The organism is Streptomyces sp. R302, assembly GCF_012927245.1.
Classification (GTDB): Bacteria; Actinomycetota; Actinomycetes; order Streptomycetales; family Streptomycetaceae; genus Streptomyces.
In genome coordinates this window covers 56,456-114,126 of sequence record NZ_JABBGE010000006.1, presented here as the reverse complement: position 1 = coordinate 114,126, position 57,671 = coordinate 56,456, and the positions used below count along the sequence as shown (strand labels likewise).

Below are 57,671 nucleotides of genomic sequence, written 5' to 3'. Positions count from 1 at the left end.
CCTGCCGCCGCACGAGTTCGACCTGTAACGGGCTTTCCCGTTACCGCCGTACGAGACAGGGAAAAGGACAGCTATGGAGATCTCGGGCATCATCAGCGCGATCGTCATCGGCGTCGTCATCGGCACCCTGGGCAGGCTCGTCCTGCCCGGCCGGCAGCGGATCGGCGTCCTGTGGACGATCGCCGTCGGCATCGTCGCCGCCCTCGTCGGCACCGCCCTCGCGGCGGGTCTGGGAGTCGCGGACACCAAGGGCATCGACTGGATCGAGTGGACCATCCAGATCGGCCTCGCCGCAGCGGGCGTCGCCGCGCTGGAGAGGTTCAAGGCACGCGCCTGAGGCGGGCGGGGAGGGGCTTCGGCGACCGACCGCCCCTCCCCGCCCCCCTGTATGGGTCCCTCTATGCATGGGTCCGTCTATGCATGGGTCCCTCTATACGGGTCCCCCTATATCGGGGTGGCGGCGTGCAGGATGAAGAAGAGCGTCACCGCCGCGTTCGCGGAGGACAGCGCCGACACGGTCGTCCCCGCCGTGGCGCCCCAAGCGGCCAGCCCGACGGCGGTGAACACCGGCGGCCAGATCCGTGGCGAAGGAGCCGGCCCGAGCAGGGCCGCCACCCGGCGCGGTACCGGCCCGGCCGCGTCGGCGAAGTGCGCCAGAGCGGCGACGGGTGAACCCCGTGAGATCAGCGCCGACTTGGCCACCGCCCGTGCCACGGTTCGACGGCTGCCCACGGCCAGGGCCGCCTCCTCGTCCGCCCACCGCTCGGTCGAGTAGGCGACGGCCGTACGCAAGGGCCGCAGGAACGGGTTCGCCCGAGCCGCGAGTTGGACGGTCAGCAGGAACCGGTGATGGCGCCGGGACAGATGTGCCCGCTCATGGGCGAACAGAGCCCTTCGCTCGCCGGAGTTCAGCCCGGCCAGCATGCCGGTCGTGACGACGATCCGGCCGCGACCGCCGGGCAGGGCGTAGGCGTACGGGGAGGCGTCGGGCAGCACCGCCACGGGCGAACCGGGCAGTCCGGCCAGAGCCCGCTCGGCCCGCCTCCGGACCCGCAGGTGGCGCCACGCCGTCGCCGTGCAGGCGGCGAGTACGGCGACGAGGGCGGGGATCGCGATCCGTCCGGCGATCTCGTCGTAGGGAACGGCCGCGCGGACCTCGGGATCCGACCACCCGTCGGGCAGGGGGTTTCCGGGCAGTTGGGCGGTCCCCACCACCATGAGCAGCCCGAGGCACAGGGTGCTGCATACGGCGAGAACGGCCGCGACCGCGCTCAGCAGCCAGGTCGCGGCCCTGGGATGGAGATGGTGCTCGGCCAGCCGTGCGACGGGCCAGGCCGTCAACGGCAGTACCAACGGCAGGAAGACGAAGACCCCCATGGCACCTAGTCTCCCTCCTCCGAGGGCTCCGTGGCCTCCAGCAGCGCGCGCAGCAGCCGCTCGTCCCCCGGCGACAGCGTGCTCACGAAACTCGTGAGGACGGCCTCGCGGTCTGTCTCGGAATCCAGAACCCGCCGCATGCGCAGCGCGGCCAGCCCCGCCTCGTCCGCGACGGCCGTCCACTGGAACGAGCGTCCCGACCGTTCCCGCGTGACCGCCCCTTTGACATGCAGCCGCGTCAGGATGGTCACCACCGTCGTATAGGCGAGGTCGCCGCCGATCCGCTCCTGTACCCACCCCGCGGCCACCGGCCCCGGCGCCGCACGCAGCGCGGCCAGTACCTGCGTCTCCAGCTCGCCCTGCCCCCGCCGGCGCGGAGCCGCCCGGTCGCCACCCCTGTGCTCCGTCATGACTTCGGCCTCCTGCCGTCCAGGCGCCCCCTGACGCCGCGAGCGCGGTTCATCGTACTGACCACCGCGCGTTTCCCTGCCGTCCATGGGCGACGCCGACGCGTGCTGTGGGAGCCGAGCGAGGAGGACGTCCAGCGCCTGGGGACGGCCGCCTACGTCGTGGACGAGGGCCAGCGCCGTGGCGGTCTCGACGTCGGTCTCCGGGGTGATGAGACGGCCGCCGTCCGCGTCCGAGAGCGGGGGAAGGCCGATGGCGTCCGCGAAGGATCCGTACCGGAACGGATGGGTGGTCAGCAGGGTGGAAGCGAGGGGACCGCGACCGCGCAGCAACTGCAGCTCGTCCTCACGCAGTTCGTCGGCAATGCCGTTTACGACTCGCAGGCATGGGGCTCCTCGGCCGCCTCGCCGAGGTGGACGGCGAGGCGGCTGAGGAGCCGGGGGAGAGGGGCATCCTTGGTGTGGTCGACGTCCGGGGAGTGGCGGATCACGGCCGCCTGCTCCGCGTAGGTGTCTATGGGAGCCGTCGGCGCGTCCTGGATCGCGGGGTGGATGTGGAACCCGTACACCCCGCCGGGATAGGCAGAGCCGAACCGCCGTGCGTACTCCTGGGCGAGAACGGACCTTCCGATGCCGGGTAGACCGCGGAGCTGCGCGGTTCGGTCGGATCCGGAACCCGGCTGGGCGACAAGCGGGGCGCGGTGCCGGACGAGGGCGATGTGGATGCGCCATTGCTCGGAAAGGCGGTTCGTGAAGCGGGCCGAGCCCGTGCGCGCGGGGCCGGCCGGCAGCCAGGCCGAGGGGCGCGGGTCGTGGCCCGCGGTCGGACGTCCGGCCGCGCCGAGGCGCGCTTCGGTCTCCGCCACGTGCGCTGCGACCTGTGCTGCGAGCCGCGGCAGCGCATTCGGTTCGGAGGGCCAGTTCCGGTGTTTCGCTTCGAGTAGCTCGATCGGGTGGACATGCCCGGCGGGGACCTCGGGGTTGATCACGAGGACGCGACGCCGAGTGTCTCCGCGATGCTCAGTAACGGCGGCGCCGTGCCTGCAAAAGTCATTGTGTGAGGGCTTGTGCTGCCGTGCCTATCAGCTCCGCCGCCGAGACGAGGGTCCACCACAGGCCCAGCATCGCGCAGAGAACGCCCGGCGCGTACTGGTGGCCGAGCGATTCAGACCGGCAGATCACGAACTCGGGCCGGTTCGGGTCGTATGTGACGTCGACCCGGTCGTTCGCGTGGGTGCGGAAAAGCTGGATCGCCGAGTCCGCCGTGATCGTGTCGCCGTCGGTGGTGGTGTAGCGGTAGCGGGGACGCACGGTCTGGCTCGTGTGGTGGTAGCGGACCACGTCGGCTCGTACGGTGATGCCGCGGTGAGCGAGCACCACTGGGGGGCGAAGAAAGAACCAGGCACCTGCCAAGAACGCCAGGCCGAGGTGGAGCAGGATGAGGGATGCCTTGGCCGCAGTGTCTCCTGCGGCGAACCCCGAGATCGCCAGGCAGGTGTACACCGCGGCTACCGTCATCCATCGGCGCTTTCGCCGCGACCAGCCTGGAGCTTCCACACGGCGCACCTCCAGCCGGGCTTCGGGGTCGCGGCGCGCGCCCTCGACAGCCGCAGTGACCACGCGGCGGAAGGCGTGCGCAGCAGTGCTGTTACGGCTATTCACCGCGTACGACGTGATCCTCGTGGACCCGTCGTCGTCTTCCTCGGTGATGTGAAGGCGCACATTGGCCCAACCACCGGTCTCCTCGACGTCCACATGGTGCACGGCTCGCAGAGAAGCGATCACGGTGACATGGCCTTGCCTCATCACCGTGACCATGCCGTCATCGAGACGCAGGCAGCTGCCCGTGCCCTCGAATATCACGCTCTCCGGTCGGCCCATGCGGTCACCATAACTGTCTCCACAACCCCGCAGACCATTCTGAAACGATCAGTAAGCCCCCACCGGCTCCTGGTCCGGGTCCGTCCGCGACCACCTCGCTGGGGGCCGACCTCCGGCCGAGTGGGTCAGACGATCGGGGGGCGTCCGGCCCGCGTGAGGCGGACGACGGTCCGCCAGCTCATCGGCGTACGGCGGCCGTGGCCGCCGCGCAGGCCTTCGCGGAAGCCCGCTGCGGTGGCGCGTAGCGCGGCCCGGTCGCGGAACCGGCACAGGGTGAGCAGGACGAAGGCGGCGAGGTTGAGGGGGATCAGGGGCGCGGGGAGGTTCCTCTTCGCGAGCCAGACGCGGTTGCGGGCGTTGAGCCGGTAGAAGCGGTCGTGGCGGGCGGGGTTGGTCGCGGGGTGGTGGACGACGATGTCGGGCAGGTAGCGGCCGGTGCCGCCCTGGTCCCACAGCCGCCACGCGAGGTCGATGCCCTCGTGGAACAGGAAGAAGTCGCCGGGCCAGCCGCCGGCGGCGTCGAACGAGCTGCGGCGGATCATGACGACGCCCTCGGCCATCACGGTCACGATGCCGGGCCTGGTCGGGTCTCCGGCGCGCAGGCGGGGGACCCAGCGGCGCACGGTGATCCCGGTGTCGGGGTCGGCGATCCGGGGCTGTGCGTAGGCGAGGGACGGCTCGTCGCGCAGGGCCGCGGCGAGCCGGGCGAGGGCGTGGGGGTCGGGCAGGACCGCGTCGTTGTCGAAGAAGAACAGCAGCTCGCCGTCCACGTGCGCGGCGCCGACGTTGCGGCCCTCGGGGATGCCGACGTTCTCCGCGAGCGCGACGCTCTTCACGCCGGACGGGACCTGGGCGGGGGTGCAGCCGTTGCCGACCACGACCACGTCCAGGTCGACGCCCTCCTGAGCGAGGAGGGAGGTCATGGCCTTCGGGAATTCGTCGGGGCGGTCGTTCATTGTCAGAACGACCGCCCCGACGCGGGGTGTGCCAGTGGTCACGGAGGTCGGGTCCCCTTCCGCGCCGGGAACCTGTCCGTCGCCGTCTCGTCATCCGGGAGACGGCCCACCTTAGTCGTGCGGATGCTCTCGTGCGGCGGCGGTCAGGGCGGCGAGCGAGGCCTCGACGGCGGTGTGCAGGGCGGTGTTGGTGCGGGGGTGGTCGAGGTGCGGCCTCCATCTCCGTGGTCAGGACTCCGAGGGCGCCGTAGCGGGCGACCTCGGCGGCCGTCTCCCGGTGCACGGCGCTCGTCGTCCGGCTCTTCCCCTGCCGGTGCTCGGCGTCCCGTACGTGCAGGGCTCCGACAAGGTGCCGGGTCAGTCCGGGTGGGGGGTCGGCGTACGGGCCGGGCGGCAGGTAGTCGTGGGACAGGCCGTCGTCGCGCAGGGCGCGGGTGCACACCACGAGGCCGGCGGGGGCGAGGCTGGTGTGGAGGGAGGCGCCGACGGTGACGACGCGGCGGATGCCGAGGGCGAGGAGCTGTTCGAGGGCGAGGACGAGGGCGGCGACGGCTCCGGGGCCGAAGCCGCCGCAGACCGCGAGGCGCCGTCCGTGCCGTTCGATCAGGCGCAGGTTGCCGCGGACCCAGTCGACACGGCGGCCGCCGTAGTTGGCGACCGGGTGGTTGAGGACGCGGTCCTGGTAGACGAGGACGGTGCCGTCGTGGTCGGCGGGGTCCGGGATCGCGGGCAGCGCGTGCTTGCCGGGGTGGAGCGGCAGGACGGGGTGGATCACGGGCGGGGCCCCCGCGTCGCGAGCGCGTCCGCCAACTGCTGTGCGGCGGCGCGCGGTTTACCGAGTCGACGGTGTGCCAGGGCAGGACGGGGTCGTCCACGTGCCGCAGGTGGTGGTCGCAGTCGAGGTCGTGCGCGGTGAGCGTGGTGGCGAGCTGGTCGCGGGTGATGGTGTGCGGGTCGGTGCCGGCGTCGTAGAGGTCCCCCAGGACGTGGCCGACGCGCCGGTCCCCGCGCGGGCACACCACCTCCAGGTGCCTGCGGGACCTCCACCGATGGCCCCGCGATCCACGCGTGCGGGACTTCGCCGTACGTGTGTATGCCACGGTCGGCTCACCACGCAGCCAAAGCGCCACGAGCCCGCTATCCATCGGCGGGCCCTGGCCTTTGTCGATCCCGTCACGACGAGGTTCATGTGCGCGGACGTCCTGGGCGTGCGGCTCGGCGTGGCCCTGCACGGCTGGGTGCTCCCCGCGATGGGCGACGGCGTGGGGCTGTGCCTCTCCGGCTCCGTCATCGCCGTCTACCACGTGGGCGAACTGCTCCCGCTCGTACGGCCACGGCCCTGCGCACCGAGCAGGACCCGAAGAGGATCCGCGGGCCCGCCGAGTTCCCGATGAACCCGCAGTCCCAGGTTTTTGGCACAGTCCGTCAGGGGTGGGCTGTGGAGCGGCCCCTGACGGACTGGCATACTGCTCGGGTAGCCCTTCGTGCATCCCCCGTCGCGAAGGGCTACACCTATGGGTCCACCGGACGGAATCCGCGCACAGACGTTTCACACGGACAGGGGACTCCCCTGTGGCCCCCTGGCCGTGTTTTTTGTAGTTAACAGTGACGTAGAGTGTTTACGCAAGCTCGGCACTTGCGCCGGTGCATGATGCGAACAGTAGGTAAACAGGATGGACATCGGCGAGGAACGCGTACCTGAACTGCAGTCGTTGCAGCAGAAGGTCGAGTACATGCTGGAGAAGACCTTCCCGGGCCAGAAGGTGTCCGGGCGGACCTTCGCCGAGCTGGTCAGGGAACGTGGCGGCTCCCTCTCCCACAGCTACTTCTCGAACATCCTGGCCGGGAAGGTCGCGCAGCCCTCCGAGGAGATCCTCAAGGCGCTCGGGCTGGGCTTCGGCGTCGACTGGCGGTTCTTCAAGGAGGAGTCGGAGGTCGTCGGCGACGTGGTCGCCGGGCTCCGGTTCCTCGCCCAGCGGCGCTCCGGCGAGATCAGCGGTGTCGCCGCCCGGGGTGTCGGCGACGACGGACTGCCCGCGGAACTGCTGGAGTTCGCGCTCTCCCTGCTGGCGGACACGAAGGCCGAGCAGCGACCCGACGGCTCGGCGGAGGGCGAGGATCCGGGGAGCTAGGGATACGCGGCTCCGTGTGGACGACCGGCATTGGCTAGACTCGCCGAGCGCATGTCACACACGCGTGACGACGACCAAGAGGCCCCCATGTCCCTGCGCGAACTGCGCAAAGAGTGCGAAGCCGGCCTGGCCGACCTTCCCATACCGGCCCCGTTCACCGTCGATGGCCTGGTGGCGAACATGGAGGCGGCCCGCGGCCGGACCATCGTCCTCCAGGAACTGCCCGAACGGCTGGCCCGCGTCAACGCGGCCTGCGGTCTGCGGCTGAAGTCCGGTACCACCAGTTACGTGCTCTACCGGCGCCGCCCCACCGCGTACCAGACCCAGCACGTGATCCTGCACGAGCTGTGCCACGAGTGGTTCGACCACGGCACCAGCCTGGACGCGGACCAACTGCGGGCGCTGCTGCCGGTGTTCGACACCTCGCTGATCAAGCGGGTGCTCTCCTCCGACACGGTCCAGGCGCGTGCCCAGTACGGCACGCACGACGAGCGCGTCGCCGAGTTCGGCGCCTCCCTCATCCCGCGCATGGCCAGGGACGTGACCAGCGACGACATGGTCGGACGCCTTGCCAACTCCCTCTCCCGGCCCGTCGCGCACCGGCGCCGCTCGTTCCTCCGCGGCACGTTCTTGCGCGACAGGTTCTTGCGCGACACGTTCTTCCGCCGCCCGTAGCGCACGACTCCGGGCACGGCCCCCCACCGCCCCCCACCACCCCGCAGCACACCCGAGGAACCCACGTGACCGGACTCGACCTTGCCGGCTACCTCATCGCCGGTCTGATGACCGCCGTCGCCCTGTGGCGCATGCCGGCCGCGCTCTGGGGCGATGAGGAGGACAAGCGCCGCCGCGCCCTGTGGGGCTGCTACGCGGGCTTCGCCGTCGCCCTGTGGACCAAGACCCAAGTGGTCCGAATAGGTCTCAACAACAGCTCCGTCGTGGACCTCGCGGTGCTGATCAAGCACTACACGTCGACCATCGCCATCCTGGCGATCCTCAGTTACATCGTCGCCATCTACGGCCACTTCCCTGAGGGCGGGGCGGTCCCCCGCCACGTACGGTTCGCGCGCATCGTCCAGCGGGTGGCGGCCAAGGCCTCCGTGGCCACCCTCATCCTCCTGACCGTGCTCTTCTTCACCGTGGTGGACCGCTCGATCCCCTCGGACCGGTTCGTGGCCGAACACGCCGGCCAGTGGGGTGCCACGCTCTACATGAGCGTCTTCTACCTGTACTTGGGCGCCGCGTCCGCCGTGTCCGCCTATCAGTGGGCCCTGGCCACGGCCGACGCCGGGGCGCTCCATCTCCGGGTGGGTCTCGGCATGATGACCTTCGCGATGTTCATCGGTGTCGGCTACACCCTCAGCCGGACCCTGTTCCTGTGGATCAGCGTGGTCGACCGGCCGAGCGAGCACTTCGCGCTGGTCTTCGACGAGGCCACCGAAGCCGCCCAGGTGGTCCTCTTCGCCCTCTTCGCGCTCGGCGCCTCCATTCCCGCCTTCAGCAAGGGCTGGCGGCGGGCCCGGCTGTGGCGGGCCCAGGCGAATCTGCATCCGCTGTGGCGCGAGCTGATGACGGCCTTCCCCGACCAGCCCTTCGCCCCGCCGGCCTCGCTCGCCCGGGAGCTGACCCGCTTCGGCACCCCCGCGGACCTGCGCGTCGACCGATGGGCGGCCGATATCGCGGACGCCGTCGAGAAGCTGCGTCACTACGTGCCCGACGGCCTGCTGACCGCCGCCAAGGAGGCCGCCGAGAGCGAGGCCGAGGACCCGGGGAAGGCCGGCTCGCTCGCCGACGCCTACTGGATCAAGGCGGCCCTGGTCGCCAAGGCGGAGGGCGCGCCCGCCGGGAAGGCCGCCGCCTTCGAGACCAAGCACGCCACCGACCAGGACGGCGAGGTCGCCTGGCTGGTACGGGTGGCCGCCGCCTACCAGGACATCCCGGAACAGCGGACCCGCGTCGTCCTGCGGTCCGGCCTGGAGCGCAACGCGTGAACACCCCCGCCGGAACCCCCGCCGGAACCTCCATCGGATCCCCTGCCGGAACCTCCATCGGATCCCCTGCCGGAACCTCCACCGAAGCGTCCGCCGATATGGGCGTCACCACGGCCGCCCGCGTGGTCACCGACGTCCTGCAGCCCCGCAATGTCCTGCTCGTGGGCATGCTCGGGATCGGCCTGGCCGCGGCCGGCCACTGGACCGGCCTGCTGTGGGGTCTGCTCGGCGCCCTGTGCGCCGGGCTGATCCCCGCCGGTTACATCGAATGGGAGCGCAAGCGAGGCACCTGGGGCGACCGCCATGTGGTCGATCGCACCCAGCGGGCGCCGATCTTCTTCGTCATCCTCGGTTCCCTCGGCACCGGGTCGCTGGTCATGCTCCTCGGCGGCGCACCCACGGCCATCCTGGTCGCGATGCTCGGCCTGTGGGTGATGACCGTCGGGCTGCTCGCGGTGAACACCGTCTGGAAGATCTCGGTGGACTCCGCCGTGGCCTCGGCGGTGGTGGCCCTGCTGGCCGCGGTGCACTCGCCGTGGTGGCTGATCGCCTCCTCGCTCACGGCCGCCGTGTGCTGGTCCCGGGTCGCGCTGAGCTACCACACGGTGGCCCAGACCCTCGCCGGAGCCTCACTGGGCGCGTCCACCGCGGCGGCGTTCCTCTTGGGGTGAGGGACGCGGACCACGGCGAGGTCCTCGGCCGGGACTGAGCTGGTCCCCGTCTCCGAGCCGCCCAAGCAGGGGACGGTCGCGGGCGGGGCGGCTGGAAGGCCGTTCGTGTGGGGAGGAGACGGTACGACCCGGGGGCAGGCCCGGCGGTACGACGAGGGAGGACACTTCCATGGGACAGGTCCATCGGCCCACCGGCGGCGACTCCGGGGCCCGTTCCCCGGGAGCGGCCCCGGCCGCCCGGGGGAGCAGGCTGCTCCGGCTGGGCGCGCCGTCCGTCGCGGCGGCGGCGCTGACGGCGACCGTCGCGCTCTGCATGAGCCTGGTCGCCTTCGGGAACATCACGGACTTCGGGACCAACCAGCAGTTCGTCCGGCACGTCCTGAGCATGGACACCACGTTCAAGGACCCCGACCTGATGGGGCGGGCGATCGAATCGCCCGCCCTCCAGGACGCCGCGTACGTGGCCATCATCGTCTGGGAGACCGTGGCCGCGCTGGTCCTCCTCGCCGCCACCTGGTCGTGGATCACGGGACTGCGCCGCGACGCGTACGACCGCGCCCGAGCGGTGACCACCGTGGGGCTGGTGATGGTGCTGCTGCTCTTCGGGGTGGCATTCCTCGCGATCGGCGGCGAGTGGTTCGCGATGTGGCAGTCGTCCGACTGGAACGGGCTGGACGCCGCCGCCCGCTACATCGCGCTGGCCGCCTTCACCCTCCTCGTGGTGCACCTGCCCGGTGTCCGCGGGGAAGCTGCCGGACGGACCTGACGCCCGGGCGGACGAGGGGCCCGGGCCCGTCAGGCGCAGGTGCCGCCGTTGAGCGTGAAGGCCGTGGGGGAGGGGGCCGAGCCGGTGTGGGTCCCCTGGACTCCGAAGCTCACGGTCGCGCCGGGGGCGATCGTCCGGTTCCAGTCGGTGTTGCGGGCGCTGACGGCGGTGCCGCTCTGGGTGACGGTGGCGTTCCACGCGCTCGTGACGTTCTGGCCGCCCGGGTAGGACCAGGTCAGCTGCCAACCGTCCACGGCCGTCGGACCGGTGTTCCTGACGGTGACGTCCGCGGTGAAGCCGGTGCTCCAGACGTTGCTCACCGCGTACGTCACCGCGCAGGCGGCGGCGGGCGGTTCGCCGCCGGTGGAGGTCCGCTCGGCGGCGTAGGCGGCGAGCCAGGCCAGCGGGGCGTTCCAGTTGACCGCCACCTCGTTGGTCGAGTACGAGTCGATGTGGTCGACGTAGCAGGCCGCGGGGGCGCAGCCGCGCAGCCTCTCCTGGGCCACCGGGTCCTGGAGCGCGCTGTTGGGACCGCCCGCGAGCGAACCGGCCGGCGGGTGGGGCAGCGAGGCGTCCAACTGGTGTGCCCAGAAGCGGTGGTGCTGGTTCTGGGCGGACGTCTCGCCGTAGCCGGTCACGTACGAGACGCCGAGGGCGTTGCGCCCGAGGAGGTAGTCCATGGTCTCCAGGGCGCCGGCGCGGTAGCGGGCGTCGCCCGTCAGCTCCCCGGCGACCGCCATGACGACGGCGTCGTTGGCGACCTCGCCGTTCGATCCCCAGAAGTAGCCGTCCGCGGGGACGGGCACGGCGTACCCCTGGGCCGCCATCCTGGTCAGGTAGCCGTCGGCCGCGGCGGTCACCGAGGAGCGGATCCGGGCCGTGTCGGCGGCGGGCAGCCCGTTCGGGACGGTGGCCAGGACGAGCCGGCCGAGCGCGGCGGTGTCCGCCCAGCCGAAGCCGTACGGGCTGAAGGCGTCGGCGGAGGTGTGCCAGGACGAGGACGTGACCGCGTCCCGGTACGCGCTCTCGCCGGTGGTCGCGTACAGCTCGGCTGCGGCCCAGTAGAACTCGTCGGTGACCCTGGTGTCGCCGTAGGCGCCGCCGCCCGTGCTGTCCGAATCCGGCGCGTACAGGGCCGGGTTGGCCTGGGCAGCCGTCCAGGCCCGGCGGGCGGCCGACAGGCAGCGGTCGGCGTAGGCGGAGTCGTACGGCCGGTAGACCCGGGCGCACTGCGCGGCCGCCGCCGCCAGATTCAGGGTCGCGGCCGTGGACGGACGGTGCAGTTCGCGTGGCTGGGCGTCCTGTTCGGGGCGCAGCGGCATGCCGGTCCAGGCGGCGTCGTGGATCTTGTGGAACGCCATGCCCGCGTACGGCTTGCCGGCGGGCACCTGCATCCGCATGAGGAAGTCGAGCTCCCAACGCGCCTCGTCGAGGACGTCGGGCACGCCGTTGCCGCGCTCGGGGACGCGCAGGGTCGAGTCCCCCAACGCCGCCTCCTTGCCCGCCCGTTCGGCCCGCTCGAAGGAGTTGACGAGCAGCCAGGTGGAGAGGCCGCCGTTGACCACGTACTTGCCGTGGTCGCCGGCGTCGTACCAGCCGCCCCTGACGTCCTGGGTGTAGTCGCACACGCCGGCCTGGCAGGGGACGGAGACATCGCCCCTGTTGGGGGCGATGCCCAGGTGTCCGGCCGGGCGTGCGTAGGCGGAACCCACCAGGGAGGCGTCGATCGCGATGCCGCTGCGCTGGTGGTGGAAGAACGCCATCGAGTCGGAGCGCAGCGCGTCGTAGAGATCCGCGCGGATGTCGAAGGGGTCGCTGCTGCTGCCGTCCACGGTCAGGACGTATCCGGTGCCCGTCTCCCGGTGCGAGGAGAAGTCCGCCACCTGTGCGGACTGCCCGGAGGGGACGTCGGCGCCGCGCGGGACGGTCGAACCGGAGGCGACCACCGTCCCGGAGGCGTTCCTCAACTGCCAGGCGAGCGCCTGCGTCGCCGTGGTGACGACTGTGGCGCGCTTCGGCCCGTCGGGCAGGTAGCCGACCTGGTTGACGCGTACGGCCGTGGTCGCCGCCGCCGTCATGGCGGACGCGCCCGCGGCGGTCGGTGCGGCCGCGAGACCGCCGAGGAGGAGGGCGCCCGTGAGGAGCGCGGCGGACAGCGACGTCGTGCTGGGGGGCATGTGCGGCTCCTGCGGATGTCGTGGGGCGTCAGCGGGACGGAGCGGGGTGGCGCGGCGAGCCGGTGGAGAGCCGAGCTCTTCGGGAGGGCGGGTGTGGGAGCGCTCCCAAAGATTGCCGTGCCGAACCGAGGTCGACAGGCCGGGGATCTGGAGCGGAGATTAGTGACGCCCGGCGCCCGCCGTCAACGGTCGCGACAGCGGCGGTGAGAAGGCGGACGCGGGGTCCGCTCCCGGAGGGCGGGGCGGTACGACGGGTGCTCCGGTCCCGGGGGAGGGCCTTCCCGGGACCGGACGCGGGTGGGTATCGGGCGTCAGCGGTTGAAGGTCAGCCGCGGTGCCGCGTTGCGGGCCAGGGTGTGGGCCTGGTCGGGCCACCAGGTGCCGGCCGGCGGGTCGACGATGCCGTACTCCGGGTCGATCGTGCCGCCGGTGTTGCGCGTGCAGCTGCCGTCGGACTCGCCGGGGATCTTGATCCACAGGTAGGCGTCGACGAGCGCGACGCCGGTGGCGGCGGTCGGGCGCGGGCCGAGACCGCGGCCGGGCGCGTTGCACCAGATCTCCGGATCGCCGGTGTACTTGCCGGGCTCCGGGGCCCAGGCGCCCAGGCCGTTGCGGCTGGTGTCGATGACGAAGTGCCGCAGCGCGTCGGCCGGCGGGGTCCCCACGGCCTGGTCGAACCAGGCGTCGGTCCAGCGCCAGGTCGCGGGGTCGGCGGAGTCGACCGCGTTGCCCGGGGCGCCGTCGTTGGGCGCGGCCGCCGAGTAGTACTGGGTGGCGCACCAGTCGGTGTGGCCGCGGGCGTGCTCGGGGCCCTCGGTGGCGTACCACATGCACTCGGAGATCCAGGTGCCGTAGCGCGCGTTGTGGTCGGTGGGGTGGGTGTTGGACACGTTGAGGGCGAAGCCGTCGCTCTCCTGGACGCCCGCGTCGAGCAGCCGCCGCGCCATCTCGCCGACCGGCCGCCACAGGACGTTGCCCGCGTCGAGGTAGACGGCGGTGCGGGGCTTGGACTTGAGGGTCCTGACGGCGTAGGCGAGGTCGGCGACGCGGGTCGCCGTGAGCTCCCCGGTCGGGTCCACGTCCGGTCCGCAGTCGTTCGGGAGGAGCGCCAGGCCGTCGGGCTCGACCACGACCACGGCCTTGCCGTCGCCGATGCCGGCGGCGAAGGCGTCGATCCACTGCCGGTAGGCGGCGGAGGACGCGGCGCCGCCGCTCGAGTACTGCGAGCAGTCGCGGCCCGGGACGTTGTAGGCGACCAGGACGGGGGTGCGGTTCACCGCCCGGGCCTCGCGGACGAGGCTTCTCACCTTGGCCCGGACCTGGTCGGGCGTGCCCTCGGTGAACCACTCGGCCTGCGGCCAGCTCGCGAGCCTGGCCATGTTCACGGCGTTCGTGAAGTCGCCGTTCCCGAGATCGGTGAGCGCCTGCTTGGCGGCCTTGCTGTGCGGGTCCACGTAGAACCTGGTGGCCGGTGTGAGCGCGTCCGTGGCGGGTGCGGCGGCCTGTGCCTGTCCCTGTGTCGCGGTGAGGGCGGCGCAGGCGGCGAGTGCCGCGAGGGCGGCGGTCGCACGGCGCCGTAGGCTGCGTGGCTTCATGGGGGCTCCTGGTCGGAGGGGCGGGGGACGGGGGAGGCGCGGGGGAGGTGCGAGGGAGCGGGGAGGTGCGGGGAGGCGCGGGGGGCGGGGATGACGGTGGTGCCTGTGGCCCGGTCGTCGCGGGGCGGCGGAGTCCGGGCCACAGGAGTCGGACGTCAGTAGCCGTAGATCATCTTGTAGGCGACCTCCGGGAGGAACTGGCCGGCCGTGGAGCCGGTCCCGACGCCGCAGTTGCCGTCGGACTCGCCCGGGGCCTTGATCCACAGCAGCATCTCGGCGCCCCCGCCCAGCCGGGTGGGCGTGCCGATGCGGCGGCCGGCCGCGTTGCACCACTCGCCGTTGGAGCCGTTGCCGTTGCGGCTGGTGTCGACGACGAACGGCTTGGTGTAGCCGTAGCGGGCGGCCAGTTCGCTGTTGACGGCGTTGCCGTAGGCGGTGTTCTGGGAGGTGGTGTAGTAGTTCGAGATGTTGAGGGAGAAGCCGTGGGCCTGCCGGAGCCCGGCCTCGTGCAGCCGCTGGGCCATGGTCGCCGCGCTCACCCAGCCCGGGTTGCCGGCGTCGAGGTAGACCCAGGTGTTGGGGGCCTGGCGGTTGAACTCGGCGAGGGCGCCGCCGAGCATGCCCTGGCGTTCGCGGATCTGGGTCGGGTTCAGGCAGCCGTAGTCCGCGAGGGAGTCGGGTTCGAGGAGGACGACGGCCGGGCGGTTGGCGATCCCGCCGGCGAACTGCGCGATCCAGGTCGCGTAGGCGGAGGCCGACGAGGCTCCGCCTCCGGAGTGCCCACCGCACGAGTCGCGGAGGTAGATGTTGTACGCGACCAGGACGGGCAGCTTGTCGTGGTAGTCCGCCGCGCCGACGTACGCGCCCGTCGCGGTGCCGATCGTGCCGCTCCAGGAGCCGAACCAGCGGGCCATGGGCGTGTTGGCGAGGGACGTGTTGATCGCGGAGGCCCGGCCGTCGCCGGGGTTGGCGGCGACCCACTTCTTGGCGCTGGAGTCCGGGTCCACGTAGAACCCGCTGGTCATGGTGGTGGGGTCCGCCGCGTGGGCGGACGGGGCGACGGCGAGTGCCAACGGCAGCGCGGAGAGGGCTGCGACGAGGGCGCGGATTCGGCGGCGCATGGCTGTACCTCGGTTTCCTGACGGCGGACGCGTCGCGCGCTCTCGTCCCGAGCGGTGCGACGCACTGAGGAAGTGCGGTGGTACGAGGTCCCCGGTGTGGCGGTTGGGTTCACCCTGGAGGGACACCAGCACGCCTCGGACGTACGGGATCCTTGGAAGCGCTCCCATTGGAAGCGTTTCCAGTCTGCGGTCCTGAGGTCCGGGGCGTGGCCGTATCGTGTGTTCCGCTGATCGTCACTGTCAAGTGGCCTCGCGTAACCGGCACTTCACATGACGGCGATCAGGCTTTACAGTCCTGACACTGGAAGCGCTTCCAGCCTTCCAGGCGTTCAGGCCCTGACAGGAAGGCGGATCATGGCCGAAGATGTGCCGCGCCGGCAGTCGACCCTCGACGAGGTGGCCGAACTGGCCGGAGTCTCCAGGTCGGTGGCCTCGCGTGTGCTCAACAACGCCCCGCACGTCAGCCGCGCCAAACGCGAGGCGGTCGAACGGGCCGTCCACCGACTCGGATACGTGCCGAACCCGACCGCCCGGGCGCTGGCGACCCGGCAGACCGGCGCGGCGGCCCTGGTCGTCTCCGGGGAGGATCCGTCGATCTTCGCGGATCCGTTCTTCGCCCAGGTGATCGTGGGGGCCGCGGCGGCCCTGGAGGAGGCCGATCTGCATCTGATGCTGTGTCTGGCCGCCTCCGACCGGGGGCGCAGGCGCGTGGAGCAGCTGCTCCGGTCCAAGGGGGCCGACGGTGTGATGCTCATGGCGCTGCGCGAGGAGGATCCGCTGGCCCGCATGGCGCAGGAGGCGGAGATGCCCGTCGTGTTCGGCGGGCGGCCGGTCGGTTTAGACCCCGGGTGGTACGTGGACGTCGACAACGTCGGCGGAGCCCGCGCGGCGACCGAGCACCTGATCTCGCTCGGCCGGACCCGCGTCGCCACGATCTGCGGACGCCTCGACACCGAGGTGGGGCGCGCCCGCCACCGTGGCTACCGGGACGCGATGCTGGCGGCGGGCCTGGAGCCGTATCCGCCGCAGGCCGGTGACTTCACCGAGTCGAGCGGCGCGGAGGCCATGGCCGCGCTGCTGGCACGCCACCCCGACCTCGACGGGGTGTTCGCCGCCAGCGACAACATGGGGGCGGGGGCGCTGCGCGCCCTGCGCGGGGCAGGCCGGCGCGTCCCCGCCGACGTCGCCGTGATCGGCTTCGACGACCTGGCCGTGGCCCGGATCGCCGACCCGCCGCTGACCACGGTGCACCAGCCCATAGAGGGTCTCGGCCGTGAGATGGCGCGCATGCTCGTCGCGCTCATCAACGGACAGGCCCCCACTCCGCTGATCCTTCCCACACGCCTGATCCTCCGCGCCAGCGCCTGACGGGTCGCGCCGCGACGGGCCTTCCGGCCCGCCGCCTTCGCCCATCCGAGCTCCGCCGCCTTCGCCCGCCGCCCTCTGAGTCTCCGTCACCTCCGTCCGGCCGCCTTCGCCCATCCGAGTTCCGCGGCCTCCGTCCGCCGCCCTCCGAGTTCCGTCACCTCCGCCCGGCCCCGAGTCCCGCCGTGCGCTCATCCCCGCGCGGGCCCCCGTCCCCACCCCCGCCGACCGCCTTGACAGACCGTCAAGAGGGCGGCAGGGTTTCGTCGCCACCCTTTGGGAGCGCTCCCAAACCGGGATGCGGCCCCGCCACCGTGTGGCCTTCCCCCGGCCTTCGAAGGCCCCCTCTTCCCCGCCGACCACCGCCATCCGGGCGACCCGTCGGCGTACCCCTCGCCCCGCCCTTGACGCATCGAGGAGATGCCATGCCCCGCCCGACCGTGCAGCGTGCCCGTATCCGCTCCGTCGTCCTCGCCTCCGCCGCGACGACGCTCGCGCTCGCCCTCGCCGGCTGCTCGTCCTCCGGCAGCGGATCCGCCTCCGCCGACGGGAAGATCACCCTGACCGTCGGCACCTTCGGGACCTTCGGATACAAGGAGGCCGGCCTGTACGACGCGTACATGAAGCAGCACCCGGAGATCACCATCAAGGAGAACCCGACGACCGTCGAGGGCAACTACTGGACCGCGCTGCAGACCCGCCTGTCCGGCGGCGGCCTCGACGACGTCCAGGCCCTGGAGGTCGGCCGGATATCCCTCGCCACCTCCGAGGACCTCGCCGACGCCTTCGCCGACCTGTCCGACGCCCCCGGCGTCGAGAAGAAGAACTACCTGCCCTGGAAGTGGGACCAGGCCACCACCGGCGACGGCAGGACGATCGGTCTCGGCACCGACGTCGGCCCGATGGCCATCTGCTACCGCCAGGACCTGTTCAAGGCCGCGGGGCTGCCCTCCGACCCCGAGTCGGTCGGCAGGTTGTGGGCCGGCGACTGGGCGAAGTTCGTCGAGACGGGCAAGCGGTACCAGGCCAAGGCGCCCAAGGGCACGTACTTCATGGACAGCGCCACCGGCCTGTTCAACGCCGTCGTCTCCAGCAGTCCCGTCCAGTACTACAAGGACGGCAAGCTCGCCTACAAGGACTCGCCCAGCGTCAAGGCCGCCTGGGACCTGGCCGTCGAGGCCGTCCAGGGCAGGACCAGCCAGGGCCTGAAGATGTTCGACACCCCCTGGCAGACCGCGTTCTCCAAGTCCACCTTCGCCACCACGGTCTGCCCCTCCTGGCAGCAGGCGAACATCCAGCAGTTCTCCGGCGCCGGCAACAAGGGCAAGTGGAACATCGCCCAGCCCCCGGCCGCCGGAAACTGGGGCGGCTCCTTCCTGGCCGTGCCGGCCTCCGGCGAGCACGTGGACGAGGCGAAGAAGCTCGTCGCCTGGCTCACCGCGCCCGAGCAGCAGGTGAAGGTCTTCCAGAAGGTCGGCAACATCCCCGCCAACCAGGCCGCGTACGACCTGCCGGGCGTCGTCGACTACAAGAACGCCTACATCGGCCCCGACGCCGCCACCGGACGGATCTTCTCCACCGCCGCCAAGGCCATCCGGCCCGCCGAGACGGGCCCGCACGCCCAGGACCTGACGGGCGCGTTCGGTACGGGCGTCCAGCTCATGGAGCAGAACGGCAAGAGCCCGCAGGAGGCGTGGGACGCCACGGTGCGCGAGATCGACAGCACCATCCAGTAACCGTCCTCGCTGACCTGCCTGACCTGCCTGACTTGCCTGACTTGCCTGACCTGCCTGACCTGCCTCACCCGCCTCCCCCCGGCCGTCGTCGCGGGGGAGGGGGCTGCCGGCCACTGGGGAGCCGGCCGCCCCCACCCCGTACCGACGCGCACGGCCGTGACCACCGAAGGAACCGCCCGTGGCCTCCACGACCGCACCCAGCCGCAACGGCCCCGCAGGCCGGCAGCCCACCCCGCCGCCCCCGTCCCGCCCCGCCCGGGCCCCGGCCTGGCGCAGCCGCCTGCACCGCTGGGACACCAAGGGCACGCCGTACGCCCTCGTCGCCCCCTTCTTCCTCGTCTTCGCCGCCTTCGGCCTCTTCCCGCTGCTCTACACGGGATGGCTCTCCTTCCACCGGGTGAGCCTGTACAACGTCGACCGCGCCGAATGGGTCGGCCTGCGCAACTACGCGGACCTGTTCACCGGCCAGGTCAGCCACTACTTCTGGAACGCGCTCCTCAACACCTTCACCCTCGGCGTCCTCTCCACCGTCCCGCAGCTCCTGATGGCGCTGGGCCTCGCCCACCTGCTCAACTACCGGTTGCGCGCCCGCGGGTTCCTGCGTACGGCGCTCCTCGCCCCGTACGCGACCTCGGTCGCCGCCGCGACCCTCGTCTTCGCCCTGATCTTCAGCCCCGAGGGCGGCATGGCCAACTGGTTCCTCGGCCTGTTCGGCGCCGGGCCCGTGCACTGGGAGGCCGGCCGCTGGAGCTCGCAGTTCGCGATCTCCGTGATCGTCACCTGGCGCTGGACCGGCTACAACGCCCTGATCTACCTCGCCGCCATGCAGGCCGTGCCGCGCGAACTGTACGAGGCCGCCGCCCTGGACGGCGCCAACCGCTGGCAGCAGTTCCTGCACGTCACGATCCCCGCACTGCGGCCGACGATCCTCTTCACGGTGATCGTCTCGACCATCGGCGCCACCCAACTCTTCGGCGAGCCCTACCTGTTCGGCGGCCAGAGTGGCTACCAGGGCGGCACCGACCACCAGTACGAGACCCTCGGCATCCTCATGTACGACCAGGGCTTCCACTCCAGCATGCTCGGGCGCGCCAGCGCGGTCGCCTGGATCATGTTCGGCCTGCTGCTGCTCATCGGGCTCGTCAACGCGCTGATCACCCGCCGCCTGCGTGCCTCCCAGTGACGTGGAGTACCCCATGACCACCACCGCTCCCGCATCCGACCACCACCCTCACCGGACGGCGACGCGACCGTCCGCCCGTGCCGACCGGGCCGGCGGCCAGCACCGTGCCGGGCGACTCGCGCACGTCGTCCTCGGACTCGCGGCCCTGGCCTCGCTGTTCCCGCTGTACTGGACGTTGGTCGCCGCCTCCACCGACAGCCACGCGGTGGTCTCCAGCCCGCCGCCGCTGCTGCCCGGCGGCAACCTCTTCGAGAACCTGACGTACGTCTGGCACAACGCCGGCGGGCGCGGCATGGGCGTCGCCCTGCTCAACTCCACGCTCGTGGCCGGCGCCGTCACGGTCAGCACGGTGACCTTCTCCGTGCTCGCGGGCTTCGCCTTCGCCAAACTCCGCTTCCGCGGCAAGAAGGTGATGCTCGGCCTGGTCCTGTCCACCCTCGCCGTGCCCGCGCAGCTCAGCGTCGTACCCCTGTTCATCCTGACCAGGAACCTGGGGCTCGCCAACCACCTCGGGGCGCTGATCCTGCCCGTGCTGGTCACCGCCTTCGGCGTCTTCTTCATGCGCCAGTTCCTCTCGCAGGCCCTGCCCACGGAACTCCTGGAGGCCGCCCGGGTCGACGGCGCCAACTCGCTGCGCGTGATCTGGCACGTCGTCTTCCCCGTCGCCCGCCCGGCGATGGCCGTCCTGGGCATGCTGACCTTCGTCCAGTCCTGGAACGACTTCCTCTGGCCGATCATCGTCATGAACGGCTCCACCAACCCGACCGTCCAGGTCGCCCTCGCCGGGCTCGGCACCGGCTGGTCGACCGACTGGTCCGTCATCACCGCCGGAGCGCTCATGGGCACCCTGCCGCTCCTGCTGGTCTTCGCCCTCTTCGGCCGGCACATCGTCGGCGGCATCACCCAGGGCGCCGTCAAGGGCTGACCCCGCGCCACTCACTCCTCCTCCTCTTCCACGAACTCCTCCGCCAAAGGGAGACCCCACCATGTCCGCAACCCCTGTCACCGCCCCCGTCACGGCTCCCGCCTCCGCGGCCGTCGACCGGCTGCGGTTCCCGCCCGGCTTCCTGTGGGGCGCGGCCACCGCCGCGTACCAGATCGAGGGCGCCGTCGCCGAGGACGGCCGGGCCCCCTCCATCTGGGACACCTTCTCCCACACCCCCGGCAAGGTCGCCAACGGCGACACCGGTGACCTCGCCTGCGACCACTACCACCGCTACCGCACCGACGTCACCCTGATGTCCCACCTCGGCCTCCAGGCCTACCGCTTCTCCCTCGCCTGGCCGCGCATCCAGCCCGGCGGCCGGGGCCCCGCCAACGCCGCCGGCCTCGACTTCTACAGCCGGCTCGTCGACGAACTCCTCGACGCCGGCGTCCAGCCCGTCGCCACCCTGTACCACTGGGACCTGCCCCAGGCGCTGGAGACCGGAGACACGAGCGGCTCCGCCGCGGGGGGCGGCTGGGCGGTACGCGAGACCGCCGAACGCTTCGGGGAGTACGCGGCCCTGGCCGCCGACGTCCTGGGCGACCGGGTCGCCCTGTGGACCACGCTCAACGAGCCCTGGTGCTCCGCCTTCCTCGGCTACGGCTCCGGAGTCCACGCGCCCGGCCGCACCGACCCCGCCCTCGCGCTGCGCGCGGCCCACCACCTCAACCTCGGCCACGGTCGCGCCACCGCCGCCCTGCGCGCGGCCCTGCCCTCCCACGCCCGGGTCACGGTCTCCCTCAACCTCCACCACGTCCGCCCGCTCACCACGGATCCCGCCGACCTCGACGCGGCCCGCCGCATCGACGCCGTCGCCAACCGCGTCTTCACCGGCCCGATGCTCTCCGGCGGATACCCGGACGACCTCCTCGCCGACACCGCCCACGTCGTCGACTGGGACACCCTCGTCAGGCCCGGGGACGAGGCCGCCATCGGCGCCCCCATCGACCTCCTGGGCATCAACTACTACACGCCCGCCGTCGTCTCCGCCCCCGGGTCCGGAACGGCCGCGGCCGACCACGCCCACGGCGAGAGCGACCACTCGCCGTGGCCCGGCTCCGAGGACGTCCGGTTCCACCGCCCGCCCGGCGCGACGACCGACATGGGCTGGGCCATCGACCCCACCGGCCTCTACGACCTCCTGACGGCCGTCTCCCGCGCCCACCCCGGCCTCCCGCTGGCGGTCACCGAGAACGGCGCGGCCTTCCCCGACGTCCCCGCCGCCGACGGCCGGATCCACGACCACGACCGGATCGACTACCTCCACCAGCACCTCGCGGCCGTCCACCGGGCCATCGCCGACGGGGCGGACGTACGCGGCTACTTCCTCTGGTCCCTCCTCGACAACTTCGAGTGGGCCTACGGATACGAGAAGCGCTTCGGCGCCGTCCACGTCGACTACGCCACCCAGCTGCGCACCCCGAAGCGCAGCGCCCGCTGGTACGCCGAGGCCATCGCCGCGAACGCGATCCCGGGGCTCTGAGCCGCTGGGCCGTGTCTTCCGGATCATGCCGGGCTCGCGGCGCCCGGCACCGCGCCTCGCCGCGTTGCCGTCGGTCGCCGATGTCCCCCCCGGCTACCGCCGGGAGGTGCCCCCACCGCATGGACTCCCTCCTCCGCCTCGCGACGCACGGCACCGGACGCCGCGAGCTGATCCGGCCTGATCCGAAAGACACGGCCTAGGGCAGGAGCAGGACCTTCCCGACGCGGACATCGCCGCTGCCCGTGAGGTCCATGGCCCGTTCGAACTCCTCGACGCCCAGCTGGTGCGTGAGGAGTTCGAGCGGCGTCAGCCGTGCCGCGGAGAAGGCGCGTACGGCGTACGACCACGCGCCGGACGAGGCTCCCAGGGCGGTTCCGATCGACAGCTGCCGTGCGACGACCCGGGCGGGATCGAGCCTCTCCGCCCCGTGGACCGGGATGCCGGTGAGCACCAGGCGTCCTCCCGGCCGCAGCAGGGACGCCGCGGCGCGCGCGGTCGACCGCGCGCCCACGGCGTCGATCACGGCGTCGAAGCCCGCGAGACCGGAGGAGTGGTCCCACGTGCGGTAGGCGGTGGCTCCGAAGCGGTCGGCCAGACCGGCTCGGCCGGGGCTCGTGCCGACGACCGTCAGCTCGCTCGGCGAGAAGGCGCCGAGGAGCTGTGCGGCGAGCAGGCCGAGGGCGCCGGAGCCGACGACGGCCACCCGTGAGCCGGGCAGGGGGCTCGCCTTGAGGACGGCGGCGGCCGCGCAGGCGGCGGGTTCGAGGAACGCGGCGGCGGTGAGGTCGGCGTCCGGCGGCAGTGTGTGCAGCAGACGGGCGGGGAGCGTCAGAGTGGGGGCCATCGCACCGGGGAGGGTGAACCCCGTCTCGTCGTAGCCGGCGGCGCACAGGTTGGTCTCGCCGGCGCGGCAGGGGGCGCAGGTCTCGCAGTTCCGCAGCCCTTCGCCCACGACCTTGCGGCCGATCAGGGACGCGGGCGCGCCCTCTCCCACGTCGGTCACGGTGCCGGACCACTCGTGGCCCGGGGTGAGTGGATAGCGCACGTACGGAGCGGGGCGGCGGCCCAGGTAGACGTCGCGGTCGCTCCCGCACATCCCGACGGCGTGCACGCGCACCAGGGCCTCGCCGGGCCCCGGCCGCCGGGGCGTGTGCGCCACGAGGCGGGCCGTCCCGGGAGCGTCGAGGACGACGGCCTTCCCCCGAGGGCTCACGGGGAGCCGTCCCGGGCGCCGGAGCGAGTGGAACACATGGGGGACTCCCACCGTTCGAAATATCGGGCGTTGTTCGAAATTGTGTCGCGACGATACGAAGCGCGGTGGAGGGTGTCAACGGTCTTCGTGTCGCGGGCTCTTCGGTGTGCGCCGCCATCCGGTGATGATGAGTGTTAACGCTCACAACGACAGGGTCGACGGCCGCGGCCCCTGGTCCGCGTCCGTGCATCAAGAACGGGTAACTCCCGTACGAGCCCTTGAGTTACGAGTCTGTTAGCGCTCACAATGTGTCGCGTTCGCCAGCTCAGCGGTCGCCGGGGCCGACGCTCCACTCTGCCTCCGCCCGGATCAACCACCGCTGCGCAGCCATGCCTTCGCCGGGCCCGACCCTTCAGGGCTCCGCCTGGTACGACGCACGTCCCGAGAGGAACCACGACATGGCCCACAGAGCCCTCCGCGTCATCACCGCCGCCGTACTGGCCGCTGGTGTACTGACCGCCTGCACCACCGAGCCCGCGCCCACCGGCACCACGGGCGGCACCGGCAAGGGCTCCTCCGACGGCAAGCTGGTGCTCGGGTTCGCCCAGGTGGGAGCCGAGAGCGGCTGGCGCACCGCCAACACCGAGTCCGTGCGCGAGGCCGCGGAGAAGGCCGGCATCACGCTGAAGTTCTCCGACGCGCAGCAGAAGCAGGAGAACCAGATCAAGGCGATCCGCACCTTCATCCAGCAGAAGGTGGACGTCATCGCCTTCTCGCCGGTGGTGGAGTCCGGCTGGGACACCGTCCTGAAGGAGGCCAAGAACGCCGGCATCCCGGTGATCCTCACCGACCGCGCCGTCGACTCGCAGGACACCTCCCTCTACCAGACCTTCCTCGGCTCCGACTTCGTCAAGGAGGGCCAGGAGGCCGGCAAGTGGCTCGTGAAGGAGTACGAGGGAACGTCCGAGCCCGTCAACGTCGTCGAGCTCCAGGGCACCACCGGCTCCGCCCCCGCCAACGACCGCAAGGCCGGCTTCGCCGAGGTCGTCAAGGGCGACCCCAAGTTCAAGGTCGTCGCCTCCCAGACCGGCGACTTCACCCGGGCCAAGGGCAAGGAGGTCATGCAGGCCTTCCTCAAGTCCCACGAGGACATCGACGTCCTGTACGCCCACAACGACGACATGGCCCTCGGTGCCATCCAGGCCATCGAGGAGGCCGGCAAGAAGCCGGGCACCGACATCAAGGTGATCTCCGTCGACGGCATCAAGGACGCCTTCGTCGCCATGCAGGAGAAGAAGATCAACGTGGTGGTCGAGTGCAACCCGCTCCTCGGCGACCAGCTCATGGAACTCGTCAAGAAGGTCGCGGCGGGGGAGAGCGTCCCGCGACGGGTCGAGGTCGAGGAGGGCGTCTTCACCCAGGACCAGGCCGCGGCCGCCCTCCCCGGCCGCCAGTACTGACCCACCGCCCGCACCGGACCGGGGGCGGCCCTCGCGCCGCCCCCGATCCCCAGAACGAGGAGGGCGGATGACAGCCCCACCCACCCCCCGCACACCCGCACGCACCCCCGCACCCGCCTCCACCGACCGGCCGGTCCTGGAGGCCCGCGGCATCCGCAAGGCGTTCCCCGGCGTCCTCGCCCTGGACGGTGTCGACCTGCGCCTCTTCCCGGGCGAGGTCCACGCGCTGATGGGCGAGAACGGCGCCGGCAAGTCGACCCTCATCAAGGTGCTCACCGGAGTCCACCCGCCCGACGCGGGAACGGTCTCCGTCGACGGAGACCCCCAGCGGTTCACCGAACCGCTGGGGGCACAGCACGCCGGAATCAGCACGGTCTACCAGGAGGTGAACCTGTGCCCCAACCTCTCCGTCGCCGAGAACATCCTCGTCGGCCGTGAACCCCGCCGCTTCGGGCTCGTCCACTGGAAGGCCCTCCACCGGCGCGCGGCACGGCTCATCACCGAGCTGGAACTCGACCTCGACGTCCGCATGCCGCTCAGCGCGCACTCCCTCGCCGTCCAGCAACTCGTCGCGATCGTCCGCGCCGTGGACATCCAGGCGAAGGTCCTCGTCCTCGACGAGCCCACCTCCAGCCTCGACCGGGACGAGGTCGCCCAGCTCTTCGCCCTGGTGCGCCGGCTGCGCGACCGAGGGGTCGCGATCCTCTTCGTCACCCACTTCCTCGACCAGGTCTTCGACCTGTGCGACCGGGTGACCGTCCTGCGCAACGGACGCCTCGAAGGCGAGTACCGGATCGACGAACTGACACCCGTCACCCTGGTCCACCGCATGGTCGGCAGCGAACTGTCCACCCTCGACGAACTCGCCGAGACCTCCCACACCGGCACCGCGGCCACCCCCGAGTCCGCGGACACCCCCTTCCTCAGCGCCCGCGGGCTCACCAGGACCGGCTCCATCCAGCCGTACGACCTGGACATCCACCGCGGCGAGGTCATCGGTCTGGCAGGACTCCTCGGATCCGGGCGGACCGAGGCCGCCCGGCTGCTCTTCGGAGCCGACCACGCCGACGGCGGCGAGCTGCGGATCCGCGGCGAACGCGCCTCCCTGCGCTCGCCGCGCGCCGCGATCGCCCACAAGATCGCCTTCTGTTCGGAGAACCGCAAGGCGGAGGGACTGATCGGCGAACTCACGGTCCGCGAGAACATCGTGCTCGCCCTCCAGGCCGCACGCGGCTGGACCAGGCCCCTCTCGCGCACCCGGCAGGACGAGATCGCCGCCCGCTGGACCGAGGTCCTCGACATCCGCCCGGCCGACCCCGAGGCCCAGGTCCGCAACCTCAGCGGAGGCAACCAGCAGAAGGTGCTGCTCGCCCGCTGGCTGCTCACCGACCCCGAGCTGCTGATCCTGGACGAACCCACCCGGGGCATCGACATCGGCGCCAAGTCCGAGATCCAGAGACTCGTCAGCCGCCTGGCCTCGGAGGGCACCGCGGTCCTCTTCATCTCCGCCGAACTCGAAGAGGTACTGCGGCTCAGCCACCGGGTCGGCGTACTGCGCGACCACCGGCTCGTCGCCACCCTCCCCAACGACACCACCCTGACGCCCGACCGGATCCTGGGCGCCATCGCCACCGGAGCCACCTCATGACACCACCCGACGACACCGGCGCCAGGGGACGTCCGGCCCGTCCGGACCGGGCGCCCGACGCCCGGCGGCTCACCGAGCACCGCCTGTTCTGGCCCGCCGCCGTCCTGGCCGCCCTGCTCCTGGGAAACCTCGCGCTCACCCACGACTTCTTCGCCGTCCGCGTCCAGAACGGACACCTGTACGGCAGCCTGATCGACATCCTCCAGTTCGGCGCCCCGCTGATCCTGGTCTCCGCCGGCATGACGCTCGTCATCGCCACCCGCGGCATCGACCTCTCGGTCGGCTCGACGGTCGCCATCGCCGGCGCCCTCGCGTGCGAGCACATCGCCACCGCGAAGGACCCCGGAAGCCTCTCCACCGTCACGGCCGCGATCGCGGTCGCGGTCGGCGTGGCCGCCGCGATCGGACTGCTCAACGGCCTCCTCGTCGCCCGGCTCGGCGTCCAGCCCATCGTCGCCACCCTGGTCCTCATGGTCGCCGGGCGCGGCGTGGCCCAGCTGATCACCGACGGCCAGATCGTCAGCGTCTCCAGCAGCGCCTACAAGATGATCGGCGGGGGCTACTGGCTCACCCTCCCCTTCGCCGTCCTGCTCGCGGCGGCCCTCGTCGCCGTCGCCTCCCTCGTCACCCGCCGGACCGCGCTCGGCATGCTCATCGAATCGGTGGGCGGCAACCCGGTCGCGAGCCGGCTCGTCGGCATCCGGGCGGCCGGGCTCCTGGTCACGGTGTACGTCGTCAGCGCCGTGTGCGCCGCGGTCGCCGGGCTGATGATCAGCTCCAACGTGTCCAGCGCCGACGGCAACAACGCCGGCCTGTGGATCGAACTCGACGCCATCCTCGCCGTGGTCATCGGCGGAACCGCGCTGACCGGCGGCCGTTTCTCCCTCGGCGGCACGGTCCTCGGCGCGCTGATCATCCAGACCCTCTCGACCACGATCTACACCCTCGGCGTACCGCCGGAGACCACCCTCGTCTTCAAGGCCCTCGTCGTCATCGTCGTGTGTCTCGTCCAGTCGCCCGCGTTCCGCGCGCGACTCTCACGCCGGCGCCGGCCGGCCGCCCCGGACCCGGCCACCGCGGCCGGCGACCTGACGGCCCGCCGGCAGGAGGTCCACTCGTGAGCACCACCCTCACCAAGCCGCTCCACCGCTTCTCGGCACGCCACGCCGCCCGCCTGCCGCTCATGGTGACGGCCACGCTGCTCGTCGCGATGTTCTCGATCGGCTCCGTGCAGTACGAAGGCTTCTTCTCCGCGCAGGTCCTGCTCAACGTCCTGATCGACAACGGCTTCCTGCTCGTCGTGGCGATCGGCATGACGTTCGTCATCCTCACCGGCGGGATCGACCTGTCGGTCGGCTCCATGGTCGCCCTGTCGACCATGCTGACCGCCTGGCTCGTCCAACAGAACGGCCTGCCGCTCGCCCTGGCGGTGCCGGTGGTCCTGCTGGTGGGAGCGGGCGGCGGCGCCCTCATGGGCTGGGTGATCCACGCCTTCGAGATCCAGCCCTTCATCGTCACGCTCGCGGGCATGTTCCTCGCCCGCGGCCTCTGCTACATGATCAGCACCGAGTCCCTCTCGATCACCGACCCCACGACCACCCGGATCGCCCAGACACGGGTACTGCTGCCCGGGGGACTCTTCGTCTCACCCGCCGTCGTCATCGCCCTGGCCGTGCTGGCGCTCGCCTTCGTCGTCCTCCACCACACCCGCTTCGGCCGCACCGTCTACGCGCTGGGCGGCAACGAGTCCTCCGCCCGTCTCATGGGCCTGCCCGTGGGACGCACCAAGGTCATGGTGTACGCCGTGAGCGGCCTGTGCTCCGCCCTCGGGGGGCTGCTGCTGACCTTCTACATGCTGTCCGGCTACGCCCTGCACGCCGTCGGCATGGAACTCGACGCCATCGCCGCCGTCGTGATCGGCGGCACGCTGCTGACCGGCGGTTCCGGTTTCGTCCTGGGCACCGCGCTGGGCGTGACGGTCCTCGGCCTGATCCAGACCGTCATCAGCTTCCAGGGCACCCTCAGCTCGTGGTGGACCCGCATCGTCATCGGCGGTCTGCTGTTCGTCTTCATCCTCCTCCAGCGCCTCTTCGGCGGATCCCGCCAGGCGGAATAGGCCCCGGGCCGACAGGGGGCAGGGTCCTCCCTGCCCCCTTCCCCCTGTCCGGCCGCGCGCCCTCGCGAACAAGGAACCTCCATGAACACAGCCCCGCCCCCTCTCACCGGAGTCCCCCCGGTCCGCCGCCCCGACCCGTACGCCGGAGAACGATGGACCTTCGGCTTCCCCGGCGGACTCACGGCGGAGGTGCACACCCGTGGCGCCCGCCTCCACGGCCTGTGGGTGCCGGACCGGAACGGCACCCCGGCCGACGTCGTCCTCGCTCCCCGCGACCCGGCCGAGACGGCCACCACCGCCCGGTACTTCGGCTCCACCGTCGGCCGCTACGCCAACCGCATCGCACGGGGCCGGTTCACCCTGGACGGGACGCCGTACCAGCTGACCACGCAGGAGAACGGCCACTGCCTGCACGGCGGAACCGACGGCTTCGACACCCGGCTCTGGGAGGCCGAGAGCGTGCACACCCCGGAGTGGACCGGTGTGCTCCTGCGCCTGCGCAGCCCCGACGGCGACCAGGGCTTCCCGGGTAACCTGGACGTCACCGTCGGCTGCCTCGTCGGCCGCGCCGGCGAACTCGCCTTCTCCTACACGGCGGTCACCGACGCGACCACCCTCGTCAACCTCACCAACCACGCCTACTTCAACCTCGACGGCGAGGGCGCCGGCGACATCCTCGGCCACGAACTCACCGTCCACGCCTCCCACTACACCCCGGTCGACGGCGACCTCCTACCCCGCGGGGACCACCTCCCCGTCTCCGGCACCGCCTTCGACCTCCGCCGGCCGCTCGGGATCGCCGACGCCCTGGCCCGCCCCGGCGCGGCCGGCGGGTACGACCACAACTTCGTCCTGGACCCGCACGGCGACGGGACGCCGCGCCCGGCCGCCGTCCTGTACGCGCCTGCCACGGGCCGCCGCATGGAGGTGCTGACCACGGAGCCCGGACTCCAAGTGTACACCGCGGGGCAGTTCGACGGATCGGTGCTCGGCAAGAGCGGTACGCCCTACCGGGCGAGTGCCGGCATCGCGCTGGAGACCCAGCACTTCCCCGACTCCCCGAACCGCCCCGGTGACCCGTCCCCGGTGCTGCGGCCGGGTGAGGAGTACAGGTCGAGGACGGTCCTGCGGTTCAGCGCCCGCGACTGACCGCGTACGGACACGGCTGTGCCCGCCGGCACCTCCCCGCCGGCGGGCACAGCCGTGTCCGGAGCGGTGTCAGGCGCCCGCCCTGCGCTTGTTCCACACGTCGAAGCCGACCGCCGCGAGCAGCACGAGGCCCTTGATGACCTGCTGCCAGTCGGTGCCCACCCCGACGAGGTTCATGCCGTTGTTGAGCACGCCGAGGACCAGGCCGCCGATGATGGCTCCCAGGACGGTCCCGACGCCCCCGCTCATCGACGCCCCGCCGATGAACGCGGCGGCGATGGCCTCCAGTTCGAAGTTCACGCCGGCCTTCGGCGAGGCCGCGTTGAAGCGCGCCGCGAAGACGAGTCCGGCGAGCGCCGCGAGCATCCCCATGTTGAGGAAGACCGCGAAGGTCACCTTCCGGTCCTTGACCCCGGACAGCTTCGCGGCGGGCAGGTTGCCCCCGATCGCGTACACATGGCGGCCGATCACCGCGTTGCGCATCACGTACCCGAAGCCGACCAGCAGGACGGCCAGGATCAGGAGGACCACGGGGGCGCCCTTGTAGCTGGCGAGCAGCAGGGTGGTGAGCAGGACCGCGGCGACCAGCGCGGTCACCTTCAGCGCGAACAGGCCCGTGGGGAGCGTCTCCAGGGCGAACTCCCGCTGGCGGCGGCGGTCCCGTACCTCCTGGAAGACCACGTAGGCGATCAGTCCCAGGCCGAGGAGCAGGGTCAGGTTGTGGTAGTTCGTGCGGGGCCCGGCCTCCGGCAGGAAGCCGTTGGCGATCTTCTGCAGTCCGTCCGGGAACGGGCCGAGCGTCTGCCCCTTGAGGAAGATCTCCGTGAGCCCGCGGAACAGCAGCATGCCCGCGAGGGTCACGATGAACGACGGTATGCCGACGTACGCGATGAAGAATCCCTGCAGCGCGCCGGCGACCGCCCCGAGGAGCAGGGTGAGGAGCACCGCGACGGGCCAGGAGACGTGGTGCTCGACCATGAGTACGGCCCCGACGCCGCCCACCAGGGCCATCAGCGAGCCCACCGACAGGTCGATGTGCCCGGAGATGATGACGATCATCATGCCGATGGCCAGGATGAGGATGTAGCTGTTCTGCAGCACCAGGTTGGACACGTTGCGCGGCAGCAGGAGGTCGCCGCCCGTCCAGATCTGGAAGAGCAGCACGATCAGGCCGAGCGCGAAGAGCATGCCGTACTGGCGCATGTTCCGCCGGACGCCGTCGAGGAGCACCCGGAGCACCGGTGTCCCGGTGGACGGGGTACCGCCGCCCGGGGGCGCCGGGGCGGTCGGCTTGGTGTCGGCTTCGGTGCTCATGCCTGGTGTCCTTCGCTGGGGGCGGGGTCTGTGGTGACGGCCGACGATGCCGGGGAGCCCTGGGTCATGTACCGCATCAGCACTTCCTGCGTGGCGTCCTCGCGGGCGACCTCGCCGGTCAGCCGTCCGGCGGCCATGGTGTAGACGCGGTCGCACATGCCGAGGAGTTCGGGCAGCTCGGAGGAGATGAGGAGGATCGCCTTCCCCTCGGAGGCGAGCCGGTCGATCACGGTGTAGATCTCGTACTTGGCTCCGACGTCGACGCCGCGTGTGGGCTCGTCGAGGATGAGGACGTCCGGTCCGGCGAGGATCCACTTGCCGAGGACGACCTTCTGCTGGTTGCCGCCGGAGAGGCGGCCGACCGGTTCGAGGACGTTCGGGGTCTTGATGTTCAGGGTCCGCCGGTACCGTTCGGCCACCCCGCGTTCCTCGTGCCCGTCGACGATCCCGCGGCGGGCGAGGGCGCCGAGGGACGCGAGCGAGATGTTCCGGCTCACGGAGTCCCCGAGGTCGAGACCGTAGTGCTTGCGGTCCTCGGTGGCGTACGCGATGCCGTGGGCGACCGCCTCGGGGACCGTACGCGTCCGCACCTCGCGGCCGTCCTTGAGCACGGTGCCCCGCACGTAGTGGCCGTAGGAACGGCCGAAGACGCTCATGGCGAGCTCGGTCCGGCCGGCCCCCATGAGCCCCGCCACCCCGACGATCTCGCCGCGGCGGACCCGGAGCGACACGCCGTCGACGACCTTGCGGTCGCGGTCGAGCGGGTGGCGTACGGTCCAGTCCCGGATCTCCAGGACGGGGTCGGCGTCGGCCGGGCCCGCGTACGGCGTGCGGTCGGGGAAGCGGCTGTCGAGGTCCCGCCCCACCATGCCCCGGATGATGCGCTCCTCGGTGGTGGCCGGGTCGCCGACGTCGAGGGTCTCGATGGAGCGCCCGTCCCGCAGGACCGTGACGGAGTCGGCGATCCCGGCGATCTCGTTCAGCTTGTGCGAGATGAGGATCGAGGTGATGCCCTGGCCCTTCAGCTCTCGCATCAGCCGGAGCAGTTTCGCGCTGTCCTCGTCGTTGAGCGCCGCCGTGGGCTCGTCCAGGATCAGCAGGCGGACGTCCTTCGCCAGCGCCTTCGCGATCTCCACGAGCTGCTGCTTGCCGACCCCGATGTCGGCGACCCGGGTCTCGGGATGTTCGTCGAGCCCGACCCGCCTGAGCAGTTCGGAGGCGCGGCGCAGCACCCGGCGCCAGTCGACGATCCCGCGCCGGGACGGTTCGTTGCCGAGGAAGATGTTCTCGGCGATCGACAGGTGGGGGACGAGCGCGAGCTCCTGGTGGATGATGACGATGCCGCGGCGCTCGCTGGCCCTGATGTCCTTGAAGCGGCACGGCTCGCCGTCGAAGAGGATCTCGCCCTCGTACGTCCCGTGCGGGTGGACGCCGGACAGGACCTTCATCAGGGTCGACTTCCCGGCGCCGTTCTCTCCGCACAGGGCGTGCACCTCGCCGCGCTCCACGGACAGGGTCACCTCGGACAGGGCCCTGACTCCGGGGAAGGTCTTGACGATGGACCGCATCTGGAGAAGGGGGGTCTCCTGGGGGGTCACTTCAGTGCCCCGGCGTCGATGTAGCCGGACTCGACCAGGATGTTCCGGTAGTTCGACTTGTCGACGCTGACCGGGTCGAGCAGATAGGCCGGGACGACCTTCTTGCCGTTGTCGTAGGTCTTGTCGTCGTTGGTCTGGGGCTTCCTGCCCTCCAGGACGGCGGTGACCATGTCCGAGGCGACCTGCGCGAGTGCGCGGGTGTCCTTGTAGACGGTCTGCGTCTGCTCGCCCGCGATGATCGACTTCACGGAGGCGACCTCCGCGTCCTGGCCGGTGACGACCGGCAGCGGCTTGGCGGCGCTTCCGTAGTCGTCGGACTTCAGGGCGGACAGGATGCCGATGGAGATGCCGTCGTAGGGGGAGAGGACCGCGTCGACCCGGGCCGTGGAGTACGAGGAGGTCAGCAGGTCGTCCATGCGCTTCTGCGCCGTCCCGCCGTCCCAGCGCAGGGTGGTGACCTGGTTGAGCTGGGTCTGCTGGGAGCGCACGACCAGCTGCTTCTTGTCGAGGTAGGGCTTCAGCACCTTCATGGCGCCGTCGAAGAAGTACTTGGTGTTGTTGTCGTCGTTGGATCCGGCGAAGAGCTCGATGTTGAAGGGGCCCTGCTTCGCGCCGGACTTCAGCCCCAGCTTCTCGACGATGTACGTGGCCTGGAGCTCGCCGACCTTCTCGTTGTCGAAGGAGGCGTAGTAGTCGACGTGCGGGGAGCCCAGGATGAGCCGGTCGTAGGAGATCACCGGGATGTCGGCGTCCGCGGCCTGCTTCAGGACGTTGGACAGGGCCTCGCCGTTGATGGCGGCCACGACGAGGGCGTCGACGCCCTGGGTGATCATGTTCTCGATCTGGGCGACCTGCTGGTCGGGGTCGTCCTCGCCGTACTGCAGGGTCGTGGCGAAGCCGGCCTTCTTCAGGCTCTCGGTCATGTTGCGGCCGTCGGCGATCCACCGCTCCGAGGACTTGGTGGGCATGGCGATGCCGATGGTGCGGTCCTTCCCGTCCTTCGACTCCTGGCTGCCGCCCTCGCTGTTCTGCCCGCAGGCGGTCAGCAGCAGGGCGCAGCCGGTGGTCACGGCCAGCAGGGCGGATGCGGATCGGAACTTCTTCATGGGCGTTACCCATCCCGTCGTCGAGGGCGGCTCCGACCGGGGACGGGCTCGGCGGCAGCGCGGGTCCAACGCACCACCGGGACGGCACCGTTCCGGCTGGGTGGCCGGGGCGTCGGCGCCCCGGTCGAGCTAGATTGTTAGCGCTCACAAAGGCGTGATACAAGAGGCGCTAAGGTTTTTCCCGTATCGATACACAGCCGTGAGCACGGAGAAGGGAGGCGAACGTGGCGCATCCCGCGGAAGACGTCCGCCCGCCGACGATGGCCGACGTCGCACGGGTGGCGGGGGTCTCCCACCAGACCGTCTCCCGGGTGCTCAGCGGTCACCCCAACGTGCGCGCCGCCACCCGCGAGCAGGTCACCGAGGCGATCGAGCGGCTCGGCTACCGCCGCAACTCCGCCGCGCGCGCCCTGGTGACGCGCCGGACGAGGACGCTGGGCGTCATCGCCGTCAACACCGCCCTGTACGGCCCCGCCAGCACCCTGACCGGCCTGGAGGAGGCGGCGCGGGAGGAGGGCTACCTCGTCTCGACCGTCAGTCTGCGCAGCGGAGGCGGGCAGGGTCTCAAGGACGCCATCGACCACCTCGCGGCCTGGGGCGTGGAGGGCGTCGTCGCCATCACCCCGCAGCGCTCGCACGTCCAGGCGCTCGCCGAACTGGACGCGCCCTTCCCCGTGGTCACCGTGGAGGGCGGCCACCAGCTCGACCTGCCCGGAGTCTCCCTCGACCAGGAACTCGGCGCCCGCATGGTCACCGAGCACCTGCTCGCCGCCGGACACGCCAACGTCTGGCACGTGTCCGGTCCCGGCGACTGGCTGGAGAGCGAGGCCCGCACCGCGGGATGGCGTGCCGTCCTGGAGGAGAGCGGCATCCGGCCCCCGCGCGTCCTGGCGGGGGACTGGAGCCCGCTGTCCGGCTACCGTGCCGGGCAGGAGCTCGCGGGGCTCGCCATGGCCCGCCGCGGGGCGACGCCGGTCACGGCCGTCTTCGTGGCCAACGACCAGATGGCGCTCGGCGTCCTGCGGGCGCTGCGCGAGGGCGGGATCCGCACCCCCGCGCAGGTGGCCGTCGCCGGCTTCGACGACATCCCCGAGGCCGAGTACTTCCCCCCGCCGCTGACGACGGTCCGGCAGGACTTCGCCGCCATCGGGCGCCGGAGCATCGGACTCCTGGTGGACCACATCGAGGGCCGCGCCACGAAGACCGAGCACCTCCTGGTGGAACCGCAGCTGATCATGCGGGCGAGCACGCGCCCTCCGAACGAGGCCTGACGCGAAGGGCGACTTCGGCGGCCGCCGCGTTCCGGCGGGGGCGGGTCGGGGCGGGTCGGGGCGGGCTCCGGCTGGGCCGGATTGGGCCAGGTCGGGTTGGGCTGGGCTCCGGCTGGGTCGGGGTTGGGGGCTGGGCTGGGCTGGGCCGGGTTGGCTGGGGCTGGGTCGGGCTGGGCTGGGCTCCGGCCAGGTCGGGCCGGGCCAGGTCGGGCCAGGTCGGGCCGGGTCGGGCTGGGCTCCGGCCGGGCCGGGTTGCCCCTCCAGGGTGGGCCGGGCTCCGGTCGGGCTCCCGCCGCGTCGGTCCGGGTCGGGCGGGGTCGGGCGGGTGCGGACTCCGGCCGGGTCGGGCTCTCCGGGCCTGCTTCCCGGCCGGATCGGGCCGGTGGCGGGGCGCCGCGTCGGCCGGTGACAGGCTCTTCCGTCGGCCGGTGACGGGCTCTTCCGCCGGACCGGCGGCAGGGGCCTTCTGTCGGCCGGTGACAGGGTCCTTCCGCCGGCTGTTCGCCCTCCGGCGCCGCGCGCCCGGGGCCGCCGTGGGGCGGCCGCGGCGGCGGCCTCTTCGCGCGACGCGTGAGCGCTCACTTCAGAGGCATTCTTTCTCGCCCGATGTTCGACAGAACTGCACCCAGCTCTTGTTCAACTCAATTGTGAGCGTTAACAATCAGAGTGCTCCTCTGGCTCCTGCTCCTGCCCCTGCTCCCGACGAGAGAGACCGCATCGTGAGCTCACACGTTCTTCCCGGTCCCGTGGTCCGCCACCACCCCGAGGCATGCACCATCGGAGTCGACTTCGGCACCCTCTCCGGGCGCGCCGTCGTGGTCAGGGTCCGGGACGGCGCCGAACTCGGTTCGTCGGTCCACGCGTACCGCCACGCCGTCATCGAGGACCGCCTGCCCTCCGGCGGAGCCCCCCTGCCCCCCGACTGGGCCCTGCAGCACCCCGAGGACTGGCGCGACGTCCTGCGCACCGCGGTTCCCGGGGCGCTCGCCGACGCGGGTGTCGATCCGGCCCACGTCATCGGCATCGCCACCGACTTCACCGCCTGCACCGTCCTGCCGACCACCCCGGACGGCACTCCGCTCGCCCTGACGCCCGAGTGGGCCGACCGCCCGCACGCCTGGCCCAAACTGTGGAAGCACCACGCGGCCCAGGGGCAGGCCGACCGCATCAACGCCCTCGCGCACGCCCGGGGCGAGAAGTGGATCGCGCGGTACGGCGGCAGGATCTCCGCAGAGTGGCAGTACGCGAAGGCCCTCCAGGTACTGGAGGAGGACCCCGCCGTCTACGCCGCCTGCGCCCGCTGGATCGAGGCGGCCGACTGGATCGTCTGGCAGCTCACCGGCACCGAGTCCCGCAACACCTGCACCGCCGGCTACAAGGGCATCCACCAGGACGGCACCTACCCCTCGCCGGACTTCCTCGCCGGGCTCCACCCGGACTTCGCCGACTTCCCCGCCACGCGCCTGGAGCACCCGCTGTCGCCCCTGGGCTCCCGGGCCGGCGGACTGAGCGCCCGGGCCGCCCGCTGGACCGGCCTCCCGGAGGGCGTCGCCGTCGCCGTCGGCAACGTCGACGCCCACGTCGCCGCGCCCGCCGCGGGCGCCGTCGAGAACGGCCGGATGCTCGCCATCATGGGCACCTCCACCTGCCACGTCCTCAACGCCGCCACCCTCGCCGAGGTCCCCGGCATCTGCGGCGTCGTCGACGGCGGCATCGTGGCCGGCTCCTACGGCTACGAGGCCGGCCAGAGCGCGGTCGGCGACATCTTCGCCTGGTGGCTCCGGCAGGGTGTCCCGGACGACTACCGCGCCGAGGCCGAGGCGTCGGGCGAGGACCTGCACGAACTCCTGACCCGCAAGGCCGCGCACCAGCCGGTCGGCGCGCACGGGCTCGTCGCCCTGGACTGGATGAACGGCAACCGCTCCCCCCTGGTCGACCACCACCTCTCCGGCGTCATCGCCGGCCTCACCCTCGACACCCGGCCCGAGGACGTCTACCGGGCCCTGCTCGAAGCCACCGCCTACGGCACCCGGCTGATCGTCGAGGGCTTCGAGGCCGGGGGAATCCCCGTCGAGGAGTTCATCGTCACCGGCGGCCTGAAGAAGAACGCGCTCCTCATGCAGATCCACGCCGACGTGCTCCGCCGCCCCGTCTCCCTCGGCACCTCCGAACAGGGGCCGGCCCTCGGCTCGGCCATCCACGCCGCCGTCGCCGCCGGCGCCCACCCCGACGTCCGCTCCGCCGCCGCCGTCATGGGCGGCGTCCAGCGCCACGCGTACCTGCCCGACCCCGCGCGGGCGGATGCCTACGACGCGCTGTTCGGCGAGTACCGGGCCCTGCACGAGCACTTCGGCACCGGCGCCGACCTCCTCCTGCACCGCCTGCGACGTATCCGCAACACCGCACACGCCGCTACCACCGGCTGACCGACCCGACCTCCCCGCCCCAGCACCTTCGAGGAGCACACCCGACATGACGCTCGCCCCGCCCGACCGTGAGATCTGGTTCCTCACCGGCAGCCAGGCCCTCTACGGCGACGACACCCTGGCCCAGGTCGCCGACCAGTCCCGCGCCCTCTGCGACACCCTCGCCGGGCAGCCCCGGATGACCGTCCGCCTGGTGTGGAAGCCGGTCCTCACCGACGCGGCCGCCATCCGCGCGATCTGCCTGGAGGCCAACGCCGACGACCGCTGCATCGGCCTGATCGCCTGGATGCACACCTTCTCCCCGGCCAAGATGTGGATCGCCGGCCTCGACGCCCTGCGCAAACCCCTGCTCCACCTGCACACCCAGGCCAACCGCGAACTGCCCTGGTCCACCATCGACATGGACTTCATGAACCTGAACCAGGCCGCCCACGGCGACCGCGAGTTCGGCTTCGTCCAGACCCGCCTCGGCGTCCCGCGCAAGACCGTGGCCGGCCACGTCACCACGCCCGACGTCGTCGACCGCGTCGCCGGATGGGCCCGCGCCGCCGTCGGCCGCGCCGAACTCACCACCCTCAGACTGGCCCGGTTCGGCGACAACATGCGCGACGTCGCCGTCACCGAGGGCGACAAGGTCGAGGCCCAGCTGCGGTTCGGCGTCTCGGTCAACACCTACGGCGTCAACGACCTCGTCGCCGCGGTCGACGCCGCTGACGAGTCCACCGTCACCTCCCTCGTCAAGGAGTACCAGGACCTCTACGCCCTCGCCCCCGAGCTGCGGCCCGGCGGCGAGCGCCACGACTCCCTGCGCTACGCCGCCCGCGTCGAAGCCGGGCTGCGCACCTTCCTCACGGAAGGCGGGTTCCGCGCGTTCACCACCAACTTCGAGGACCTCGGGGGCCTGCGCCAGCTGCCCGGGCTCGCCGTGCAGCGCCTGATGGCGGACGGGTACGGCTTCGGCGGCGAAGGGGACTGGAAGACCTCCACCCTGCTGCGCACGCTGAAGGCGATGGCGTACGGCCTGCCCGGTGGCACCTCCTTCATGGAGGACTACACCTACGACCTGACGCCCGGTCAGGAGCTCATCCTCGGCGCCCACATGCTGGAGGTCTGCCCCTCGCTCACGACGGCGACGCCCAGCTGCGAGATCCATCCGCTCGGCATCGGCGGACGCGAGGACCCGGTCCGCCTCGTCTTCGACGCGGATCCCGGTCAGGCCGTCGTCGTCGGTCTCGCCGACATGGGGGACCGGTTCCGCCTCGTCGCCAACCGCATCGACGTCGTCGCCCCGCCCGAGCCGCTGCCCCGGCTCCCCGTCGCCCGAGCCGTCTGGCGGCCCCGCCCCGACCTGCGTACCTCCACCGAGGCATGGCTGACGGCCGGAGCGCCCCACCACACCGTCCTGACCACCGCGCTCGTCGGCGAGGAGATCGACGACCTCGCCGAGATGCTGCGGACCGAACTCGCCGTCATCGACGAGGACACCACCGTCCGGCGCTTCACGCGCGAGCTGCGCTGGAACCAGGCGTACCACCGTCTGGCCCAGAGCCTGTGACCGCGCCCACCGGAAGGGAGTCCTCCGTGAGCACCGCCGTGTCCAAGGAACTGCGCCGAGAGGTGCTGGAGGCCAACCTCCGCATTCCCCGAGCCGGTCTCGCCACCCTCACCTGGGGGAACGTGAGCGGAGTGGACCGGGAGGCCGGCGTCTTCGTGATCAAGCCCTCGGGCGTGACCTACGACGTCCTCACCGAGGAGGACCTCGTCGTCGTCGCGCTGGCCGACGGGAGCGTGGTGGAGGGCCGGCTGCGCCCGTCCACCGACACGGAGACGCACCGGAGCCTCTACCTGGCCTTCCCCTCGATCGGAGGCGTGACCCACACGCACTCCACCCACGCCGTCGCCTTCGCCCAGGCCCGGCGGCCGATCCCGGTGCTCGGCACGACCCACGCGGACACCTTCAACGGGCCCGTCCCCGTCACCGCCGCCCTCACGCCCGAGCAGTGCGCCACGGACTACGAGTACAACACCGGCCAGGTCATCGTGGACCTGCTGGACCGTGACGACACCCGGGCCAGGGAGGTCCCCGGCGCCCTGGTCGCCCACCACGGGCCCTTCACCTGGGGCGCCGACGCCACCTCGTCCCTGGAGCACGCCATCATCTGCGAGGCGGTGGCCGAGATGGCCCTCCGCACCCTCGCCCTGGGCCCGGTCGAACCCCCGCAGCACCTCCTGGACCGCCACTTCACACGCAAGCACGGGCCGGATGCCTACTACGGCAACCCTTCCTCCGCGTGACCGCGCCGAGGGGAGCCAGGACCATCCTGGCTCCCCTCCCTGGTGCGAGGTGTCACGGCTACGGTCAGCCGCGGGTCCAGCGTTGGTTGGTGCCGTTCCAGCAGGAGTAGAGCTGGATCAGGGTGCCGTTCGCGGTGCCGTTGGCGGCGGCGTCGAGGCAGAGCCCGGACTGGACTCCGACGATGGATCCGTCGGATCCGAGCCGCCACTTCTGGTTGTCACCGCCCCAGCAGCTGTAGATCTGCACCTTGGTGCCGTTGGCGGTGCCGGCGGCGTCCAGGCACTTGTCGCCGTAGACCCTGAGCTCGCCCGCGGCGGTGTAGGTCCACTGCTGGTTGGTGCGGCCGTTGCAGTCCCACAACTGGACCTGCGTGCCGTCGGTGGTGACGGCGCCGGGCACGTCCAGGCAGCGGCCGGAGGCGACGCCCTTGATCTGGCCGGAGCCGGGGGACGGAGTCGGCGTGGGGGTCGGGTTGGGGTTGGGGGAGACGGCGTTGAGCGCGTTGAGGACGGAGGTGTAGGCCGGCTTCTTGCTGCCGTCGCCGTTGAACAGCAGCGGCGTGTGCTCGGCCCGCCAGGAGTCGGTGTCGCGCACCCCCCAGACGGTGATGCCGAGGCAGCGCGGGACGGCGAGGCAGTCGTTGGTGACGTTGGCGTAGGTGGTGCCCGAGGCGCCCTGGATGTCGAGTTCGGTGACGGCCACGTCGACGCCGAGGGCGGCGAAGCTCTGGAGGGTGGTGCGGAAGTTGCTGTTGTAGGGGCTGCCGTTGTTGAAGTGCGACTGGAAGCCGACGCAGTCGATGGGAACGCCGCGCTGCTTGAAGTCCTTGACCATGGCGTACACGGCCTGGGTCTTGGCCCAGGTCCAGTTGTCGGTGTTGTAGTCGTTGTAGCAGAGCTTGGCGGCCGGGTCGGCGGCGCGCGCGGTGCGGAAGGCGACCTCGATCCAGTCGTTGCCGCTGCGCTGCAGGTTGGAGTTGCGCCGGGCGCCCGAAGTGCCGTCCTCGAAGGCCTCGTTCACGACGTCCCACTGGGCGATCTTGCCCTTGTAGTGGCCCATCACGCCGTTGATGTGGTTGATCATCGCCTGGCGCAGCGTGCTGCCCTCGAGTGCCTGCATCCAGCCGGGCTGCTGCGAGTGCCAGGCCAGGGTGTGGCCGCGCACCTGCTTGCCGTTCTGCACCGCCCAGTTGTAGACGCGGTCGCCGGCGGTGAAGTTGAACTGCCCCCGCTGCGGCTCGGTGGCGTCGATCTTCATCTCGTTCTCGGCCGTCACCATGTTGAACTCGCGGTTCGCGATCGTCGTGTACGTCGAGTCGCCGAGCCGGCCCGAGGCGATGGCGGTGCCGAAGTACCGGCCGCTCTGCGCCGCCGCTTTGCCGAGCGTGGTCTCGGCGGCCTGCGAGGCCGACGGTGCGACCAGTACGGCGGCGGAGCCGAGGACGCCGACGATCAGCGCCGCGCCCAGGCCGCCGATTCTCCGGCGGACGCTGGAAGGGGAACGAGTGGGTGAACGCATGGCTGGGCCTCCAGGAGGTGAATCGAGAATGTTGCGGAAACGGCGGAAGGAATCTCCGTCCGCGGCGTCGATGCCCATGGGAAAACGCGCATGCCGCCGGGGTGCGAAGAATTCGAGACCGGCACCGTGGTGCGGCGGCGAAGAAGTCGAGCCGCCTCAGGAATCAGTGTGGAAATGCGACAGGAGCATGTCAACGGTTTCGAGGATGTTTCGAAGTCCCCGGGAAGTCGAAAGATTTCGCTGCGGAAGGCACGCGAAATCCAGGAGCGGCTTGAATGCCCCGGCGGCGGAAATGGCCGCGAATGCGCCGTCCGGTGACGTCGCTAACAGTCCGACGAATTCCGCGGACGCGGATGCGGACGCGGATGCGGGCGCGTAGGCGGATACGTGAGGTCGAACCGCGTGAAACGGGCGCTGTCGGCGGACGGGTGGCCGTCGGAGGTGGCGTAGAGGCCGACCTGGACGCTGGTGAACCGCGGGGCGAGGAAGCCGGATTCGACGGTGGCCAGTTCCCGCCAGACGCCGCCTGGGGCGAGGTCGGCGCGGGCGAGCACCTCGGGCCCGCGGCGGAGGGTGAGTCCTTCCGCCGTGCGGGGGAGGAGACGGGCGTCGTCGTCCAGGACGACGGCGAGGCCGGCCTGTTCGTACGGCGCCGCGGGCGTGAAGGGCAGCGCGGTGGACACGTCGCAGGCGGGCTGCTCCTGGGGCCGGACCAGCAGGGACGGGGTGCCGCGTCCGCCGAGCCGTTCGGGACGGAGCCGGAGCCCGCCGTCGCCGGTGGTCCGGAACGGGGTGCGTGGGGTACGCAGGGTGCTCCGGTCCGCGGAGAGGGCGGCGAAGTCGTCGTGGAGACGGGGGTGGGTACGGGGGCCGGTGCGGCCGGCAGGGGAGAAGACCGGCCGGCCGTCGCTCCAGGTCACCCTGGCGAGGAAGGTCTCGCGGCCGATCGCGGAGCCCCGGCGGACGCCCAGGAGGACGGCCCGCCAGTCGCCGTCCGGGGTCCGGACGAGGTCGGCGTGCCCGGTGCAGGCGACCGGGCCCGTGGCGGGCGGCGGCACGGGGTTGCCGGGGACGCCCTCGTACGGGCCCGTCACGTGACGGGCGCGGGCGGCCACCACGCTGTGGTCCGCCTCGGTGCCGCCCTCCGCGGTGAGCAGGAGACAGGAGCCGTCGACCTTGTACAGGTGCGGGGCCTCCACCCAGCGCGTGCCCGCCCGGCTCCCCGACCACAGGACGTACTCGGGGCCCGTGAGCCGCCGCTCGCGGGGGAGGAACCAGGCCCGACCGCCGCCGTCACCGCCGCGGTCGCCGCCCTCGCCGTTGCCCTCGCCCTCGCCGTCGCTCCCTTCGTCGAAGAACAAGGACGGGTCGAAGCCCTCGCCCTCCAGCCACCGCGGCTCCGACCACGGCCCCGCCGGGTCGGTGGCCGTGACGACGAAGCGGCCGGGCCCGTCCATCAGCGTGCAGACGAGAGGGAACACCCCGTCATGGTGTCTGATCGTGGCAGCGAAGAGACCGCGTGAGGGCGCGCACCCGTCGAGGTCGAGCTGGGACGGCCGGTCGAGCGCGGAGCCGAGGCGCCGCCAGTGCACGAGACCGCGGCTGTGGAACCCGGACGGTACGGGGTCACCGAAGGGCGGGCTCATGGGGCGGGGGCGGGGCCGGGGGCGAGGACGCGGGTGAGGGCGAGGACGGGGACGGGACCGGGTGCGAGGCCGACCGGCACGGACGGCGCGCGGCCGGCCGGAGGGCGTACCGGCGTGTGGAGAGCGGAGGCGCCACGCCCGGACGGGGGCGGGAGGGGGGCGCGCCAGGGCTCGTACAAGGGATCCTCCTAGGGACGAGGCGGGGCGGTGGAGACCCGGACCTTGAGTTCGGTCGAGAGCTCCATCCGGGGGCTGACCAGGGGCTGGCCGTCCATGAGCTGGAACAGGGTGCGGGCGGCGACCCGGCCCATCTCCTCCAGCGGCTGGCGCACCGTCGTCAGCGGCGGCGACAGCCAGTCGCACATCGGCAGGTCGTCGAAGCCGACCACGCTGAGGTCCCGCGGGATGCTCAGGCCACCCTGCCGGGCGGCTTCGTAGACGCCCATCGCCTGCTGGTCGCTGCCCGCGAAGACGGCGGTGGGCGGTTCGGGGAGGGCGAGCAGCTCCTGGGCGCAGCGGAAGCCGCCCTCGTGCTGGAAGTCGCCGAACCGGATCAGGTCGCGGTCGACCTCGATCCCGGCCCGCTCCAGGGCGGCCCGGTATCCGTCGATGCGGGCCTGGCTGCAGAGCATCTCCTTGCGTCCGCCGATCGCGGCGATCCGGCGATGCCCCAGCTCCAGCAGGTGCTCGGTGGCGGAGAGGCCGCCGGCCCAGTTGGTCGCCCCGACGCTCGGCACGCCGTTGCCCGGCAGGTCGATCGGGTCGATGACGACCAGCGCCGCCCCGGTCCGCTCGACCTGGGCACGCTGGGCGTGGGTGACCGAGGCGGTGACGAGAATGACGCCGTCGCTGTGGTGCCGGGCCGGCAGCGCGGTCCAGCCGGAGGGCGCGGCCTCGCCAGGCGGGACGAGCGACACGACGGTGGCGACGCTCCGCTGGGCGCACTCGGCCTCGACGCCGCGGAGTATCTCCACCGCCCACGCGCTGTCCAGACCGCCGATGATCAGGTCGACGAGTCCCGATCTGCGGCCTCTGCCCTGCCGGCCGGGCGGGAGGTAGTGGTGAGCCTGGAGCAGGCCCTCGATCCGTTGGCGGGTCGAGGGGGCGACATCGGAGCGGCCGTTGATCACCTTGGACACGGTGGCCTGGGAAACCCCCGCTTCCGCGGCGATGACGGCCAGGGTCGGGCGCTGCTCGCTCAACTTCTCTCCTCTGCGCGGATGTCTCCGGCCGACAGGTATCGCAAACTTTCGATGAGTTTCCGGGCGTCCCGACCTGCTGTCAACCCTGCGAACAGTCATTGAGTGCAGATAAATTGACGCGGGGTCTTGACCGATAGGGCTCACGTTCCTAGTTTGTGGCAGCGCGGAATTCGAGAGTATTTCGAAAAAGTTTCGGGCGCGTCCGCCCCGGCATTCCCCACCCGGAGGTCCCATGGCCAACACCCTCCCGAGCCGACGAAGCTTCCTGGCCCTCACGGGCTTGACGGCCCTGTCCGTCTCCCTGACGGCGGCCTGCGGGGCCGACGGATCAGGCGGCTCGCCGCCGGGCGACGGCAAGGTGTCGTTCGCGTGGTGGAACATCGCCACCACCGAGCCGGGCAAGTCCCTCTTCCCGGAGATCTCCTCGGCGTTCACGTCCGCTCACCCGAACGTCGCGATCCAGACGACCTCGTTGGAGAACGAGGCGTTCAAGTCCAAGCTGACCGCCACCACTTCGTCGGGCAAGCTCCCCGACGTCTTCCAGACCTGGGGTGGCGGCGTGCTGCGGCAGCAGGTCGACGCCGGTCTCGTCGAGGACCTCACCGACCTCCTCGACTGGTCGTCCGAGCTCACCCCGGTCTCGCTCCAGGCGTACCAGTTCGAGGGTCGGACCTACGGAGTGCCCTACGACATCGGCATGGTCGGCTTCTGGTACAACAAGAAGCTCTTCGCCAGGGCCGGGATCACCACCCCGCCGGCCACCTGGTCCGAACTCCTCGAAGACGTCGGGAAGCTCAAGGCGGCGGGCATCACCCCGATCGCCCTCGCCGGCAAGGAGAAGTGGCCGGGCCACTACTACTGGGCCTATCTCGCGATGCGCGTCGCCGGCCTCCCCGCACTGCAACAGGCCGCCACCGACAAGGACTTCACGGGTGCCGGATTCGTGCAGGCCGGCGTCCACCTCAAGGAGCTGGTCGACCTCCAGCCCTTCCAGCCGGCCTTCCTCGGCGCCGGTTACGCGACCCCCGGAGGCCAGGCCGCGACCATGGGCAACGGCCAGGCCGCCATGGAGCTGATGGGGCAGTGGGGTCCGTCGGTGCAGAAGGACGCGGGCGCCGGCCTCGGAGCGGACCTGGGCTTCTTCCCCTTCCCGACGGTCGACGGCGGTGTCGGCCGGGCCACCGAGGTGTTCGGCGGTGGCGGCGGCTTCGCGCTGCGCAAGGGAGCTCCCAAGGAGGCGCTGGACTTCCTGAAGTTCTTCGTCCTGGAGAACGAGTCGAAGCTGCTGGCCTCCAACGGCTACCTGCCGGTGGTCAAGGGCGCCGAGAGCCAGCTCACCGACGCCAACAAGAAGGTGGTGGCCGAGAGCCTGGTCGGGGCGACCGGCTTCCAGCTCTTCCTCGACCAGGCGTATCCGCCGGCGGTCGGCCAGGAGGTCAACGACAGCGTCGCCGACCTCATCGCGGGCAAGAAGACGCCCGAGCAGGTCACCGCGTCGATCACCGAGGCTGCGAAGAGTGCCTGACGCCGTGGCCACCCTGACGAAGGAGCGGACGGAGGACGCCGTGCCGGTACGCCGCCCGCCCGCCCCGGTCCGGTCGCTCCTGCGCGGGTGGCGGGACTGGGCCTCGGTCGCCTGGTTCCTCGTACCGGCCCTGGTCCTCTTCCTCGTCTTCGTCCTCGCCCCGATCGTCGTCGCCGTCTTCACCGGCTTCTTCAAGTGGGGCGGGATCGGCCCCATGGACGACTTCGTCGGCTTCGCGAACTACACCCGGCTCTTCGGCGACCAGGTCTTCCTCGGCGATCTGGGCCGCGGACTGTACCTGATCGTCCTGTCGATCACGGTGCAGCTGCCGTTCGCGCTGTTCACCGCGGTCCTGCTCAACCAGCGGCTGCGCGGCCGGGCCGTCTACCGGATGCTGTTCTTCGCCCCGTACATCCTGTCCGAGGTCGTCACGGCCGTCCTCTTCACGATGATCTTCCTGCCCGGGACCGGCATGGCCGACCACCTCGTCGGCCTCCTGGGCCTGGAGGGCCTGCAGGGCAGGTGGCTCGCCGACCCCTCGACCGTCATGCCGACCCTGTTCGTGGTCATGGTCTGGAAGTACTTCGGCTTCCACATGATGCTCTTCCTCGCCGGTCTGCAGAGCATCCCGGCGGAGATCCTGGAAGCCGCCTCCATCGACGGCGCCGGCGCCTGGCAGCGCTTCCGGCACGTGACGCTGCCGCTGCTCGGCCCGACGATCCGGATCAGCGTCTTCCTCTCGGTCATCGGCTCCATCCAGCTCTTCGACCTCGTCTGGGTCATGACCGCGGGCGGGCCCAACCACTCCTCCGAGACGATGGCGATCGCGATGTTCCAGTCCGGGTTCAAGCGGTACCAGGTCGGCTACGCCAGCGCCATCAGCGTGGTGCTCTTCATGATCAGCCTGGTCTTCTCCCTCTTCTACCAGCGCTACGTGCTCCGCCGTGACCTGAGCGGGGCCGTCACCACGGGAGGCGGCCGGTGAACGCCCGCAGGACGGCACGCGGCCTCTCGCTGCACACCGTGATCTGGCTGATCGGCGCCTTCGTCGTCGTCCCCCTGATCTACGCGGTGATCTCCGGGTTCAAGAGCACCGGCGAGCTCACGAGCAACCCGTTCGGGCTGCCGGAGCAGTGGAAGATCGGCAACTACACCGGAATCCTCGGCGACGGGATGTTCTGGCGGCAGATCGCCAACAGCGCGGGCATCGCGATCGGTACGACGTTCTGCACGGTGGGGGCCTCCGCGATGGCGGCGTTCGTCCTGGCCCGCTACGCCTTCCGCGGCCGTGAGCTGTTCTACGGGCTGTTCACGATCGGGCTGATGTTCCCGTTCGCGGTGGCCGTCCTGCCGCTCTTCCTGATGCTGCGCACCTTCGGCCTGCTCGACAACCCGCTCGGGGTGATCCTCCCGCAGGCGGCCTTCGGGCTCCCCATGACGATCATCATCCTGCGCGGCTTCTTCCGGACCATCCCGGCGGAGGTGGAGGAGGCCGCCGTCATGGACGGCTGCGGCAGGTTCCGCTTCTTCTGGACGATCCTGCTGCCGATGGCGCGCCCGGCCCTGGGCACGGTCTCCGTGCTGGCGATCGTCGCGAGCTGGAACAACTTCTTCCTGCCGCTGCTGGTGTTCAACGACCCGAAGTGGCAGACGATCCCCGTCGGCGTCCAGCAGTTCCAGGGCCAGTACTCGACCGACTACGCGCTCGTCCTCGCCTACATCGTGCTCGCCATGGTCCCCGCCCTCGCCTTCTACGCCGTCGCCGAGCGGCAGTTGATCGGCGGCCTCACCGCGGGCGCCACCAAGGGCTGACCCGTCCACCCCCACCCCTCCACCTCCCCAGGAGACCCAGTGAAACGTCTGACCGCCCTGACAGCCGTCGTATTGTTAGCGCTAACAACTCAGGCCGCGGCCGAACCCGCCGCCCCCGCCCGCCCCGGCATCGACTTCCGCGCCGAGCTCCAGCCCATCGACGGATTCGGCTTCTCCATGGCCTTCCAGCGGGCCGACCTGCTGCACGGCGCGCGCGGCCTCGGCCCCGCGAAACAGCGCGAGGTGCTCGACCTGCTGCTCAGCAAGGAGAAGGGCGCCGGGCTTTCCATCCTGCGCCTCGGCATCGGTTCGTCGACCGACCGGGTCTACGACCACATGCCGACGATCCTGCCGACCGACCCCGGCGGACCGGACGCCACGCCGACGTACGTCTGGGACGGCTGGGACGGCGGCCAGGTCTGGCTCGCCAAGGAGGCCAAGGCGTACGGCGTCGAGCGGTTCTTCGCCGACGCCTGGAGCGCGCCGGCCTTCATGAAGACCAACGACAGCGAGAACGACGGCGGTGAACTCCGCCCCGAATGGCGCCAGGCCTACGCGAACTACCTCGTCCAGTACGCGAAGTTCTACCAGCGGGAAGGCATCCCGATCACCGACCTGGGGTTCACCAACGAACCCGACTGGACGGCCACCTACGCCTCGATGCGCTTCACCCCGCAGCAGGCCGTCGACTTCCTCAAGGTGCTCGGGCCGACCGTCCGCGCGTCCGGGCTGAAGACGGAACTGGTCTGCTGCGACGTCGCCGGCTGGGACCGGCAGGTCGCCTACACCGAGGCCATCGAAGCCGACCCCGCCGCCGACCGGGCCGTGCGGACCATCACCGGCCACCGCTACAGCGGTCCCACCACGGTCCCGCAGCCCACCGACAAGCGCGTGTGGATGTCGGAGTGGTCGCCGGACGGCACCACCTGGAACGAGAACTGGGACGACGGCAGCGGCTACGACGGCCTCACCGTCGCCGCCGACATCCAGACCACCCTGACCACCGGCAACGCCAACGCCTACGTCTACTGGGTCGGCGCGTCCCTCGGCTCGACCCGTGGACTCATCCAGCTCGCCAACCCCGGCGACGACTACCGGGTCTCCAAGCGGTACTGGGCGCTGGCCGCCTTCAGCCGCTTCATCCGCCCCGACGCCGTCCGCGTACCGGTCACGAACGCCGACCCGGCGCTCCAGGTCACCGCCTTCCGCAACACCGACGGCAGCCGCGTCGTCGAGATCCTCAACACCGCGACCACCGAGACCTCCACCACCTTCACCCTGCGCGGCGGGCACGACCGGCACCCCGACGCGTACGTGACCGACGAGACCCGCTCGATCACCCCGTCCGACGTCGTCTCCGTCCGCGGAACCACCCTCACGGCCACCCTCGCCCCGCGCGCGCTGACCACCATCGTCCTCGACTGAACCGTCACCATCCGAGGAGTCACCCATGTCCCTGTCCCGGCATCTCATCGCCCTGTCCGCCGCCGTCTGCATAGCGGCCGGCCTCGCCGCCGCCCCCGCGACCGCCGAGCCCCGGCCCAGGACGCTCGCCGAACTCGCCAAGAAGCACCACAAGTACTTCGGCTCGGCCACCGACAACCCCGAATTCACCGACGCCGCCTACCTGAAGCTCCTCGGCAGCGAGTTCGGACAGACCACCCCCGGCAACGCCATGAAGTGGTACGCCACCGAACCCGAGCCCGGCGTCTTCGACTTCACCGCCGGCGACGAGGTCGTCGACTTCGCCAGGGCCCACCACCAGAAGGTCCGCGGCCACACCCTCGTCTGGCACAGCCAGCTCCCCGCCTGGCTCACCGAGCGCAGCTGGACCGCCGACGAACTGCGCCCCGTCCTCAAGAACCACATCCAGACCGTGGTCCGGCACTACAAGGGCAAGGTCATCCACTGGGACGTCGTCAACGAGGCGTTCAACGAGGACGGCACCTACCGCGAGTCGGTCTTCTACAAGACGCTCGGCCCCGGCTACATCGCCGACGCCCTGCGCTGGGCCCACGAGATCGACCCCCACGCCAAGCTCTACCTCAACGACTACAACGTCGACGGTATCGGCCCCAAGAGCGACGCCTACCACGCCCTGATCAAGCAGCTGAAGGCCGACGGCGTCCCGGTCGAGGGCTTCGGCATCCAGGGCCACCTGGCGCTCCAGTACGGCTTCCCCGCCGACGTACGGCAGAACATGCAGCGCTTCGCCGACCTCGGCGTCGAGGTCGCCGTCACCGAACTGGACATCCGCATGAACCTCCCGGCGACCCCGGACAAGCTCGCCACCCAGGCCACCTGGTACGCCGACTACGTCAAGGCGTGCCTGGAGGTCGAGAAGTGCGTCGGCGTCACCATCTGGGACTACACCGACAAGTACTCGTGGATCCCCTCCGTCTTCCCCGGTGAGGGCGCCGCCCTGCCCTACGACGAGAACCTGGCCCCCAAGCCCGCCTACCACGCGATCAGGAAGGTGCTCGGCGGATGATCAGGACGGCGATCGTCGGGACGGGCGGGATCGCCGGCGTGTGCCACGTCCCCGCCCTCCGGGCACAGGCGCACCGGGCCGAGATCGTGGCGGCCGTCGACGTGGACGCCCTGCGCGCCGAGGACTTCGCGGCCGAGCACGGCATCCACGCCGTCTACACCGACCTGAACACGATGCTCCGGGAGCAGCGACCGGACCTCGTCCACCTCTGCACTCCGCCGTTCCTGCACGCCGAACAGGCCGTGGCCTGCCTGGAGTCGGGGGCGTGGGTGTGGTGCGAGAAGCCGGTGGCCCTGTCGCTGGCCGAGCTCGACCGGATCCAGGCCGCCGAGGGCCCCGCCGTCGCGGGCGCGGTGTTCCAGCACAGGTACGGATCGGGTGCCCGGTACCTGCGGGACCGGATCGCGGCCGGGGCCCTGGGCCGTCCGCTGGTCGCGCAGTGCGTCACGGCGTGGTACCGCGACGACGCCTACTACGACGTCCCCTGGCGCGGCACCTGGCGGAGCGAGGGCGGCGGCCCGACCCTGGGCCACGGCATCCACCAGATGGATCTGATGCTGGACGTGCTCGGCCCGTGGGCCGAGGTCCGCGCGATGGCCGGTCGCCTCGACCGCGACGTCCAGACCGAGGACGTGTCCGCGGCCCTGGTCCGGTTCGAGAACGGAGCCATCGCCACGGTCGTCAACAGCGTCCTCTCCCCGCGCGAGGAGAGCTACCTGCGGTTCGACCTCACCGACGCCACGGTCGAACTGCGGCATCTGTACGGCTACTCCAACGCGGACTGGACGTTCACCGCCAGGTCGCCCGGCGCGCGGTGGGAGCCCCCGGACGACCTGCCCAGCTCGCACACCGCCCAGCTCGCGGCCCTCCTCGACGGTTACGAGGCGGGCATCCGGCCCGACCTCGGCAGGCCGACCATGGAACTGGTCACCGCCCTGTACAAGGCCGCGATCACCGGCCTGCCGGTCCGGCGCGGAGAGATCGACGCGGCCGACCCGTTCTACGGCTCGCTCCACGGAGGACGCACGGAGGTGTTCCGATGACGTCTGTTCCGACGACGTTCGAACTCCTGGAGGACGAGGACGCGCTGACCGTCCGGACCCGAGGCGTCGACCTCTTCCGCTACGTGCACCGGCCGGTCATGGACCCCTTCGAGGCACCGAAGCCCTACCTGCATCCGGTGCGCACGCTCGCCGGCGACGTCGTCACCGGCTACCGGCCGCACGACCACCGCTGGCACAAGGGCGTCCAGTTCACGGCCTCCTGGGTGTCGGGGCAGAACTTCTGGGGCGGCGGCACCTACCTGCGCGGGCGGGGTTACGTCGACCTGCCCAACCTCGGCACGATGCGCAGCCTCACCGTGTCCGCCGGGACCGGCCACGGCCGCGCCGTGATCACCGAGGACCTGGCCTGGCACACGAGCGCGGGGGAGCACTGGATCGACGAACGCCGCACCCTGACCGCCCGCGACGTCGAGACCGACTCCTGGACCCTGGAGGTCACCACCGCGCTCACCAACGTCCACGACGTCACGCTGGTGTTCGGCAGTCCGGGCACCGAGGGCCGGGAACTCGCCGGGTACTCCGGCCTGTTCTGGCGCGGCCCGCGCGCCTTCACCGGCGGCCGGGCGACCGGCCCCGCGATGGGCGAGAAGGGCGACTGGCTGGCCTTCTCCGGCACCCACGACGAGGTCGACCGCGCCTCCACGCTCCTGTTCCAGGACGATCCGGACGCGCCCGGCCGCTGGTTCGTCCGCAGCGAGCCCATCCCCGCCGTCAACCCGTCCCTGGCCTTCGACGAGGAGCTGCCACTGGCCCCGGGCGACACCCTCTCGCGCCGCTACCGGATCGTCGTCGCCGACGGCGCGTGGACCCCCGAGCGCCTGTCCCGACACGTCACGGAGCACCCGTGGTGACACCGCTCCCCGGCGGCGTGGGCGTCTCCGGCCTGACCGTGTACGACTGGGAGGCCGCCGACGGCCTGTGCGGAGGCACCCCCCACATGCACCTCGCCTGCTCGGAGGCGTACATCGTCATCGAGGGCACGGGCAGCGTCCAGACGCTCACCACGAGCGGCTACGCCGACACCCCGCTGCGCCCCGGCGACGTCGTCTGGTTCACCCCCGGGACGATCCACCGCCTCGTCAACGCCGGCGGCCTGCGCCTCGTGGTGCTCATGCAGAACAGCGGGCTCCCCGAGGCCGGCGACGCCGTCTTCACCTTCCCCGCGCCCGTCCTCGCCGACCCCGACGCCTACCGGGCGGCGGCCGCCCTGACCGGCGACCACGCGGCGGCGGCCCGCCGCCGCCGCGACCTGGCGCTCGAAGGCTTCCTCCGCCTGCGCGAGGGCGGGCTCCAGGAGTTCCACACCGCGGCCCACCGCCTGAAGCGCGATCTCCTCGAAGCCTGGTGGATCCGCTGGCGCGACGGCCCGCTGGCCGCGGCCCTCGCGACCGGTGGCCACCTGGCGGCGCTGAGGACCGGAGACCTCTCCCACCTCGACCACGGCGCCGTGGCGCGACTGGAGCGCCCGGAGGACCCGCGCTTCGGCATGTGCGGCCACCTCCACCCCTACCCCGTTCCCACGTCCCACCCCCACTCCCCGAAGGAGCTCGACCGATGAGAACCCACCGCCCACCCCTGGTCCTGAGCCTCGTCCTCGCCGTCCTGTCGTCCCTGCTGCTCGGGGCCACGCTCCTCACGGCCCCGCCCGCCGCCGCGGCGACCGTCGACACCAACGCCTGGTACGTCCTGGTCAACCGCAGCAGCGGCAAGGCCCTCGACGTCTACAACCTGGCGACCGGCGACGGCGCCCGCATCACCCAGTGGGCCAGGAACGACCAGAACCAGCAGCAGTGGCAGTTCGTCGCCTCCGGTGACGGCTACTACCGCGTCAAGTCCCGCCACTCCGGCAAGGTCCTGGACGTCCACAACTTCTCCACTGCCAACGGCGGCGCCGTCGTCCAGTGGACCGACCTGAACGGCACCAACCAGCAGTGGCGGCTCGCCGACAGCGCGGACGGCCACGTCCGGCTCATCGCCCGCCACAGCGGCAAGGCCCTCGAAGTCCAGGGCGCGTCCACCGCCGACGGCGCGAACATCGTCCAGTACGACGACTGGGGCGGCGCCAACCAGCAGTGGCAGCTCGTCAAGGTCGGCTCCGGCACCGGCACTCCGGGCACCTGCGAGCTTCCCTCGACGTACCGCTGGTCCTCGACGGGCGCGCTGGCGCAGCCCAGGCCCGAATGGGCGGCGCTCAAGGACTTCACCGTCGCCCCCCACAACGGCAAGCAGGTCGTCTACGCGACGACCCACGGAGCCGCGGGGACGGGCAGGGGCTGGGGCGGGATGAACTTCGCCCCGTTCACGAACTGGTCCGAGATGGCCTCGGCCGCCCAGAACACCATGCCGTTCACGGCCGTCGCGCCCTCGCTCTTCTACTTCGCGCCGAAGAACGTCTGGGTGCTCGCCTACCAGTGGGGCGGCTCCTCCTTCTCGTACCGGACGTCGAGCGACCCCACGAACCCGAACGGCTGGTCGGCGGAGCAGGTGCTCTTCACCGGCAAGATCGCGGACTCGGGCACCGGTCCCATCGACCACACCCTGATCGCCGACGGGTCGAACATGTACCTGTTCTTCGCCGGTGACAACGGCAAGATCTACCGGGCGAGCATGCCCCTCGGGAACTTCCCGGGCAGCTTCGGCTCGTCGTACACGACGATCATGAGCGACACCGTGAAGAACCTGTTCGAGGCGCCGCAGGTGTACAAGCTCCAGGGCCAGAACCGCTACCTCATGATCGTCGAGGCCCGCGGGGCGAACGAGCACCGCTACTTCCGCTCGTTCACGGCCACCAGCCTCAACGGTACGTGGACGCCGCAGGCCGCGACGGAGAGCAACCCCTTCGCCGGCAAGGCCAACAGCGGTGCCACCTGGACCAACGACATCAGCCACGGCGAGCTGCTGCGGACGAGTGCCGACCAGACCATGACCGTCGACCCCTGCAACCTGCAGTTGCTGTACCAGGGGCGCAGCCCCAGCTCCGACGGCGTCGACTACGGCCTCCTGCCCTACCGGCCGGGCCTGCTGACCATGCGGCGCTGACGCCGTCCGGCGAGCGCCTCGCGTGACCTCCGTACGGGGCCGCAGGTTCGACGCCTGCGGCCCCGTACGGGCCGTTCAGTCGGGGCCGCTCCAGTCGAAGGGGAAGTACTTGCTCGACTTCCCGGTGCGTTCCCAGGTGAAGCCGAACGCGTCGGCGCGGTCGACGGTGGCCCGCCCCCACGTGGCGACCTGGCCAGGGCCCACCTCGGAACCCGGCGCGTTGAGGACCTGCACGCGTGCGCCGTCCGGGGTGGTCGGGCCGGTGAGCGCCTCGGCGGCCGCCGTGACACGGCCCGGGATCTCGGCTCGCCACGAGGCGAGATCCTCGTCGATCTCCACATGGATCGGAACGACGTCCATGCCCCGCATCTCGGGGTGGAACATCGCCCCGAACTCCGCCGGCCACCCGCCCGCCTCACCGCCGAAGACGGCCCCGAGCGCGGCCCGCTGCCGATCGTCGGCCCGCTCGTCGAGGAAGACCGCGGCGTAGGGCTCGGTGTGCGTGCCTGCCCACGGGCTGCCCTCGAAGGAGCCGAGCATCAGGACGTTGAGGTCGTCGAGCCGTACGTCGCCGAAGTTGCCCTCCCGGATGTGCCAGACCAGTACGCCTTCGCAATCTCCATAAGTAGGGGGCTGCGCGAAGGTGCACGGGCAGGGAATCGCGCATTTACACACGTCGAACCAGTCGCCGGCCAGATGCCAGCGCGTTCCGGTGGTGGCCTGCTGTGTCATCTCGCTGCCTCCAGCCGAGCTACGAGCAGCTCACTCGGAGTGACGGGACCGCGTCTCCCGAGCCCGCACCCGGGATCGGAGGGACGGTCTCCCTTCCAGCTTGCACCTCATGCCCCGGCGAGGGAACCGGGCGGCGCCCGCAGGGGATCACATGCCGTCCATGGACGGCATCGAGCCCTCAAGGCCCGGCAGCATCCAGTCCTGGAACGGTGCGAGTACCGCCAGGACGAGGAAGGCGACGCCCACGACGGCGCCGAGGAGTTCACCCCGGGACCACAGCTTCTCCACGAAGATCACCAGGGCCAGTCCGGTCATCGCCGCCACGTTCATCACGCCGAGCGGAACGAAGACGACCATCAGCCCCGCACAGCAACCGACGCAGTACACGCCGTGGTGGAGACCGACCCGCAGGTCGCGGGCCGGCCGCCGGAAGCCGGCGTACCGCACCAGTTGGCTGAGCGGGTCGCGGCAGTGCCGCAGGCAGACGTTCTTGAGGGGGCCGAGCTGGTACAGGCCGGCGAGCAGGAAGGCGACCGCACCGATCCAGCGCCCGGCGGTGGGATGGTCCTCCACCAGGGCGCCGGTGACGGCCAGGGCCGCGTAGACGAGCAGCCCGAAGGCGGTCCACACGAGCAGATATCCGCCGGCGAACCCGACGGTACGGGCGGTCCGGGTCCAGCCGGAGGACTGGCGGCCGATCCCCCGTACCCAGGAGAGGGCCACGGGCGCCATGGACGGCAGCATCATGGCCGCCATCATGATCACCCAGAGCAGCAGGAACAGGGGCAGCGCCATTCCCATGGTGCCGGGTTCGACGCCCATGTCCCGGGCCTGGCCGAGGGTCAGCACCCAGGCGGGCACCGTGATCAACACGACGACGCCCCAGGCGACGGCGAGACTCCGCGTGGACCGCAACCCGCCGCCGGCTCCGGTCGGGGCGGTCGGCCGGGCGGGTGCGAAGGCGGAGATCCGGCTGCGGCGCATCGGTGTGTCTTCCTACGACTGCTCCCAGCACAGCACACGTCCGCCCGCGATGCGAGCGGTCCGGCGCGGTAGCGGTCCCGTGGGCGGTCGGCCCGGCGAACGCGCGGGTCCGTGGAGCCCGCGGACTCAGTTCCCGTGGACGGGCCCGACCAGCACGCCGCGGCAGTGGTCCCAGGCCGGCTCGGACAGCAGCGGCCTCCACCGAGTGAACAGGTCGAGGAGGTCGGCGCCGTAGCGGATGCGGACCTCGGGGCTGATCGCGGCGATGTCCAGCTCGTTGGCGGCGGTGAGTTCGGCGAAGTCCCGACGCGCTTCGAGGCTCGGATGCGTCGGTGCGCCGGTGAACCGATCGACGAACGTGCCCGGGTCGTCGGCCAGTCCGCGGTAGGAGGACTCGCGGTCGCAGGAGGCGTAGGAATAGACGAGCGCCTCGGCCTCGACGCCGATCGCGTCGGCCAGCTCCGCCCGGCGCCCCAGGCCCAGCAGTGCGACCGGGAACCCGTCGGTCCCGTAGAACGCGTGACACAGCCCGGCCGAAACCAGCGCCGGGCGAGCGCCCCACGAGGCGAGCAGGCCGCTGACTCGCTGCAGGTGCGCCAGCAGCGTACCGCCGGGATGCTCGATCCTCTCGGCTCCGGCCGCTCGCAGGATCGCCAGCGCTTTCGCGGTCATCTCAGCATCACCCATCCGAACGGTCGCCGTACGATCCGACATCACCCGTGATCGTAGAGCGGCAGACGGCCGATCACGCCGCAATCGCGTCAGCTCGTCCGACAACAGCCCGCGCTCGAAGCCCCCTTCGTCACGGACCGGCGGGACGATGCCCCGTCGGGCTCTTGCTGCCACCGACGTGCTGCGCGGGGCGCTCGGCCGGCGCCCCGGCGCACGGCGCGGCGCGTCCGCCGAGCCACAGGGGCGAGAGGCCGGGCAGGTCCGGATGCCGTGGCCGGGCCAGACCGGGGCCCCGTCGTGCAGGCCCTCGGTGTCGTGCCACATCCGGTTGCGGGTGACGAGCCGTGCTCCCGCGGCGGCGGACGAGCTCGTGGTCGGCGCCGATGCCCCCGCCGGCCACGATGACGGCTTGGGCGGTCGGTTCGAAGACGCCCACCCGGTTCCGGTGGGTGGCCACGCCGCGCGGCACAGGGTCTTCGGCGAGCAGGGTGCCCCGTACACAGTGGGCGACGCCGTCCGTCACGACCAGTTCGTCGACGCGGTGGCGGTGGTGGACGCGCAGCAGCCCCGCGCGGGTCGCCGCGTTCGGCCCTGCCGACGGTGGACAGGAAGCGGATGCCGTGACCCGCCGGCCAGGCCCGCTTCTCCCCGGCCGCGAACTCGACGTAGGCACGGGCCATGCGGACGCCCCAGGAATCCGTGTCGCCCGCGTGGGCGAGGCGGTCGAAGCCCGCGCAGCCCCGCCAGTCGCTCCAGGCGGGCACGAACGAGTCCTTCGTCCCCATCCACCGGGCGAGTCGGCGAGGAAGCGCCCGCCGAGGGACCAGCGGGCCCGTCCGCAGAGATCGGCCGGTCCCTCCTGGGCGGCGAGGGCGACCTTCCGGCCTCGGGAGGTCGGCTCGTGGGCGGCCACGAGTCCAGGCGCGGGAGCTGCCGTGCGGCGAGTTCTTCCGCGGCGCGGTCCTCGACCGGCGCCCCGCTCAGGGATCCGGACCGGTCGCCAGCACCTCGGCGGAGCGCTGCCGTCCGAGGCGTGAGACCACCGGGCGGAACGTCTCGTCGCTTTCTCCCAGCCACCTCTCATTCGCGATGGAGAGACCCACTACATTGTTGCAAGTGAGATCGAAAGCGGCCTACGGTGTCGCGCATGCAGACCTACACCATCGGGCAGGCCGCCCGTCTGCTGGGCGTCAGTCCCGACACGGCGCGGCGCTGGGCGGACGCGGGCAGGGTCGCCACCCGGCGTGACGAGAGCGGCCGGCGCGTCATCGACGGGAAGTCGCTCGCGGCGTTCTCCGTGGAGCTCGCGCAGGGCGATGACGACGAGGTGTCGTACACGTCCGCGCGGAACGCGTTCCCCGGGATCGTCACCGGGATCAAGCTCGGTGACATCGCGGCCCAGGTCACCATCCAGGCCGGGCCGCACCGCCTGGTCTCCCTCCTCACCCGGGAGGCCGTGGAGGAACTGGGACTGGAAGTCGGCATGCAGGCCACCGCCCGCGTGAAGTCGACCAGCGTGCACATCGACCGCACCTGACCACTTCTCACGCAGTACGCACCACCCCTCCCGGTCCTCGGCGCGGC

At 71.5% G+C, this 57,671-nt stretch carries 50 protein-coding genes and 2 pseudogenes (1 of these 52 cut by a window edge); 32 read left to right on the top strand and 20 right to left on the bottom strand.

All coding sequences use genetic code 11. The features are described 5' to 3' along the window. Together HHL19_RS19605 and HHL19_RS19600 are read left to right on the top strand one after the other, a co-directional pair. Positions 1-28 carry the 3' end of a TerB family tellurite resistance protein gene (locus tag HHL19_RS19605; RefSeq protein ID WP_169091405.1) on the top strand. 428 nt of this gene lie to the left of the window's left edge, so 28 of the gene's 456 nt are visible here — the last part of the coding sequence; the start codon falls outside the window, past its left edge; its stop codon occupies positions 26-28. 45 nt (positions 29-73) lie between these two features. Further along, entirely contained in the window at positions 74-337 is a 264-nt protein-coding gene (locus HHL19_RS19600; RefSeq protein WP_169091404.1) for a GlsB/YeaQ/YmgE family stress response membrane protein, read from the top strand. Between the two features lie 107 nt (positions 338-444). On the opposite strand, the gene HHL19_RS19595 is transcribed toward HHL19_RS19600, so the two are convergent. The 6 genes and pseudogenes from HHL19_RS19595 to HHL19_RS37440 form a co-directional block, all read right to left on the bottom strand. Beyond that, positions 445-1,377, bottom strand: a complete 933-nt coding sequence (locus tag HHL19_RS19595) for a M56 family metallopeptidase (RefSeq protein ID WP_169091402.1) — start codon at positions 1,375-1,377, stop codon at positions 445-447. A 5-nt stretch (positions 1,378-1,382) separates the two neighbouring features. Further along, a complete protein-coding gene (locus HHL19_RS19590; protein WP_169091950.1) occupies positions 1,383-1,787 on the bottom strand; it encodes a BlaI/MecI/CopY family transcriptional regulator in 405 nt (134 codons plus the stop codon). Positions 1,788-2,155: 368 nt separating this feature from the next. Beyond that, positions 2,156-2,650, bottom strand: a complete 495-nt coding sequence (locus HHL19_RS19585; RefSeq protein WP_169091400.1) for a hypothetical protein — start codon at positions 2,648-2,650, stop codon at positions 2,156-2,158. A gap of 184 nt (positions 2,651-2,834) precedes the next feature. Further along, complete coding sequence (locus HHL19_RS19580; protein WP_169091398.1) at positions 2,835-3,665, bottom strand: DUF3592 domain-containing protein; 831 nt, start codon at positions 3,663-3,665, stop codon at positions 2,835-2,837. Positions 3,666-3,790: 125 nt separating this feature from the next. Then, positions 3,791-4,663, bottom strand: coding sequence for a glycosyltransferase (locus HHL19_RS19575; RefSeq protein WP_169091396.1), 873 nt, complete (start codon positions 4,661-4,663; stop codon positions 3,791-3,793). 223 nt (positions 4,664-4,886) lie between these two features. Next, positions 4,887-5,396: pseudogene (locus HHL19_RS37440) on the bottom strand (phosphorylase); the annotation flags it as partial. A gap of 412 nt (positions 5,397-5,808) precedes the next feature. On the opposite strand from HHL19_RS37440, the gene HHL19_RS37435 reads away from it, so the two are divergent. From HHL19_RS37435 to HHL19_RS19540, 6 genes are all read left to right on the top strand, one after another. Then, a complete protein-coding gene (locus tag HHL19_RS37435) occupies positions 5,809-6,015 on the top strand; it encodes a hypothetical protein (RefSeq protein WP_240981730.1) in 207 nt (68 codons plus the stop codon). A gap of 279 nt (positions 6,016-6,294) precedes the next feature. After that, on the top strand, positions 6,295-6,753 hold the full coding sequence (locus HHL19_RS19560; protein WP_169091393.1) for a hypothetical protein: 459 nt from the start codon (positions 6,295-6,297) through the stop codon (positions 6,751-6,753). Positions 6,754-6,840: 87 nt separating this feature from the next. Continuing rightward, entirely contained in the window at positions 6,841-7,428 is a 588-nt protein-coding gene (locus tag HHL19_RS19555) for a toxin (protein WP_240981759.1), read from the top strand. A gap of 65 nt (positions 7,429-7,493) precedes the next feature. Then, positions 7,494-8,744, top strand: coding sequence for an MAB_1171c family putative transporter (locus HHL19_RS19550; RefSeq protein ID WP_169091391.1), 1,251 nt, complete (start codon positions 7,494-7,496; stop codon positions 8,742-8,744). Between the two features lie 98 nt (positions 8,745-8,842). Then, a complete protein-coding gene (locus HHL19_RS19545) occupies positions 8,843-9,415 on the top strand; it encodes a hypothetical protein (RefSeq protein WP_169091389.1) in 573 nt (190 codons plus the stop codon). Positions 9,416-9,584: 169 nt separating this feature from the next. Further along, a complete protein-coding gene (locus HHL19_RS19540) occupies positions 9,585-10,181 on the top strand; it encodes a DUF2165 domain-containing protein (RefSeq protein ID WP_169091387.1) in 597 nt (198 codons plus the stop codon). A 29-nt stretch (positions 10,182-10,210) separates the two neighbouring features. Here HHL19_RS19540 and HHL19_RS19535 read toward each other — a convergent pair whose 3' ends face one another. The 3 genes from HHL19_RS19535 to HHL19_RS19525 form a co-directional block, all read right to left on the bottom strand. Next, positions 10,211-12,358 (bottom strand): glycoside hydrolase family 9 protein, encoded by a 2,148-nt coding sequence (locus HHL19_RS19535; RefSeq protein WP_169091385.1) that lies wholly within the window; start codon positions 12,356-12,358, stop codon positions 10,211-10,213. A gap of 311 nt (positions 12,359-12,669) precedes the next feature. Beyond that, entirely contained in the window at positions 12,670-13,953 is a 1,284-nt protein-coding gene (locus HHL19_RS19530; RefSeq protein ID WP_169091383.1) for a glycoside hydrolase family 6 protein, read from the bottom strand. 155 nt (positions 13,954-14,108) lie between these two features. Further along, positions 14,109-15,074, bottom strand: coding sequence for a glycoside hydrolase family 6 protein (locus HHL19_RS19525; protein WP_169091381.1), 966 nt, complete (start codon positions 15,072-15,074; stop codon positions 14,109-14,111). 354 nt (positions 15,075-15,428) lie between these two features. Here HHL19_RS19525 and HHL19_RS19520 point away from each other — a divergent pair, with 354 nt between their 5' ends. The 5 genes from HHL19_RS19520 to HHL19_RS19500 all read left to right on the top strand — a co-directional run bounded on the left by HHL19_RS19520 (position 15,429) and on the right by HHL19_RS19500 (position 21,826). Next, positions 15,429-16,442: a LacI family DNA-binding transcriptional regulator gene (locus tag HHL19_RS19520; protein ID WP_169091379.1), complete on the top strand. Its 1,014-nt coding sequence runs from the start codon at positions 15,429-15,431 to the stop codon at positions 16,440-16,442. Positions 16,443-16,864: 422 nt separating this feature from the next. Beyond that, complete coding sequence (locus HHL19_RS19515) at positions 16,865-18,175, top strand: extracellular solute-binding protein (RefSeq protein WP_169091377.1); 1,311 nt, start codon at positions 16,865-16,867, stop codon at positions 18,173-18,175. A gap of 280 nt (positions 18,176-18,455) precedes the next feature. Continuing rightward, on the top strand, positions 18,456-19,358 hold the full coding sequence (locus tag HHL19_RS19510; protein ID WP_206324931.1) for a sugar ABC transporter permease: 903 nt from the start codon (positions 18,456-18,458) through the stop codon (positions 19,356-19,358). A 13-nt stretch (positions 19,359-19,371) separates the two neighbouring features. Beyond that, positions 19,372-20,283 (top strand): carbohydrate ABC transporter permease, encoded by a 912-nt coding sequence (locus HHL19_RS19505; RefSeq protein WP_169091373.1) that lies wholly within the window; start codon positions 19,372-19,374, stop codon positions 20,281-20,283. 61 nt (positions 20,284-20,344) lie between these two features. Continuing rightward, positions 20,345-21,826, top strand: coding sequence for a GH1 family beta-glucosidase (locus HHL19_RS19500; RefSeq protein ID WP_169091371.1), 1,482 nt, complete (start codon positions 20,345-20,347; stop codon positions 21,824-21,826). 196 nt (positions 21,827-22,022) lie between these two features. On the opposite strand, the gene HHL19_RS19495 is transcribed toward HHL19_RS19500, so the two are convergent. Further along, positions 22,023-23,039, bottom strand: coding sequence for an alcohol dehydrogenase catalytic domain-containing protein (locus tag HHL19_RS19495; protein ID WP_169091369.1), 1,017 nt, complete (start codon positions 23,037-23,039; stop codon positions 22,023-22,025). Between the two features lie 437 nt (positions 23,040-23,476). On the opposite strand from HHL19_RS19495, the gene HHL19_RS19490 reads away from it, so the two are divergent. The 5 genes from HHL19_RS19490 (at position 23,477) to HHL19_RS19470 (ending at position 29,391) form a co-directional block, all read left to right on the top strand. After that, positions 23,477-24,478, top strand: a complete 1,002-nt coding sequence (locus tag HHL19_RS19490; RefSeq protein WP_169091367.1) for an ABC transporter substrate-binding protein — start codon at positions 23,477-23,479, stop codon at positions 24,476-24,478. Between the two features lie 67 nt (positions 24,479-24,545). Then, positions 24,546-26,126 carry a sugar ABC transporter ATP-binding protein gene (locus HHL19_RS19485; RefSeq protein ID WP_169091365.1) on the top strand — a complete coding sequence of 527 codons (1,581 nt, stop codon included), beginning with the start codon at positions 24,546-24,548 and terminating at the stop codon, positions 26,124-26,126. After that, positions 26,123-27,247, top strand: a complete 1,125-nt coding sequence (locus tag HHL19_RS19480; protein ID WP_206324891.1) for an ABC transporter permease — start codon at positions 26,123-26,125, stop codon at positions 27,245-27,247. The genes HHL19_RS19485 and HHL19_RS19480 overlap by 4 nt, the downstream gene beginning before the upstream one ends. After that, entirely contained in the window at positions 27,244-28,242 is a 999-nt protein-coding gene (yjfF, locus tag HHL19_RS19475; protein ID WP_169091363.1) for a galactofuranose ABC transporter, permease protein YjfF, read from the top strand. Before HHL19_RS19480 ends, yjfF begins: the two co-directional genes overlap by 4 nt. Positions 28,243-28,323: 81 nt before the next feature. Continuing rightward, a complete protein-coding gene (locus HHL19_RS19470; protein WP_169091361.1) occupies positions 28,324-29,391 on the top strand; it encodes an aldose epimerase family protein in 1,068 nt (355 codons plus the stop codon). A gap of 69 nt (positions 29,392-29,460) precedes the next feature. Here the strand turns inward: HHL19_RS19470 and mmsB are convergent, their stop codons facing one another. Genes mmsB through chvE form a run of 3 tightly spaced genes read right to left on the bottom strand, consistent with a single transcriptional unit; the run spans position 29,461 to position 33,409 of the window. Then, complete coding sequence (gene mmsB, locus HHL19_RS19465; protein ID WP_169091359.1) at positions 29,461-30,705, bottom strand: multiple monosaccharide ABC transporter permease; 1,245 nt, start codon at positions 30,703-30,705, stop codon at positions 29,461-29,463. Continuing rightward, positions 30,702-32,273, bottom strand: a complete 1,572-nt coding sequence (gene mmsA / locus HHL19_RS19460; RefSeq protein WP_169091357.1) for a multiple monosaccharide ABC transporter ATP-binding protein — start codon at positions 32,271-32,273, stop codon at positions 30,702-30,704. Before mmsA ends, mmsB begins: the two co-directional genes overlap by 4 nt. A gap of 26 nt (positions 32,274-32,299) precedes the next feature. Beyond that, positions 32,300-33,409, bottom strand: coding sequence for a multiple monosaccharide ABC transporter substrate-binding protein (chvE, locus tag HHL19_RS19455; RefSeq protein ID WP_169091355.1), 1,110 nt, complete (start codon positions 33,407-33,409; stop codon positions 32,300-32,302). A gap of 224 nt (positions 33,410-33,633) precedes the next feature. Here chvE and HHL19_RS19450 point away from each other — a divergent pair, with 224 nt between their 5' ends. From HHL19_RS19450 to araD, 4 genes are all read left to right on the top strand, one after another. After that, positions 33,634-34,680, top strand: a complete 1,047-nt coding sequence (locus HHL19_RS19450; protein WP_169091353.1) for a LacI family DNA-binding transcriptional regulator — start codon at positions 33,634-33,636, stop codon at positions 34,678-34,680. Between the two features lie 719 nt (positions 34,681-35,399). Beyond that, positions 35,400-37,106: a ribulokinase gene (araB, locus tag HHL19_RS19445; protein ID WP_346768307.1), complete on the top strand. Its 1,707-nt coding sequence runs from the start codon at positions 35,400-35,402 to the stop codon at positions 37,104-37,106. 46 nt (positions 37,107-37,152) lie between these two features. Beyond that, positions 37,153-38,661, top strand: a complete 1,509-nt coding sequence (gene araA, locus HHL19_RS19440; protein ID WP_169091351.1) for an L-arabinose isomerase — start codon at positions 37,153-37,155, stop codon at positions 38,659-38,661. Positions 38,662-38,687: 26 nt separating this feature from the next. Then, positions 38,688-39,401: an L-ribulose-5-phosphate 4-epimerase AraD gene (araD, locus tag HHL19_RS19435; protein WP_346768306.1), complete on the top strand. Its 714-nt coding sequence runs from the start codon at positions 38,688-38,690 to the stop codon at positions 39,399-39,401. Between the two features lie 64 nt (positions 39,402-39,465). On the opposite strand, the gene HHL19_RS19430 is transcribed toward araD, so the two are convergent. The 3 genes from HHL19_RS19430 to HHL19_RS19420 all read right to left on the bottom strand — a co-directional run bounded on the left by HHL19_RS19430 (position 39,466) and on the right by HHL19_RS19420 (position 43,768). Next, complete coding sequence (locus HHL19_RS19430) at positions 39,466-40,920, bottom strand: endo-1,4-beta-xylanase (RefSeq protein ID WP_169091347.1); 1,455 nt, start codon at positions 40,918-40,920, stop codon at positions 39,466-39,468. 323 nt (positions 40,921-41,243) lie between these two features. Next, a complete protein-coding gene (locus tag HHL19_RS19425; protein WP_169091345.1) occupies positions 41,244-42,566 on the bottom strand; it encodes a family 43 glycosylhydrolase in 1,323 nt (440 codons plus the stop codon). Positions 42,567-42,754: 188 nt separating this feature from the next. Beyond that, on the bottom strand, positions 42,755-43,768 hold the full coding sequence (locus HHL19_RS19420) for a LacI family DNA-binding transcriptional regulator (RefSeq protein WP_169091343.1): 1,014 nt from the start codon (positions 43,766-43,768) through the stop codon (positions 42,755-42,757). Positions 43,769-44,000: 232 nt separating this feature from the next. On the opposite strand from HHL19_RS19420, the gene HHL19_RS19415 reads away from it, so the two are divergent. From HHL19_RS19415 to HHL19_RS19375, 9 genes are all read left to right on the top strand, one after another. Beyond that, positions 44,001-45,293, top strand: a complete 1,293-nt coding sequence (locus HHL19_RS19415; RefSeq protein WP_169091341.1) for an extracellular solute-binding protein — start codon at positions 44,001-44,003, stop codon at positions 45,291-45,293. Between the two features lie 79 nt (positions 45,294-45,372). Continuing rightward, the gene (locus tag HHL19_RS19410; RefSeq protein WP_240981757.1) at positions 45,373-46,278 is read left to right on the top strand and encodes a sugar ABC transporter permease; all 906 of its coding nucleotides are present in this window, start codon (positions 45,373-45,375) and stop codon (positions 46,276-46,278) included. Then, complete coding sequence (locus HHL19_RS19405; RefSeq protein WP_169091337.1) at positions 46,275-47,105, top strand: carbohydrate ABC transporter permease; 831 nt, start codon at positions 46,275-46,277, stop codon at positions 47,103-47,105. Before HHL19_RS19410 ends, HHL19_RS19405 begins: the two co-directional genes overlap by 4 nt. A gap of 39 nt (positions 47,106-47,144) precedes the next feature. Next, entirely contained in the window at positions 47,145-48,530 is a 1,386-nt protein-coding gene (locus HHL19_RS19400) for a glycoside hydrolase (RefSeq protein WP_169091335.1), read from the top strand. Positions 48,531-48,555: 25 nt separating this feature from the next. Continuing rightward, positions 48,556-49,596 carry an endo-1,4-beta-xylanase gene (locus HHL19_RS19395; RefSeq protein WP_169091333.1) on the top strand — a complete coding sequence of 347 codons (1,041 nt, stop codon included), beginning with the start codon at positions 48,556-48,558 and terminating at the stop codon, positions 49,594-49,596. After that, a complete protein-coding gene (locus HHL19_RS19390; protein WP_169091332.1) occupies positions 49,593-50,639 on the top strand; it encodes a Gfo/Idh/MocA family oxidoreductase in 1,047 nt (348 codons plus the stop codon). Before HHL19_RS19395 ends, HHL19_RS19390 begins: the two co-directional genes overlap by 4 nt. Continuing rightward, positions 50,636-51,511: a PmoA family protein gene (locus HHL19_RS19385; protein WP_169091330.1), complete on the top strand. Its 876-nt coding sequence runs from the start codon at positions 50,636-50,638 to the stop codon at positions 51,509-51,511. The genes HHL19_RS19390 and HHL19_RS19385 overlap by 4 nt, the downstream gene beginning before the upstream one ends. Continuing rightward, the gene (locus HHL19_RS19380; RefSeq protein ID WP_169091947.1) at positions 51,508-52,218 is read left to right on the top strand and encodes a cupin domain-containing protein; all 711 of its coding nucleotides are present in this window, start codon (positions 51,508-51,510) and stop codon (positions 52,216-52,218) included. The genes HHL19_RS19385 and HHL19_RS19380 overlap by 4 nt, the downstream gene beginning before the upstream one ends. Then, positions 52,215-53,699 carry a non-reducing end alpha-L-arabinofuranosidase family hydrolase gene (locus HHL19_RS19375; protein ID WP_169091328.1) on the top strand — a complete coding sequence of 495 codons (1,485 nt, stop codon included), beginning with the start codon at positions 52,215-52,217 and terminating at the stop codon, positions 53,697-53,699. Before HHL19_RS19380 ends, HHL19_RS19375 begins: the two co-directional genes overlap by 4 nt. A 75-nt stretch (positions 53,700-53,774) precedes the next feature. On the opposite strand, the gene HHL19_RS19370 is transcribed toward HHL19_RS19375, so the two are convergent. From HHL19_RS19370 to HHL19_RS19355, 4 genes and pseudogenes are all read right to left on the bottom strand, one after another. Then, complete coding sequence (locus HHL19_RS19370; RefSeq protein WP_169091326.1) at positions 53,775-54,431, bottom strand: DUF1326 domain-containing protein; 657 nt, start codon at positions 54,429-54,431, stop codon at positions 53,775-53,777. A 147-nt stretch (positions 54,432-54,578) separates the two neighbouring features. Beyond that, on the bottom strand, positions 54,579-55,415 hold the full coding sequence (locus HHL19_RS19365; RefSeq protein WP_169091324.1) for a DUF2182 domain-containing protein: 837 nt from the start codon (positions 55,413-55,415) through the stop codon (positions 54,579-54,581). A 126-nt stretch (positions 55,416-55,541) separates the two neighbouring features. Then, complete coding sequence (locus tag HHL19_RS19360) at positions 55,542-56,129, bottom strand: DUF6817 domain-containing protein (protein ID WP_240981756.1); 588 nt, start codon at positions 56,127-56,129, stop codon at positions 55,542-55,544. A 219-nt stretch (positions 56,130-56,348) separates the two neighbouring features. Continuing rightward, positions 56,349-57,000, bottom strand: a pseudogene (locus tag HHL19_RS19355) (FAD-binding dehydrogenase); the annotation flags it as partial. Between the two features lie 234 nt (positions 57,001-57,234). Between HHL19_RS19355 and HHL19_RS19350 the strand changes: the two are divergent. Beyond that, a complete protein-coding gene (locus tag HHL19_RS19350; protein WP_206324890.1) occupies positions 57,235-57,624 on the top strand; it encodes a helix-turn-helix transcriptional regulator in 390 nt (129 codons plus the stop codon). Positions 57,625-57,671: the final 47 nt, after the last annotated feature.

Coding starts and splice junctions, on each gene's coding strand:
- HHL19_RS19600 (WP_169091404.1), top strand. CDS start 74: ATGGAGATCTCGGGCATCATCAGCGCGATCGTCATCGGCGTCGTCATC.
- HHL19_RS19595 (WP_169091402.1), bottom strand. CDS start 1,377: ATGGGGGTCTTCGTCTTCCTGCCGTTGGTACTGCCGTTGACGGCCTGG.
- HHL19_RS19590 (WP_169091950.1), bottom strand. CDS start 1,787: ATGACGGAGCACAGGGGTGGCGACCGGGCGGCTCCGCGCCGGCGGGGG.
- HHL19_RS19580 (WP_169091398.1), bottom strand. CDS start 3,665: ATGGGCCGACCGGAGAGCGTGATATTCGAGGGCACGGGCAGCTGCCTG.
- HHL19_RS37435 (WP_240981730.1), top strand. CDS start 5,809: ATGTGCGCGGACGTCCTGGGCGTGCGGCTCGGCGTGGCCCTGCACGGC.
- HHL19_RS19560 (WP_169091393.1), top strand. CDS start 6,295: ATGGACATCGGCGAGGAACGCGTACCTGAACTGCAGTCGTTGCAGCAG.
- HHL19_RS19555 (WP_240981759.1), top strand. CDS start 6,841: ATGTCCCTGCGCGAACTGCGCAAAGAGTGCGAAGCCGGCCTGGCCGAC.
- HHL19_RS19545 (WP_169091389.1), top strand. CDS start 8,843: ATGGGCGTCACCACGGCCGCCCGCGTGGTCACCGACGTCCTGCAGCCC.
- HHL19_RS19540 (WP_169091387.1), top strand. CDS start 9,585: ATGGGACAGGTCCATCGGCCCACCGGCGGCGACTCCGGGGCCCGTTCC.
- HHL19_RS19535 (WP_169091385.1), bottom strand. CDS start 12,358: ATGCCCCCCAGCACGACGTCGCTGTCCGCCGCGCTCCTCACGGGCGCC.
- HHL19_RS19530 (WP_169091383.1), bottom strand. CDS start 13,953: ATGAAGCCACGCAGCCTACGGCGCCGTGCGACCGCCGCCCTCGCGGCA.
- HHL19_RS19525 (WP_169091381.1), bottom strand. CDS start 15,074: ATGCGCCGCCGAATCCGCGCCCTCGTCGCAGCCCTCTCCGCGCTGCCG.
- HHL19_RS19520 (WP_169091379.1), top strand. CDS start 15,429: ATGGCCGAAGATGTGCCGCGCCGGCAGTCGACCCTCGACGAGGTGGCC.
- HHL19_RS19515 (WP_169091377.1), top strand. CDS start 16,865: ATGCCCCGCCCGACCGTGCAGCGTGCCCGTATCCGCTCCGTCGTCCTC.
- HHL19_RS19505 (WP_169091373.1), top strand. CDS start 19,372: ATGACCACCACCGCTCCCGCATCCGACCACCACCCTCACCGGACGGCG.
- HHL19_RS19500 (WP_169091371.1), top strand. CDS start 20,345: ATGTCCGCAACCCCTGTCACCGCCCCCGTCACGGCTCCCGCCTCCGCG.
- HHL19_RS19490 (WP_169091367.1), top strand. CDS start 23,477: ATGGCCCACAGAGCCCTCCGCGTCATCACCGCCGCCGTACTGGCCGCT.
- HHL19_RS19485 (WP_169091365.1), top strand. CDS start 24,546: ATGACAGCCCCACCCACCCCCCGCACACCCGCACGCACCCCCGCACCC.
- HHL19_RS19480 (WP_206324891.1), top strand. CDS start 26,123: ATGACACCACCCGACGACACCGGCGCCAGGGGACGTCCGGCCCGTCCG.
- HHL19_RS19470 (WP_169091361.1), top strand. CDS start 28,324: ATGAACACAGCCCCGCCCCCTCTCACCGGAGTCCCCCCGGTCCGCCGC.
- mmsB (WP_169091359.1), bottom strand. CDS start 30,705: ATGAGCACCGAAGCCGACACCAAGCCGACCGCCCCGGCGCCCCCGGGC.
- mmsA (WP_169091357.1), bottom strand. CDS start 32,273: ATGCGGTCCATCGTCAAGACCTTCCCCGGAGTCAGGGCCCTGTCCGAG.
- chvE (WP_169091355.1), bottom strand. CDS start 33,409: ATGAAGAAGTTCCGATCCGCATCCGCCCTGCTGGCCGTGACCACCGGC.
- araA (WP_169091351.1), top strand. CDS start 37,153: ATGACGCTCGCCCCGCCCGACCGTGAGATCTGGTTCCTCACCGGCAGC.
- HHL19_RS19430 (WP_169091347.1), bottom strand. CDS start 40,920: ATGCGTTCACCCACTCGTTCCCCTTCCAGCGTCCGCCGGAGAATCGGC.
- HHL19_RS19425 (WP_169091345.1), bottom strand. CDS start 42,566: ATGAGCCCGCCCTTCGGTGACCCCGTACCGTCCGGGTTCCACAGCCGC.
- HHL19_RS19415 (WP_169091341.1), top strand. CDS start 44,001: ATGGCCAACACCCTCCCGAGCCGACGAAGCTTCCTGGCCCTCACGGGC.
- HHL19_RS19395 (WP_169091333.1), top strand. CDS start 48,556: ATGTCCCTGTCCCGGCATCTCATCGCCCTGTCCGCCGCCGTCTGCATA.
- HHL19_RS19390 (WP_169091332.1), top strand. CDS start 49,593: ATGATCAGGACGGCGATCGTCGGGACGGGCGGGATCGCCGGCGTGTGC.
- HHL19_RS19385 (WP_169091330.1), top strand. CDS start 50,636: ATGACGTCTGTTCCGACGACGTTCGAACTCCTGGAGGACGAGGACGCG.
- HHL19_RS19375 (WP_169091328.1), top strand. CDS start 52,215: ATGAGAACCCACCGCCCACCCCTGGTCCTGAGCCTCGTCCTCGCCGTC.
- HHL19_RS19370 (WP_169091326.1), bottom strand. CDS start 54,431: ATGACACAGCAGGCCACCACCGGAACGCGCTGGCATCTGGCCGGCGAC.
- HHL19_RS19365 (WP_169091324.1), bottom strand. CDS start 55,415: ATGCGCCGCAGCCGGATCTCCGCCTTCGCACCCGCCCGGCCGACCGCC.
- HHL19_RS19360 (WP_240981756.1), bottom strand. CDS start 56,129: ATGTCGGATCGTACGGCGACCGTTCGGATGGGTGATGCTGAGATGACC.
- HHL19_RS19350 (WP_206324890.1), top strand. CDS start 57,235: ATGCAGACCTACACCATCGGGCAGGCCGCCCGTCTGCTGGGCGTCAGT.